Consider the following 54,863-nt stretch of genomic DNA (forward strand, 5'->3'; position numbering starts at 1 on the left):
GCGGAGGCGGTCCGCCCGGCCCCCGATCGCGCGGCTGGCCGCCGCCATGCCAGCCTCCCGGTGGCGGACGACGCCAGCCCGGACCATCGTCCCAGTAACGGTTCGGACCCGGACCGGAGTAATAGCCGCCGTTGATCACCACGCCGGGTTGCACGACCGGCGGGCCGCCGTAATACCCATAGCCGGGAGCGGGGTCGTCGTAGCCGTAGCCGGCGGCAGGATAGCCGCCGCCGTAATAGCCCGGCGCGTCGGGATACGCCGCGCAACCGCCGAAAAGCACGGCGGACGAGGCAAACAGAAAAGCAGCGACTGCGGATCTCATGATTGTGGAAGGACCAGTGGAACCAATAACGATTAAGACAGTGCCGATGGCCCGATGTCCCCGACAACTTTGTAAGCCTTTATGACGGCGCGCACGGCGTCGACCGTCGTGCGTGAATCAGCCGCCCAAACGGCGTGTTGCCTGCGGCGCAACAAACCTTTGCTTTTAAACGTCTTTTTCAGATTCGGCCGATTCCGTAAGATTCGAAGCGTCGACAAGTGGGCCTTCGTTCCGCTGCGACATTGAATCGAGGTAGTCAAATGAGAAAGACAATATCGACCTACTGGCCCGTGTTAATCCTGTTTCCGCTCGCGCTGGCGTTCTGCATGCACGCGGGCAAGGGCGGTGCGGCCGTCGAGCGGCACGAGCAGATGGGGGTCGCGAGCGTAAGCGCCGAACTGGCGCGCGCGATTTCGTACGGATTCGTCGAAGCCGATGACGCCGCCGCGGCGACCGCCGTTCCTGCCACGTCGCAGACGCTCTGATCCGCGCGACGGCATGGACCGCACGTCATCGTTCGCCGCGCACAAAAAATGGCGCCCTTCGCAGGGCGCCATTTTTTTTCTTGCGAACCGGGAGCGCTGACTTACTTCAGCACCGCCGCCACGGCATTGGCGACCGCATCGAGATTGCGCGTGTTCAACGCAGCGACGCAGATCCGGCCGGTGCTCACGGCGTAGATGCCGAACTCTTCGCGGAGGCGGTCCACTTGCGGCGCGGTCAGGCCCGAGTACGAGAACATGCCGCGCTGCTTGTTGACGAACGAGAAGTCGCGGTCGACGCCGCTTGCCTTCAGGCGCTCGACCAGGCCGTTGCGCATCGCGCGGATGCGGTCGCGCATTTCGCCCAGTTCCTGCTCCCAGGTCGCGCGCAGTTCCGGCGACGCCAGCACGGCCGCGACGATCGAGCCGCCGTGCGTCGGCGGGTTCGAATAGTTGGTGCGGATCACGCGCTTGAGTTGCGACAGCACGCGGGCGGATTCTTCCTTGCCCGTCGTGATGATCGACAGCGCGCCGACGCGTTCGCCATACAGCGAGAACGACTTCGAGAACGACGACGACACGAACACGTTCATTCCGGCGGCCGCGAAGAGACGGACGGCGGCCGAGTCGGCGTCGATGTTTTCCGCGAAGCCCTGATACGCCATGTCGAGGAACGGCACGAGCTCGCGCGCCTTCACGACTTCGACGATCTGCTTCCACTGCTCGTCCGACAGATCGACGCCCGTCGGGTTGTGGCAGCACGCGTGCAGCACGACGATCGTGCCCGGCGCGTAGCTGTTGAGCGCCGCGAGCATGCCGTCGAAGTTCACGCCGTGCGTGGCGGCGTCATAGTACGGATAGTTGACCACGTCGAAACCGGCGCCTTCGAAGAGCGCGCGGTGGTTTTCCCAGCTCGGGTCGCTGATTGCGACGATCGCGTTCGGATTCACGCGCTTCAGGAAGTCCGCGCCGATCTTGAGTGCGCCCGTGCCGCCGAGCGCCTGCGCCGTGACGACGCGGCCCGCCGCGAGCAGCGGCGAGTCGTTGCCGAGCAACAGCGTCTGCACGGCGGCGTCATAGGCGGCGATACCGTCGATCGGCAGATATCCGCGCGGCAGCGCGGCGTCGACGCGCGCTTTCTCGGCTTCGCGCACGGCGCGCAGCAGCGGGATCTTGCCTTCCTCGTTGGTGTACACACCGACGCCCAGATTGACTTTGGTCGCGCGCGGGTCGGCGTTGAAGGCTTCGTTGAGGCCCAGGATCGGGTCGCGGGGAGCGAGTTCGACGGCAGAGAAAAGAGACATGATCTATCGGCAGTGAGAAAAAGACGGTGCGGCGGGATGACGCTCGGAAAGCGCGGGGGCGCGAGACGGGCGATGCCCGCATGGCGTCTTCGGCGGTATTGATGCGGTTTGCATCGTTCTGCGGATTTCTTCCGATGCCCGCCATCGAGCCCAGTCGCACATTGTAGCGAATCCGGACCGGCTTTTTCGCCGCCAGTTGCTCGAAGCCGCGTGTTTTTCGCGCACGCGTCGTTTTGACCGGCGCGGCGCGAATATGCAAAAAGGGCCGCAAGACGCGCGCTTGAGATCGGCCTCGCGGTCCCAATCTGCATTCGACGAAGCTCGCGAGCGGCGCGCCTCGCGCCGCTCGCTCTCCATCCGCCGGCGCCGCGCGAGTTTTCCGGCAGCCGCTAGAATAGGTGTTTGCTCAGGCGCTGCCGCATCGAATCTCCATGTCCGAAACTCTCATCGAATCCCCCGAAGAACTGGACGAGTCGAAATTCGTCACGTTCGAAGGCTCGCCGTTTCAGCTCTATCAGCCGTATCTGCCCGCGGGCGATCAGCCCGAAGCCATTTCCACGCTCGTCGAGGGTATCGAGGACGGCCTTTCGTTCCAGACGCTGCTCGGCGTGACCGGCTCCGGCAAGACCTTCACGATGGCCAACGTGATCGCGCGCCTCGGCCGCCCGGCCATCGTGTTTGCGCCGAACAAGACGCTCGCCGCGCAGCTCTACGCCGAGTTCCGCGAGTTCTTTCCGCGCAATGCCGTCGAGTACTTCGTCTCGTACTACGACTACTATCAGCCGGAAGCCTACGTGCCGCAGCGCGATCTCTTCATCGAGAAGGATTCGTCGATCAACGATCACATCGAGCAGATGCGGCTTTCGGCGACCAAGAGCCTGCTCGAGCGGCGCGACGTGGTGATCGTCGCGACCGTGTCGGCGATCTACGGCATCGGCAATCCGTCCGAATATCACAAGATGATTCTTACGCTGCGCACGGGCGACAAGCTCGGCCAGCGCGACATCATCGCGCGGCTGATCGCGATGCAGTACACCCGCAACGAAGCCGATTTCTCGCGCGGCACCTTCCGCGTGCGCGGCGACACCATCGACATCTTTCCGGCGGAGCACGCGGAAATGGCGGTGCGCGTCGAACTGTTCGACGATGAAGTCGAGGCGATGCACCTGTTCGATCCGCTCACCGGCCGCGTGCGCAACAAGATTCCGCGTTTCACGGTGTATCCGTCGTCGCACTACGTGACGCCGCGCGACACCGTGATGCGCGCGGTCGAGGCGATCAAGCTGGAACTGCGCGAACGCCTCGAATTCTTCCACGAGCAAGGCAAGCTCGTCGAAGCGCAGCGTCTCGAACAGCGCACGCGTTTCGATCTGGAAATGCTTCAGGAGCTCGGTTTCTGCAAGGGCATCGAGAACTACTCGCGTCACTTCTCGGGCGCGATGCCCGGCGAGCCGCCGCCGACGCTCGTCGACTATCTGCCGCCCGACGCCCTGATGCTGCTCGACGAATCGCATGTGCTGATCGGCCAGTTGAACGGCATGTACAACGGCGACCGCGCGCGCAAGGAAAATCTCGTCGATTACGGCTTCCGCCTGCCGTGCGCGCTCGACAACCGGCCGCTCAAGTTCAACGAATTCGAGCGCAAGATGCGCCAGGCGGTGTTCGTCTCCGCAACGCCCGCCGACTACGAGAAGAGCAAGGCGGGGCAGGTGGCCGAGCAGCTCGTGCGTCCGACCGGACTCGTCGATCCGGAGATCGAAGTGCGGCCCGCGCGCTCGCAGGTGGACGACGTGCTCTCCGAGATCAACGCGCGCGTCTCGGTCCACGAGCGTGTGCTCGTCACCACGCTCACCAAGCGCATGGCCGAGCAGCTGACCGAGTTTCTCGCCGATCACGGCGTGAAGGTGCGCTATCTGCACAGCGACATCGACACCGTCGAGCGCGTCGAAATCATCCGCGACCTGCGGCTCGGCACGTTCGACGTGCTCGTCGGCATCAATCTGCTGCGGGAGGGCCTGGATATTCCGGAAGTGTCGCTCGTCGCGATTCTCGACGCCGACAAGGAAGGCTTCCTGCGCGCCGAGCGCTCGCTCATCCAGACCATCGGCCGCGCGGCGCGCAACGTGAACGGCAAGGCGATTCTCTACGCCGACAACATGACCGACTCGATGAAGCGCGCCATCGACGAAACCGAGCGGCGCCGCGCCAAGCAGATCGCGCACAACGAGAAAATGGGCATCACGCCGCGCGGGGTGGAGAAGCGCATCAAGGACATCATCGACGGCGTCTACAACGCCGACGAAGCCCGCGCGGAACTGAAGGAAGCGCAGGCTCGCGCGAAGTTCGAGGACATGTCCGAGAAGCAGATCGCGAAGGAAATCAAGCGGCTCGAGAAGCAGATGATGGATCACGCCAAGAATCTCGAATTCGAAAAGGCGGCCCAGACCCGCGACCAATTGGCGCTCCTGAGACAGCGCGTGTTCGGCGCCAATGTCGGCGATCACGTGAGCGGCATCGGCGGGAAGTAATGGATATGTAAGTGATTTTCAAGGTGTAATTTCAGAGGCGCGGCGAGCCGAACGGTTCGCCGCGCTTTTTTTTGTCGCCTCTCGAATCCCGCCGATTCCGCGAAAAGCCTTACTGCGCCTAGGTCTGTAAGCTCGCTCAAATTGTTCCGGGTGTCGAACGATGCTAAACTGATGAACATTGAGAATGGTTCGTATTAACGTTCACGGTGTTGTGCTGGCGACGCTCGGGCTGGACGTCGATCCGTTCATTTCGACGCGAGGCATTGCTCCCGGCCGGTGCTTTCGTTTCCGGGAGCCTGGCGCACGGGCCGGCATCGCAGTGGCAGGGGCTCGCGTGACACGCGCGCCAATCGATAACAACAAGGAGTTTCTGATGGGTTCAACGTTGATGCGCGGCCTCGTCGCCGCCGCAGGCCTGACGGCGATGATGGCGGCCTCCGCCGCCGAATATCCGATCGGCAAGCAGCATATCGAGGGCGGCATGGAAACCGGTGCCGTGTACCTCCAGCCGATCACGATGTCGCCGGAAGGCATGATGCGCAAGGCGTCGGATTCGGATATCCACCTCGAGGCGGACATCCACGCGGTCAAGAACAACCCGACCGGTTTCGCCGAGGGCGACTGGATGCCGTACCTGAACGTGACGTATGAGCTCACGAAAGCCGGCACGACGCAGACCATCAAGGGCGACCTGATGCCGATGGTCGCGAGCGACGGCCCGCACTACGGCGACAACGTGAAGCTCTTCGGCCCGGGCAAGTATCACCTGAAGCTGCACATCGCGCCGCCGTCGGAGACGGGCCACATGGCGTTCGGCCGTCACACCGACAAGGAAACGGGCGTGGGTCCGTGGTTCAAGCCGTTCACGATCGAATACGACTTCCCGTTCGCGGGCATCGGCAAGAAGGGCGGTTACTGATCGTCCGTGACGCCCGGCCGAGCCGGCCGGGCGCGTTCATTCTCAGGAAGTCCGCATGAAATTGACAAGCCAGGTGGCCGCGCTCGCGATCACGCTGCTCGCTGCCGCAGCAGGCGCCAACGTCGCGCACGCCGCCGATCTGCCCACGTTCAAGCTCGAAATGAACGACGGCAAGCTCAACCCGGCGCGTATCGAAGTGCCGGCCGGGCAGCGCATCAAGATCGAAGTGCACAACGTCGGCAAGGGCGCGGCCGAGTTCGAAAGCGTGCAGTTGCGCAAGGAGAAGGTGCTCGCGCCGGGCGCCGATTCGTTCGTCGTGATCGCGCCGCTGGATCCGGGCGAATACAAGTTCTTCGACGACTTTCATCAGACCGCGCAGGGCGTGATCGTCGCGAAGTAACGGGCGCGCCGCGCGACGGGTTGGCGCCGCGCGCGGCCGGTTGAAGTGGAATTGCTGGAGGTTCTGGTATGGGGCAGGTACTTTTCATCGTGTGGCGGGAGAGCGTCGAGGCGTTGCTCGTCGTCGGCATTCTCTACGCGTGGCTGAAGAACGGCGATCATCAGGCGCGCCGCGGCCTGCCTTATCTGTGGTTCGGCGTCGCGGCGGGCCTGCTCGCGGCGGTCGCGCTGGGCGCGGCGCTCATCGGGTTCACCGAAGTGCTCTCGGGCAACGCGCAGGATTACTTTCAGACCGCGATGGTGCTGGTCGCGTGCGTGCTGATCGTGCAGATGGTCCTGTGGATGAAGCGCCACGGCCGCACGTTGAAGCGCGACATGGAGACGTCGCTGCAGAAGAGCACGCAGGACGGGCACTGGTGGGGCATCGCGCTGCTCGTGGCGCTGGCGATCGCGCGCGAAGGCAGCGAAACCGCCGTGTTCCTCTATGGCGTCGGCTTCGGGCAATCGGGGCACGTCGACGTGTCGCAGTACGTGGCGATCATCCTTGGATTCGGTCTCGCGCTGCTGACCTTCTATGTGCTGCAGCTCGGCGGCAAGATTTTCTCCTGGCGCTCGTTCTTCCGCGTCACCGAGATCATGCTGTTGTTCCTCGCGGCCGGTCTTTTCGAGACGGGCGTCGACAAGCTGATCGACATGGAAGTGCTGCCGGTCATCGTCAACCAGGTATGGAACACGTCCGCGATCCTCGATGATTCGAGCACCTTCGGCTCGCTCGTCGCCACGCTCACCGGCTATCGCGCGCATCCGGCGGGCATGAACCTCGTGGCGTACGCGGTGTACTGGATCGTCATCTATCTCCTGCTGCGCCGTTCGAACAACCAGATGGCGCAAAAACAAAAGGCGGCGAGCCGTCCAGCATGAGCTCCGTATTGCCTCGACCCGGCCGGCTCCAGCAAGCCGGCCAATGGATGCAGCGTCACGGCAGCACGATCCGCGCGATTCAGTGGGTCGTCGTTGCCGTGTACGCGTTGCTGATCATCGTTCCCGCCGTAATGCCGCTGCCCGATGGCTCGGCGCATTTGTGGAGCAACCTGACGCTCGCCGCGCAGTTCGTGTTCTGGGGCATCTGGTGGCCGTTCGTGCTGCTCTCGATGGTGATGCTCGGCCGCGTCTGGTGCGGCGTGCTGTGTCCCGAAGGCGCGCTGTCGGAGTTCGCGAGCAAGTTCGGCCGCGGCTGGGCGATTCCGCGCTGGATGCGCTGGGGCGGCTGGCCTTTCGTCGCGTTCGGCCTCACGACGATCTACGGCCAGATGGTCAGCGTGTATCAATATCCGAAAGCCGTGCTGCTGGTGCTCGGCGGCTCGACCGTGGGCGCGATGATCATCGGCGTGCTGTACGGCCGCGAGAAGCGCGTGTGGTGCAAGTATCTGTGCCCGGTGAACGGCGTATTCTCGCTGCTCGCGCGTCTCGCGCCGTTCCACTACAAGGTCAGCGAAGACGCGTGGCGCCGCTCGTACAAGCAGGGCGAGCATGGCCATCGCGTGATTCCGATCAACTGCGCGCCGCTCGTGCCCCTGCGCAACATGAAGGGCGCCGCCGACTGCCACATGTGCGGCCGATGCAGCGGCCATCGCGACGCGATCGCGCTCACCTGGCGCTCGCCGTCGGAAGAAGTCGTGAAGCTCGGCGACGAGGCCGCGAATCCGTGGGACACGACCCTCATTCTGTACGGCCTGCTCGGCATCGCGATCGGCGCGTTCCACTGGACGGTGAGCACGTGGTTCGTCGATCTGAAGCAATATCTCGCGGCCTGGCTGATCGATCACAACATTCTCTGGCCGCTCGACACGACCGCGCCGTGGTTCCTGTTCACGCACTATCCGGAGCAGAACGATGTCTTCTCGTGGCTCGACGGGACGATGGTGATCGGCTATATCCTCGCGACGGGGCTCGTGTACGGCACGGCGCTGCTCGCGCTCCTCGCGATGGGCGCGCGCATGCTCGGCAAGCTGAACGCGACGCGCCTGCATCACCTGACGCTCGCGCTGATTCCGCTCGCCGGCTGCGGGGTGTTCCTGGGCCTGTCCGCGACCACCGTGTCGCTGCTGCGCGCCGAGCACGTGCCGCTCTGGTGGGTGACGGACCTGCGCCTCGGCTTGCTCTTCGTCGCCAATGCATGGAGCGCGTGGCTCGCCTGGCGCGTGACGAGCCGCTATGCGTCGACGCTTGTTCCGCGCCTGCTCACGATGGTATGGTTTGTCGCTGCGCTGGCCGTTGCGGACAGCGCGTGGTACCTGATGTTCTGGGGCTTCACCCGATAAACCGTCCACGCCGTCACGCACGGCAACGAGAGCCTGACGTGAGAACCAAACCCGTACTGACCGACGACGACGTCAAGGCCATGGCCGCCGCGGCCGAGGCGCATGCAAGGGAGCACAACTGGAACGTGACGATTGCGATCGTCGACGATGGCGGGCATCTGCTGCATCTGCATCGCCTGGAAGGGGCGGGCGCGAGCACCGTCGAAATGGCGACGGGCAAGGCGCGCACCGCCGTGCTCGGGCGCCGCGAGACCAAGGTCTACGAGGACACGATCAAGCAGGGCCGCACGGCGTTCCTCTCCGCGCCGATGACCGCGATGCTCGAAGGCGGCGTGCCGATCTTCGTGGGCGCGGATATCGTCGGGGCGGTGGGGGTGTCGGGCGTGAAGTCGGATCAGGATGCGCAGATCGCGCGCGCAGGCATCGCGGCGCTCGGGATCGAGAACGTCTGATTCCTTGCGGCTTTTTTTGTGCCGCAAACGAAAACGGCACGCGCTTCTTCATGAGGGCGTGCCGTTCATTCGATCATCATTGCGCTGCCGCTTTCGAGCCGGCGGATCGCATTGGCGCAGGAACCAAAAAAAAAGCGGCTTCGCTTGCTATCGACGACTGGCTGGTGTTTGCACGAAGGGGTCTAAATTCTCGCGTGCAAGTCGTCCTCGCTGGCTAAGGCCAAACACCTCTTGGCGAGGTGGTCCCCACAATACCCGGTACGTACTGCTGTTCTTGCCGCTCTTTCCGCTACTTCGTCAGGATCAGCTTGCCCAGACGAGTCGCGCGCAACTGGTAGGTCTCCCCGTTATGCACGATGCTCACGTGGCTGCGCCCCTGCAGCAGCGCGTCGCTCTTCAGCGACCGTTCGCCGCTGCTTTCCGCCGCGTGTGCGACATGAACCGTCGTGACGGTGGCCGCCTTCGGCCGGGTAATCGCGGCGTCGCGGACAGCCGGGCGGCGCAGCCTGAGCGTGGAGGATCGCAGCGTGTCGGTCATGTCAGGAAATGTGCGTTCGTTGAATCGATGGGCCTATAGTAAATGATAACTATTCCTATTTGCAACCAGACTTTCCGATTGAAGCACAACTTTTGATAGCCAGGCTCGATGCGGTGGCGAAGCATTCACTACCGCATCCTCCAGACGCTCAATGCAGCGGGTTTCCGTCGTTGCGGCCGTGTGCGAATTGCCGGATCAGACGCACCGTATCGATATCGGACTCGCGATAGGCCGACTTCACGATCTCCTGCGTCTGAAGCTCATCCTGACTCGGATTCTCCTTCTCCGGCAGCGTTGTGCTGTAGGTAAAGCGCAGGAAGAGCTGAAGCTCGTCGGGCTGCTCGATCTCCATCGTCAGCGAGCCGCCGACGTATTCGGCGGTCGGCAGGATGTCGTAGCGCACGCTCGAGCCGGGCGTGAGCGTCACGCGATCGCGCACAACGGCCTGGCCATAGTGCAGCTCGCGCTCCATCACGTCGCCGTCGCGCGAGAGGATGTCGCAGCTGTCCAGGCCCAGCACGAACAACTGCGGCTGCTCGGCGCGCAGGACCAGGCCTTCCCAAAGCTGCTCGCGCGTGAGCGCCTCGACGAGCGGATTGAGCGGATCGTTGATCTGGATCAGGTGTTCGAAATTCAAGACGACGGTTTCCTTGGACGTTCGTGGTGCGTGCGACGCTTCACTGCGGCGTGAGCCTGGACGCGATGTGAATCGCACCGGACAGCACCTTGTGCATCGGGCACGCGTTGGCGATTTGCAAGAGCCGTTCCCGCTGTTCGTCGCTGAGGGCGCCTTTGAGCGCGATGCGGCGATCGATGTTCGTGCCTTCGGCGGTGCTCTTCATCGACAGCTCGACGTGCACCGATTCCAGCGGCCATTCCTTGCGCTTCGCGTACATCTTCAGCGTGATGGACGTGCAGGCGCCGAGGCTCGCAAGCAGGAGCGAGGCGGGTTCCGGTCCCGTGTTGCCACCGCCGAGACTGGCGGGTTCGTCGGCGATCCACGAATGCGTGCCGTCTTCGAGACGGACTTGAAAATCGGTGTTGCCGATGCTGGCGGTCACGGTAGGCCCGGCCATGCGCTGCTCCTCTATTGGTTTGAATACAAGAATGACGAAAACGGCGCGGTCAGAACGGTCATTGTGACGCAATGTGACCGTTCATGCCGCGCCGTTACGCTTATTTCGACCGCGCCGCGTGGGCGATGCCGCTCAGTGCGTGATCGCGCCCATGCGGCCCGCCTGATAGTCGATCACCGCCTGACGGATCTCGTCCTCGGTGTTCATCACGAACGGGCCGTAACGCACGACCGGCTCCTTCAGCGGCACGCCGCCGATCAGCAGCAACTCGACGGGCTCGTCGCCGGCGGCGAGCGAGATCGTATCGCTGTCGTCGCGGAAGATTACCATCTGCTGGGCGCGCACCGGCTGGCCTTGCGGACCATAGAGGGCCGTTCCGGAAAGCGGATACGCGAACACGCGGAAATCGCGCGGCACGGCGAGATCGATCTTCGCGCCCGGCTTGAGCGAGAAGTGCTGATAGAGGATCGGCGTGCGCGTCTCGATCGCGGCCTTCACGCCGAGCGCCTCGCCCGCGATGACCTTCACGCTGACCTTGCCGTCCTCGCTCGTCGCAACCGGAATCTGCGCCGACGGAATCTCCTGATAGTGCGGCGCGATCATCTTGTCGCGCTGCGGCAGGTTCACCCACAACTGCAGGCCGTGCACGCGGCCGCCGTGGCGCGTGAATTCCTCGGCGGGCATCTCGCTATGCACGACGCCCGCGCCGGCCGTCATCCATTGCACGTCGCCGGGGCGCAGCGTGCCGGAGTGGCCCGCCGAATCCTTGTGGCCGAATTCGCCTTCGAGCATGTACGTGACCGTCTCGAAGCCGCGATGCGGATGATCCGGCGCGCCTTTCGCCTCGCCGGGCGCGTAGTCGGCGGGACCCATCTCGTCGAGCAGGAGGAACGGGTCGAAATCCATCAGAAGACGGGTCGGAAACGGGCGATGCACGACGAAGCCGCCGCCTTCCACGGTGCGGGTCGCCGGAATGATGCGTTCGATGCTGCGGCTGGTGGACATGTTGCCTCGCGTCGGAAATAGGGGAATAGCGATAAATTTGAAACACAGAGCTATTATATGGGCCGCATTTGGCCGTAAAAGACGCCGCGGCGCAATGGATTGTCCCGCCGGCGATAACGAACCGCGTCAACACGCACTTTCAAGTCTCACCGGGCGACCATGAAAGCCGACTCGCATGACCTGAACGATCTGATGTATTTCTCGCACGTCGTCGAGCACGGCGGGTTCTCGGCCGCCGAGCGCGTGCTCGGCATCTCGAAGTCGCGGCTGTCGCGACGGGTGTCGGAGCTCGAAGCATCGCTCGGCGTGCGTCTGTTGCAGCGTTCCACGCGCAAGCTCGCGCTGACCGAGGCCGGGCAGCTTTTCTACCAGCATTGCCAGGCGATGCTCGCCGAAGCCCAGGCGGCGGTCAACGTCGTGCAGAGCCTGCGCGATTCGCCGCGCGGCACCGTGCGCGTGAGCGTGCCGGTCACGGTCGCGCAGACATTTCTGTCCGCCGTGATGCCGGATTTCATGCATCGCTACCCGGAAGTGCGCATCGTGCTGCGCGTGACGAACCGGGTCGTCGACCTGTTCGAGGATGCAATCGACGTCGCATTGCGCGTGCGCTCGGAGCCGCCCGCGAGCTCGAACGTCGTGGCGAGGCCGCTCTGGCGCACGGAGCAGATGCTCGTCGCGGCGCCGTCGCTGCTCAAGTCGAACGCGCCGCCGATGACGCCCGCCGATCTCGCCCAGTACGACACCATCGACATGCCTTCGGCCGACGGCCGCCACGTCTATCGTCTGATCGCGCCGGACGGCACCCGCCACGAGTTCGAGCACGAGCCGCGGCTCGTTACCGCGGACCTGTCGATGATCCGCGAGGCCGTGATGCGCGGCGTCGGCATCGCGGCGCTGCCCGAGATGATGTACGGCGCGCCCCTGCGCACCGGCCAGCTTTCGCCCGTCATGCCGGGCTGGACGTTTCCGTCGCCGCAGCTCTATGCCGTGTTCCTGTCGCGTCAGGGCATGGTTCCTGCGGTGCGGGCATTCGTGGATTTCCTCGTCGAGTCGATCGGCGGGGGGCAGCGCTTCCCCGGAGAATGTCCTGTTCACGAAAATCCCGAACGCGAAACGGTTTGAACGCACCGGCGGCGCTCATTGGGTTATCGCATTGAAGCGCCCGCTTGCGATGGTCAGATTCAATCGGGCGAGCCTTGTACCTCAAAAATCGCGGCGGTATATTGAAGTCTCTTTCGCTAAGGAGCTCCTATGCGAAAACTGACGGCTGCTCTGATAGTTAGCCTGATAGGGTTGATTGCACTGTCCGTGTCGACCACGGCTGCTGCATGTGACGGGACTTCTGGTTCTGGCTATACGAACCCAAAGTAACCGCCTCGCCCGAATGCGCCGAGTGCGCACGAAAAAAGGCCTTCATCTGACGATGAAGGCCTTTTACTTTGGTGCGCCCGATCAGGCGCGGCGATGCGCTACTTGCCGTTCTTCGGCTCGGTGACGAAACCGATCTTCGTCAATCCGCCCGACTGCGCCGCCGACATCAGATCGGCGACTTTCTCGTACGCCACCTTGCGGTCCGCGCGCAGCTGAATCTCCGGCTGCGGATTCTGCTGCGCGGCCTGCGCGATACGCGCGGCGAGCGTCGCGGCGTCGACCGGCTGGTCGTCCCAGAGCGTTGTGCCGTCGGCCTGAATCGCGATGTTCACGTGCGCCGGCTTTTCGTCCTGCGGCTGACTGCTCGCGTGCGGCAGATCGATCTTGACCGCGTGATGCATCGCGGGAATCGTGACGAGGAAAATGATCAGCAGAACGAGCATGACGTCGACGAGCGGCGTCATGTTGATCTCGCTCATCATGCCGTCGTCTTCATCGCCTGCGAAAGGGCTCATGGCCATGATGCGAGCCTCCTTCGCTTAGCTGGCGCGCGTCGCGAGACGCAGGCTGTCGGACGAAGCGTTCGTCGCGCGCTTGGTCGACGAGAGCTTCGTGCCAGTGACGAAGAACGCGTGCAGGCCGTGCGCGAAGCGGTTGAGCTTTGTGACGATGCCCTTGTTCGCGCGGGTGAGGGCGTTGTAGCCGAGCACCGCCGGAATCGCGACGAACAGGCCGAACGCCGTCATGATGAGCGATTCGCCGACCGGGCCCGCGACTTGGTCGATGGACGTCTGGCCCGTCGCGCCGATGGTCAGCAGCGCGTGGTAGATCCCCCACACCGTGCCGAACAGGCCGACGAACGGCGACGTGCTGCCGATCGACGCGAGGATCGCGAGGCCCGACTGCATGCGGCCGACGCCTTCGTCCATCACGTCCTTGAGGCAGCGCGTGATCCAGTCCGATACGTCCATGCGGTCGTGCAGATGCGGCTGCGTCTGATGATGATGGTCCGCGGCTTCCTGGCCCGCGAGCGCCAGCGCGAGGAACGGGTTGTCAGCCGGGCTCGACGACTGGCTGCCGAGCTTCTTGATGCCGTCGCTGAAATCGTCGGAGTGCCAAAAAGCCTGCTCGGCGTTCTTGGTGAGCCGCTTGAGGCGCACGACGTTCCACGCCTTGACGACGATCACCGTCCACGAAAGCACCGACATGATGACGAGCGCGAGCGCAATACCCCGCGTCACGAAGTCGCCTTGCGCCCAGACGTGCGCAATCCCGTAGTTTTGCATTTCTCTTTCCTTGTATCTGAATGAACCGGTCAGTCGTTGAGACTGAAAACAAATGGCACCGTGGCGGTTGCGCGAATCGCTTCGCCATTTTCCTTGTACGGGCTGCACGCGCTGCCGCGCACCGCATCGAGCGCGGCATCATCGAGTCGCGACGAGCCGCTGCTCTTCTGCAGCGTGACGTTTTCGATCTTGCCGGACAGGCCGACCGTCAGCCGCACGACGGCCGTGCCCGTTTCGCCGCGACGTTTTGCCATCGCCGGATAGTCTGGCTGCGCGATGTTACAGCCGAGATGGGCGACGTTCTTCGGCGCGGCGAGATCCATGCTCGGCTTGCCGATCGCCGGCGCGGCCGGCGGCGGGGCGGGTTGAGGCGGAGCGGGCGGCGTGGGTTCGGGGGCGGGCGCGGCGATTTGCGAGGGCGCCTCGGTCACCGGCATCGGCGTGGGCTTGGGCTTGGGCTCGACCTTGGGTTTGACCTTCGGTTTGGGCAGCGGCTTCGGCACCGGTTTCGGGATCGGTTTAGGCGGCGGCGTTTCCACCGCGACGGATCGCGGCGCGGGCTGCGGCGTCTCGCTGATCAGTTGCGCCGTAATCGACTTGGCTTCGATCGGACGCGGCAGCGGCTCGTTGCGCATCGTCATCGCGACGCCGAGAAGCACGGCGTGAATCACGACGACAGCCGCGCAAGCCGCGATCACGCGCGGACTGGTATTCGACGCCGGCGCCGTCCGGACAACGGCGGGAGAGGTGGGCGCGGACTGCATTGTTATTGGCTGCTTGCGGTACTGCGCGTGTTTTTGCTGATAACGCTGCGTTCCAGCTCGAATTCCAACGAACGCACAAGCTCGGCGCGGAAGAAACCAGACGTCATTTTCGGAAAATAAGCAGGGAGATAAACAGGGTGGCCACGAAACCGATCAGCAATTCCATCTTTCCCTCCGGGGATCAAGGGTTGCGCGGCTGGCTAAAGTGACCGGGTATTCGAAGGCGACCTGGCTTGCGGGAGGCGATCAAAAGACCGACGGCGCCGGTGGCGCCGTCGACCGGGCGCGCCATGGGCCGCGCGAGATGCTTCAGGCAGCCTGGCGCTCGTAGAACGTGAGCGGCGCAACGTGCTCGCGCTGCTCGACTCCGCAGCGCGACGCGCAGACGCCGCTTTGTGCCATCACGTCGCGAACGGTTGCTTCACACTTGCCGCAGCACAGCGCCACGCCAAGCTCGAATTGCAGTTCCTCGAAGGAATCCATTCCCTCGGCGATGGAGGCTCGGATCTTACGGTCGGACACTGATTTGCAGACACAGACAATCATGGTCGTTCGCGATAGCTAGCGTTAATGCGAATTATTATCATTCAGTATGGGCGCCTTTGCAAGCGCGGCTCCGTGTTTTTTGTAACAGAGCGGGCAAGTTAGCGAGTTTATTGCTAGGCGCCTTGTCTGGCGGGGGAAAGCGCGCGGCGCCCAAGGCTTGCGCGCGAGAAAACCCTCAGACGATGTCGGGTTCGGCGAGGCGCGTGCGGCGCGAAGGAATGCACACGTGCTCGACTCGGGCGTCGAGCTGAAGGAGGGAGGCTGCGAGTTGGCGCTGCGATTCGCCGTCGGCGGTGGAGCAGAAGCGCGGCAATGCGTCCGGCGGCGCGGTGCCGCTTCGGAGCGCGTGAACGTCGAGCAGACGTTCGAGCTGCCGCGCGATGGCGACGCTGGTATCGACGATCTGCAAGCGCTCGCCGGCGATGTCGCGGATCGCGCGATCGAGGAAAGGGTAATGCGTGCAGCCGAGCACGAGCGTGTCGGCGCCGGCGTCGAGCATCGGCGCGAGATAGCTTTCCAGCAGCGCCATCAGCGCCGGCGATGACGTATCGCAGCGTTCGACCGCCTGGACCAGGCCGTGCCCCGCCTGGCAAATGAAGCGGCAGTCGCCCGCGTAGCGGTCGAGCAGCGCCTGGAAACGAGCGCTGCGCAGCGTGACCGCGGTGGCCAGCACGCCCACGACGCGCGTTCTGGAGAGGGCCGCGGCCGGCTTCACGCCCGGCTCGACGCCGACCAGAGGGATCGGCAGGCGCTCGCGCACGAGCGCGATCGACTGCGCGGTAGCCGTGTTGCACGCGACGACCAGGGCCTTCGCGCCCTGAGCAACGAGCCACTCGCCGATCGCCATCGTGCGGTCGACGATGAAATCGTCGTCGCGCTCGCCGTAGGGCGCGTGGAGCGAATCGGCGACATAGATCAGGCGCTCGTGCGGCAGCGTCGCGCGCACGGCGCGCAGGACGGACAGACCGCCCAGACCGGAATCGAAAATGCCGACCGGCGCGCGCGCGTCGTGGATGACGAGCGGGGCGCGCAGGGTCGGATTCGTCGGAGGAACGGCGCCGGCGGACATTGATGCGCGAGGCTTATTCGTGATCGCCCATCATGGACTGCTGGTAGTTCTGGATGCCGACCTTGTCGATCAGATCCAGTTGCGTCTCCAGCCAGTCGATGTGCTCTTCGGTGTCGTGCAGGATCTTTTCGAAGATCTCGCGCGAGACGAAATCGCGCACGGACTCGCAATAGGCAATGGCTTCCTTGCAGGTCGACTGGGAAATCTGCTCGAGCTTCAGGTCGCACTCGAGGATCTCCTTGGTTTCCTCGCCGATCAGAAGCTTGTGCAGGTCCTGCAGGTTCGGCAGGCCGTCGAGCATGAACACGCGTTGGATGAGCCAGTCGGCGTGCTTCATCTCGCCGATCGATTCGTCGTACTCGTGCTTGTTGAGCTTTTCCAGGCCCCAGTGCTGATACATCCGGGCGTGCAGGAAGTATTGATTGATCGCCGTCAGCTCGTTTTTCAGCTGCGCGTTCAGATATTCGATGACTTTCGCGTCGCCTTGCATGGTTGTTCCTTTTTTGTGACGTGGGGCACTAAGCAACGATAAACCTTGAGCGGGACAATGCCAAGGTTGAGTAGAAATTTTTTGTTTCAGACAAAACTGAGAATGAAAATCCTTATCGGGGCAGTCTGTCCAAAGAAAAGAGCCGGGCGCTGTTGCCCGGCTCTGTCGGTCACGGGCGGCATGAACCGCCATTAAACCGGGCTCAGGCCGTCGCGACCGGAATCTTCCCGATCTTCGCCTGCCATTCGGCGGGACCGGTCTTGTGCACCGACGTGCCATTCGAATCGACAGCGACGGTCACCGGCATGTCCTGCACGTCGAACTCGTAGATGGCTTCCATGCCGAGGTCTTCGAACGCGAGCACCCTGGCTTCGCGGATCGCCTTCGACACGAGATATGCCGCGCCGCCGACCGCCATCAGATACGCGGCGTTGTGCTTCTTGATCGCCTCGATCGCGACCGGGCCGCGCTCCGCCTTGCCGATCATCGAGATCAGGCCGGTCTGCGCGAGCATCATCTCGGTGAACTTGTCCATGCGCGTGGCCGTGGTCGGGCCCGCCGGGCCGACGGCTTCGTTGCGCACCGGATCGACCGGGCCGACGTAGTAGATCACGCGGTTCGTGAAATCGACCGGCAGCTTCTCGCCCTTGGCGAGCATGTCGGCGATGCGCTTGTGCGCGGCGTCGCGGCCCGTGAGCATCTTGCCCGACAGCAGCAGCGTCTGGCCCGGCTTCCACGATGCGACTTCTTCCGGCGTCAGCGTGTTCAGGTCGACGCGCTTGCTGGTTTCCGTGTTCGGCGCCCACGTGACCTTCGGCCAGGCGTCGAGCGGCGGGGCGTCGAGCTTCGCGGCGCCCGAGCCGTCGAGTGTGAAGTGCGCGTGGCGTGTCGCCGCGCAGTTCGGGATGATCGCGATCGGCTTCGATGCCGCGTGTGTGGGAGCGGCCATGATCTTCACGTCGAGCACGGTGGCGAGGCCGCCGAGGCCCTGCGCGCCGATGCCGAGCGCGTTCACCTTCTCGTGCAGCTCGACGCGCAGCTCCTCGATCCAGTCCTGCGGGCCGCGCGCGATGATGTCCTGAATGTCGATCGGGTCCATCAGCGATTCCTTCGCCATGACCATCGCCTTTTCGGCCGTGCCGCCGATGCCAATGCCGAGCATGCCGGGCGGGCACCAGCCCGCGCCCATCGTCGGGACGGTCTTGAGCACCCAGTCGACGATCGAATCCGACGGGTTCAGCATCGCGAACTTCGACTTGTTCTCCGAGCCGCCGCCCTTGGCCGCGACTTGAACATCGACCTTGTCGCCCGGCACGATCTCGTAGTGGATCACGGCCGGCGTGTTGTCCTTCGTGTTCTTGCGGCCGCCTTCGGGCGGGCTCACGATCGATGCGCGCAGCACGTTGTCCGGGTTCAGGTAACCGCGGCGCACGCCTTCGTTGATCATGTCGGTGACGCTCATCGTCGCACCGTCCCAGCGCACATCCATGCCGACCTTCACGAACACCGTCACGATGCCGGTGTCCTGGCAGATCGGGCGCTTGCCTTCGGCGCACATGCGGCTGTTGGTCAGGATCTGGGCGATCGCATCCTTCGCTGCCGGGCTCTCCTCGAGCTCGTAGGCGCGGCCGAGCGCCTGAATGTAGTCGAGCGGATGGTAGTAGCTGATGTACTGCAGGGAATCCGCGATGCTCTGGATCAGGTCTTCCTGTTTGATGACGGTCATGGCTTGGGCTCTGCTGGGGGACGGAATTCTTTGCGTGCGTTCTGAGACGCTTCAGTCGAGCGCGCTTCGAGGCGCGATGGTTTCGCTGTGGAAGTGCTTCGGATGCGTGTGCGTGGTCAGCCGGTCGACGTACGCCATGATGAGCGCCGACACGAGGAACGCGATGTGGATGATCACTTGCCACATCACGGTATGGAACGTGTGCTGATCCGGGCTGATGAAGGTTTTCAGCAGATGGATCGACGAGATGCTGATGAGCGCCATCGAAAGCTTCACCTTCAGCACGCCCGCGTTGACGTGATCGAGCCATTCCGGCTCGTCGGGGTGGCCTTCCACGCCCAGACGCGACACGAAGGTCTCGTATCCGCCGACGATCACCATGATGAGCAGGTTCGAGATCATCACCACGTCGATGAGGCCGAGCACGACGAGCATGATGTTGGTTTCGTCGAGCGTCATCGCGTGCGTGACGAGGTGCCACACTTCCTTCAGGAACAGCACGACGTAGACTGCCTGGGCGATGATCAGGCCAAGATAGAGCGGCACCTGCAGCCAGCGGCTCATGAAGATGATCTTCGGCAGCGCCTTCATCGTGCCGGGTTGAACGGACGCGGGGGTGTGCTTGGGAGCGGACATGGGCGGCTTGTCAGTCGATGCGAAGTCGGACCGGTCGGAGGTTTGGACGGGATCGAACGTGTGAGGCGCGGAATTACGGGCTTGGCGCGCGCAGGAAGCCCGCTATTGTAACGCGTCGGTGCTGGTTGCTGCCCGAAGCAACTGAAATCCGGCGACGGGACGCCTCAAGCCTCCCTTTCTTGCGACAGCGATGCGCCCGGCCGCGCCTTGAGACTCGCGAGCGCGATGCCCGTCACCACGCACGCGAGCGCGACGCCGTGCGCGGGCGTCGGCCGCTCGCCGAGGAACGCGATGCCGTAGAGCGCCGCCGCGACCGGCAGCACGGCGCAGAACACGCCGGCGAGACTGCCGTCGACGTGGCGAATGCCTTTCATCCACAGCCAGAAGGAGAAGATGCTGGCGGAGAGTCCGTACCATGCGACGAGCGCCCAGATCCCGGTATCGACGCTGCTCCAGTCGAAGCCGGCGAGCGAGCTCACGCCGAGCGGGAGCATCAGCAGCAGTCCGATGCCGTGCGTGTACGCGCAGATCTCGATGGCGGGCAGCGTCTGCGTGAGCCGCCGCGACAGGATCACATAGAGCGACTCGCAGCACACCGCGCCGAGCACCATCAGATTGCCGGTGAGCGAGCCCGGGGCGCCGCTGCCGCCTTGCGCGACGTTGATGACGAGCATGCCCGCGATCGCGAGCCCGATCGAAGCGAACGCGCGTCCGCTCGGCTTCTCCTTCAGGAAGAGCCACGCGAAGAGGGCGACCACGGCCGGAATCGTGCTCGTGATGACGCCCGCCGCGACCGCGCTCGTGCGTGCGACGCCGTTCAGCATCAGCAGGGTGAAGCCGAAGGTGCCGAAGAACGCCTGGAGGAAGAGATTGACCCATTCGCCGCGCGCGACGCGCTTCATCTTCGCCGGCCTGAAAAGAGGCCAGAGCACCGCGAGCGCGATGACGAAGCGCAGGAGCGCGAAGAGCGGAACGGGAACGGAGGCGACGATCGACTTGCCGATGCCGACGTTGCTCCCGACGAGCAGCATGGCCGCGATCAAAAGAAAGGCGTAGCGATTCAAGCTGGATACCGCACGAAGAGTTCAGTTACGATTGTGGGGACGCATTGTAGAAGCCGCGCGGACTCCGTGTATACCCCGTGCTGATCGGCCGGTTCACGTAAGAAGCGGGTAAGTTGGGCGGCTTATCTTGAAGTCATTGCGGGATGTCATGGCAGACGAATGTGCTGTGACATCTGCCGTGCCGCGACGGCACGGTATAAGGAGACAAGGTTCGGCCAGGGAACATCATCTGCTTTCCGGCTATCGAATCTCATAACATGCGGTGCGCGCGCCGCCGGATTTGGAATCACCATCAGAGGGGTTGTCGATGTCTGCGATCGAATCGGTTCTTCATGAAAAACGCGTGTTCCCGCCCTCCGCCAAGGCATCGGCGGGCGCGGCAATCTCCGGCATGGACGCCTACAAGGCGCTCGTCGCGGAAGCCGAGCGCGACTACGAAGGCTTCTGGGCGCGCCTCGCGCGCGAAACGCTTTCGTGGCACAAGCCGTTCACCAAGGTGCTCGACGAATCGAAGGCGCCGTTCTACACGTGGTTCGAGGACGGCGAGCTCAACGCGTCGTACAACTGTCTCGACCGTCATGTCGAGGCGGGCCGCGGCAACGAGAACGCGATCATCTTCGAAGCCGACGACGGCACCGTCACCAACGTCACCTATCAGGACCTGCTCGATCGCGTCTGCCGCCTGGCGAATGCGCTCAGGAAGCGCGGCGTGAAGAAGGGCGACCGCGTCGTGATCTATCTGCCGATGTCGGTGGAAGGCGTGGTCGCGATGCAGGCCTGCGCGCGCATCGGCGCGACGCATTCGGTGGTGTTCGGCGGCTTCTCGTCGAAGTCGCTGAACGAGCGTCTCGTCGATGTCGGCGCGGTCGCGCTCATCACCGCCGACGAGCAGATGCGCGGCGGCAAGGCGCTGCCGCTCAAGAGCATCGCTGACGAAGCGCTCGCCGCGGGCGGCTGCGAGAAGGTGAAGGATGTCATCGTATACCGGCGCACGGGCGGCAAGGTCGCGTGGAACGAAGGGCGCGACGTGTGGCTGCACGAGATCGTCGAGAACGAATCGACGAAGTGCGAGCCGGAGTGGGTGAGCGCGGAGCATCCGCTCTTCATCCTCTATACGTCGGGTTCGACGGGCAAGCCTAAGGGCGTGCAGCACAGCACGGCGGGCATTCTGCTGTGGGCCGCGCAGACGATGAAGTGGACCTTCGACATGAAGCCGGGCGATATTTTCTGGTGCACGGCGGACATCGGCTGGATCACGGGGCATAGCTACATCGCGTACGGGCCGCTTGCGATCGGCGCCACGCAGGTCATGTTCGAAGGCGTGCCGACGTATCCGCACGCGGGCCGCTTCTGGGAGATGATCGCGCGCCACAAGGTCACGATCTTCTACACGGCGCCGACGGCTATCCGCTCGCTCATCAAGGTGTCGGAAGCGGATGCGAAGGTGCATCCGAAGAGCTACGACCTGTCGACGCTGCGCGTGCTCGGCACGGTCGGCGAGCCGATCAATCCGGAAGCGTGGATGTGGTACTACGAGAACGTCGGTCGCGGCGAGTGCCCGATCGTCGATACGTGGTGGCAGACGGAAACCGGCGGCCACATGATCACGCCGCTGCCGGGCGCGACGCCGCTGGTGCCGGGTTCCTGCACGTTGCCGCTGCCGGGCATCATGGCCGCGGTCGTCGACGAGACCGGTCAGGACGTGCCGAACGGGCAGGGCGGCATTCTGGTCGTGAAGCGTCCGTGGCCGGCGATGCTGCGCAACGTGTGGGGCGATCCGAAGCGTTACCAGTCGAGCTACTTCCCCGAGGAGCTGGGCGGCAAGCTCTATCTCGCCGGCGACGGCGCGGTGCGCGACAAGGAGACGGGCTACTTCACGATCATGGGCCGCATCGACGATGTGCTGAACGTCTCCGGCCACCGTCTGGGCACGATGGAGATCGAATCGGCGCTGGTCGCCAACCCGATCGTCGCGGAAGCGGCGGTCGTCGGCCGGCCGGACGATACGACCGGTGAGGCCGTGGTCGCTTTCGTCGTGCTGAAGCGCGCGCGTCCGGAGGGCGATGAAGCGAAGCAGATCGCCACCGAGCTGCGCAACTGGGTCGGCAAGGAGATCGGTCCGATCGCCAAGCCGAAGGACATCCGCTTCGGCGAGAACCTGCCCAAGACGCGCTCCGGCAAGATCATGCGTCGTCTCCTGCGCTCGCTCGCGAAGGGCGAGGAGATCACGCAGGACGTCTCCACGCTGGAAAATCCCGCGATTCTCGATCAGCTCGGCGAAGCGCGTTGATCGAGTTCCGGCTGCTGCCGCTCATCGAGCGGCGCGGTCGATCCTTATTGCCGACGCCATGCGGTTTTGGTAAATAACCGCATGGCCATATCTCCCGCCGATTCCTCCCTTCCGACGTCTGCCGCCCCGCCGTCCGTGTCGGTGGCGATGGCGAGCGCGCATCGCGCGTACTGGCGTTTCAACGTCGCGCTGATCGGCGTGTTGATGACGATCGGCTTCGTCGTGTCCTTCGGCTTGCCGCTCTTCGCGCAACGCCTCGGGCACCTGCGCATCGCGGGTTTTCCATTGCCGTTCTATTTCGGCGCGCAGGGCGCGATTCTCGTCTATGTCGCGTTGATCGTCGTGTATATCGTGCTGATGCAGCTCGCCGATGCGCGTCTGTTGCGCGTCGCCAGGACGGAGCAAGGCGACGCGGCATGAAGCTCACGAACCGGCTCATCGTCTACTACGCGCTCTATACGCTCGGCTTCCTGTTGTTCATCTTCCTGATGGAGCGCATCGAGCGCACGACGGGACCGGGCATGTGGATCGGCTACGTGTTCCTGTTCGTGCCGATCGCGGTGTATGCGGTGATCGGCCTCTTGTCGCGCACGTCGGATCTCGTCGAGTACTATGTCGCGGGCCGGCGCGTGCCTTCCGCCTTCAACGGCATGGCGACCGCCGCCGACTGGCTTTCGGCGGCTTCGTTCATCGGGCTGGCCGGCTCGATCTACGCGAGCGGCTACGACGGCCTCGCCTACGTGATGGGCTGGACGGGCGGCTACTGCCTCGTCGCGTTCCTGCTCGCGCCCTACGTGCGCAAGCTCGCGCGCTACACGATTCCTGATTTTCTCGGCACGCGCTTCTCCAGCAACCTCGTGCGTGCGCTCGCGGCGATCGCGGCGATTCTCTGTTCCTTCGTCTATCTCGTCGCGCAGATCCAGGGCATCGGGCTGATCGCGTCGCGCTTCATCGGCATCGAGTTTTCGATCGGCATCTTCTGCGGGCTCGCGGGCATCCTCGTGTGCTCGTTTCTCGGCGGCATGCGCGCCGTGACGTGGACGCAAGTGGCCCAGTACATCATCCTGATCAGCGCGATGCTCATTCCCGTGTCGATGATCGCGCATCGCGAAGGGCTCGGCTGGCTGCCGCAGTTCAACTACGGTCGCGTGATGGAGCGCGTCGAGTCGCTCGAGCGCGCGGTCGCGGTCTCGCCTGACGAGGCGCGCGTGCGCGCCGATTATCAGCGCCAGGCGGCGCAGATGCAGCAACGCATCGACGCGCTGCCGCAGTCGTTCCACGACGAGCGCGCGCGTCTCGTTGCCGAGATCGCAGAACTGCGGCGACACAACGGGCCGCTGCGCGAGATCAACGAGCGTGAGCGCGAGCTCGCGGTGTTTCCGCATGATCCGGTCGATGCGCAGGCCAAATGGTCGCGCGAACGCGATGCGCTGACCGAGCGCGTCGCCGCGCCCGTGCCGATGGCGGAGGCGTTCGCGCCGGGCTCGGCGGGGGACGAGAGTCCGCGCGTGCATCAGGTGAACTTTCTGTCGCTGCTGCTGTGTCTGTCGATCGGCACGGCGAGCCTGCCGCATATCCTCACGCGCTACAACACGACGACCTCGGTGGCGTCGGCGCGGCGCTCGGTCGGCTGGACGCTGTTCTTCGTCGCGTTGTTCTACCTGACGGTGCCGGTGCTCGCGGTGCTCATCAAGCACGAGATACTGACGGGGCTCGTCGGTCATCGCTTCGCGGATCTGCCGCAATGGGTGACGCAGTGGCGGCGCGTGGAGCCGTATCTGATCCGCATCAGCGACGTGAATGGCGACGGCATCGTGCGCTGGGCGGGCATCCAGATGCAGCCGGACATGGTGGTGCTGGCGGCGCCCGAGATCGCGGGTTTGCCGTATGTGATCTCCGGCCTGATCGCGGCGGGCGCGCTGGCGGCGGCGTTGTCCACGGCGGACGGGCTGCTGCTGACGATCGCCAATGCGCTGTCGCACGATGTCTACTACTGCATGGTCGATCGCCGCGCCTCCAGCCAGCGGCGGGTGACCATCTCGAAGATTCTGCTGCTCGGGGTGGCGCTTCTGGCGTCGTATGTCGCGTCGCTCAACGCGGGGAACATTCTTTTTCTGGTGGGGGCGGCGTTTTCGCTCGCGGCGTCGAGTCTCTTTCCGGCGCTCGTGCTGGGCGTGTTCTGGAAGCGGACGACGCAGCGCGGCGTGGTCGCCGGGATGATCGCCGGGCTCGTCGTGTGCGTGTATTACATCGTGTCGACGTATCCGTTCTTCATGCAGTTGACCGGTTTCGCGGGGCCGCGCTGGTTCGGCATCGAGCCGATCAGTTCCGGCGTGTTCGGCGTGCCGGCGGGGTTCACGGTGGCCATCGCGGTGAGTCTCTTCGATCGCAAGCCCGATGCTTATACGCGCGCGCTCGTGGATTACATTCGCCATCCGTAGGGGCTGGCGCGGTCGCGGGAACTTGGTATAATCGCGGACTTCCGGAGAGATGGATGAGTGGTTTAAGTCGCACGCCTGGAAAGCGTGTATAGGGTAAAACCTATCGGGGGTTCGAATCCCCCTCTCTCCGCCAGAATAAATTCCAAGCCGTTGATTCTCAGGGGATCAGCGGCTTTTTGCTTTCTGGCCTCGAGCAGATTTCCTCAACAGGCCGCATCGAAGCCTGGTTGTTCCGGCACGACTCAAACAAATGCTCGGTCGCTTGCGCAAACCCGTCACGGCGACGCTGCGAGCCAGCTACCTCGAAAAAAACTGACGTGTGCGCGTTGCGGAATTCGATTGCCACAGTCATATCACGTCCGTTCCTTGCAGGAAAATCCTGGACGTAAATCTGCGCGAATTCGATGCAATTGTTTTGTTCGTCCTTATCGCCCGATTCGCGACAGACCCTTTTGTCCAGAGGAATCAGGCCCAGTCAAATAACCAAAATCGAGGGAGAAGGGCTGGAGTTTGACTAAGCTATTTTGCAAATCCGGGCCTTGCCATCGTATCTCGTCAGGTGCGCCTAAAGTTTCCCGAAATTCATCCGTAATGTCGATGTTGGCCCGCTGCAGACCCGGATGGCTGTATGCCTGCTTTTCAGCTAGCGGAAGGCAGTCCAGATCAGAAGTGTGCCAAGTGTCTCAACCTGTTCGACTTTATGGTGCTCATGAAAAGAACCTTCCTACTCCTTCTCGGCTCGGCAGCATTGATTTCCCAAGCACAAGCAAAGGATATTCGAGACGAACTCAATATCCAGACAGGCAAGGCGGTACTTGTCATCTCCGACGTGACGCCGCAGCAAGCGGCGGAGCAGGTGAAAGACGCAATCACTCAGTTCGCCATTCCGACCAGCTTGAATTACCACCCGATTCCGGCGCCGCTGCCAGTCAGGCCGGGCTCTCCAGTCGAGAAGCAGGTCGTTATCCAGGGCGCCCCCGCAACCGACTATTCGTGCGACGGCTCTTACGCGGAAATCACGAAAACGCCGCCCCCGGTACAGAACGCATTTTATTTCAACCGCGAGGCACTGCGCTCCTGTCTGTATGCCTTTCAAGGCGGCGTGAAGGTCGAGATGATTTTTCACGTCATGCGCAAGACCGAGTCTTTGACTGGCGGGTTGTTCAACGGCATTACAAAGGCCATTCGCGGCAGCGACGGCGAGCGAATCGCCGGTCAGCTCAAGGAAAATATCGAGGAAATCAAGAAGAAGCTGCCGACCACATTGGTAGTGCGCATTGAGGCCCCCGGTCTGCCGATCGAGGAGCCGGATAAGGATGTCGTGGCGAAACTGATTCCGCCTCTGACGGATGCGGAGCTGGCTGCTCAGGCGCCACAACGCCCTGCGCCTGTGGCGCCTGCTCCGCAAGCTCAGGCCCAGGCGGCGTCGCAATTGGATGGCGGTGTTGACCTTTCATTGCTGGGCGCGCGCAAGGAACTTACCGCGATGGGTTTCAAATTCTATGACCAGGACCAGTTCGTGGATGCCGCTCGCCGAAATGATTTCCTGACGGTTCGCCTTTTTCTGGCGGCCGCGGCAATTCATCCGGGCGCCCCGGACAGCAAAGGGGAAACCGCTTTGAGTTTTGCAAATGACAACGCGGAAATGAAGTTTTTTCTGACCACATTCGTCGAAGCGGAAAAGCAGGGGAAATATCCCGGGAAAATTGGCGAGACCATTCTTTCAAAATAAATATTTAGCTCGAATTTTGGCTGAACTATTCGATGTGACTGCACAGCACATTTGTGCCTATCTTTTATAAAATCTATTTTTCATTGAAAATGAGCGGAGCTTCTGATATTGTGGGTAACTCTGATGAGGGCGCGGTTGCCAATCGAGACGGCGTGTTACCTCTTCATCACGTTGACAATCTTGTAACGCATGCCGAATCAAGTATAGGTGATGCGCGTGTTACCGCCATTGCGCAACAGCTTCTAAACTATGACCCTGAGGCTATGGTATGGCAAGACTCGCCGGCCTTGGCGCTGATGCTGTCCAGTGTGCTCAAGTGGCTTATTCTTGTTCTCATTTGGTTGGCCGTCCTGGCGGTTCTTTCGCCTTCTGCTTCGGCACCGAAAGCCGATATTGTCCAACCGGCTCAGGTTGAAAAAACCGAGTCTGATAAGCACTCCCGTGGCAAAAAGACAGTCCGTGCGGGCAGCAAGGGTGCAAACTCGGCAAGTGAGGCTAATGTGGCATCTAACGAAGGCGCCTCGAACGGTCGAACTGCGGCGCAGGCAACTTCAGCAGGTAAGAGCGACGATACCTGGTATTACGTCGTGAAATGGATTGGCATCTTGATTATTGTTTGTCAGCTCTATAAACACCTTGCTTGGGCATTGAGACTAAAGAGCATCAGGTACAAGATGTCCTCGCAACGCTTGATTATTGAGTCTGGTATTTTCAGCAAGGTGACCAACACATACGAACTGCACAAGCTTGGTGCGGGCCAAATTCAAAGCCCGCTTCTGCCCAGGATGTTTGGTTGCTCGAATCTTTACGTTGGGGTTTGGTTGAGTGGTATCCGCAACGCCGAAGCAGTGCGGGATCTCATTCGCAATGCCGGGCAAATCGAGGCCAGCAGGATAGAAAAAGCGCGATGGCGATAATACGCCTCTGGGCAATCGCCTGGAAAGCCTAAGCCCGGAGTTATTGTGTCTCCCTTTGGCTGCCCGGGCCCTTGATCTTCGAGGGCCGCTTTTTTCCTCGGTACGACTGCACGCCGGGCTCGTCGCGCCAGATGCGCGACGAGAGCGATTCCAACATTTCCCTGACGCTCGCCTCATTCACCGACAGGCGTACGTCAAATAAGTTAGACATGCAAACGAAAAATGCATTGCGCATTACTCACGGCGGAGCATCTACGCTCATCATCACGATATCGAAAGGGGAAGCAGCGGATCAGATAGAGAGGGGAGTGTCGTAAGAGCAGTGGGCGCCGTGTTGGCTGTGCCTCTAATAATGCTCGATCGAATCTTGCACATGGCAGGGCGCAGCGGCCGTGCGACCCACCTCTTACGACATTGATAAGGATAGTCGATTCGAATCGAAAAGGAATCGGGATAATCGCGTTGTGCGCACTAACCAACCTTACGCGCAAACGTGATCGGTTCGGCGGCGAACTGTTTCAGGTCTCGAATGCTGACTGCAAGCGAACGCTGAGATGGGATCGCGTTCGGATGCTGCTCCTGGGGCGTCGGGCAAAGCGGTGTGTGACGGCGCTTTTCGCGCGATGCCTTTGCTCTTGTGCGTTGCGACACCCGCTCGAGCCGCTCATGACCGATCAGCCGAACAGTCGCGCAACCCGGCGCCAGAGCGCATGCCAGCGGCTCGGCGTGACGGTGCGCGAGGCGTCCATGTCGCGCTCCCAGTTTTCCTGTTCCTTGCGCGTCTGCGTGACGAGTGTTCCGAAGTACATGGCGAACTCCCTGTGCGGGTATCGATGACGGAAGGCGTCGGCGGATGCCACTGCCATGCGTTCAGAATGCCGCTGCCGCGTCGCACGCGAAACCCGCATGACGATGCCGGCCCGTAGCAGGGAACGACGCCGCCGCACGAGGACGGACAAAAGGAGGGGGCGGGTGCTGCCTCAGGCGTGATGAGTCAGCGAGCGCAGGCGTTTGACCGCGGCGCGCGATTCGCCGCGCCGTTCCTTGTCCAGCCAGCGCACCGCCTCGCCGATCGCGTGCTTGTCGGCGAGCGCCGGAGCGACGCGGCGCACGACGGCCTCGCTCGCGAGCACGTCGTTGAGCTTGCCGAGCGCGGCTTGCGCGGCGCTCAGATGCGCCATCGTGTGCCGATGCCCGCGTTCGAGCACCGGCGCGAAGAGTTCGAGCAGGCATTGCAGTTTGGTCGCCGCCTCCTCGATGCTGCGCAGCGTCTTGGCATCCACTCGCTTCATCCTGGCCGCGCGAAGTTCTCGCTTGCTGAGCAGGTCGTCGGCGAGCGAGACGCGCTGGCGTGCGAACGCTTCCAGCGTGCGATCCCCGCCGCGCGTCTCGAGGCATCGGCGCGCATCGGCGAGTGCGCGGCGCAGGAGCACGTCGACGTGCGCCTTGCGGATCGTCACGCAGATGGCCACCGACGCCTCGCGCCGCTCCTGTCGCAGCGTGCGCACGACGGGCCCCAGACGCGCGCAGTCCTTGCGCGCACGGTCGAGCAGATCGCACGCGGCATCGATTTCGTACGACTCGCCCGCGATATCCGCGAGACGTTTGAAGCGCTTGCGCACGACGCGCGCCTCCTTCTCGTCGAGCAGTGGCTCGAACGCCCACCACAGGGCGCGCAGGCGCCGCAAGGTCGAGCGCAGGCGATCGAGCAATTCGGCGTCGGCGCGCTCGGCCATCTGCTCGGTCTGCAGGAACGCTTCGGCCGCGAGCGGCGCCGTCAGCATGACGAAAGCATCGGCGACGGGTTGATCGCGCAGCGAGAAGGGATCGGGGACGCGGATGCGCGTCGCGGCGGATTGAGGATCGAGCGAAGTGCTGAGGCTCTTTCGTGCGGGCGCGGGGTCGAAATTTGATGTCATCGTCTCGGTGTGCACTTGTATCGCAGGACTTTTTGTTCTATTTGCGTTTCTCGTCATGCGCCGGCGGTCCCCGCCGATGGTCCAATGGGTGCTGGCCGAAACCATAGGCACGCAGAATGTCATCCATATGACAACGCCGGGAATTTCCGGTGAAAGCGTGCTCGCGCCCGCGGCAGCATGTCTGCTGCGCGTCGTGGAAGTGTCACGCGAACCTTGCGATGCGGTCCTTCGGCTTGCCCTCGTCGCGCTCGCATGCGCTGATCGGCTCGATCATCGCTGGTGGTTCGATGAATCAGTTGATGCGCGGCCCGCGCTTTACGAGGAGGCGAAGAAGAACCGTCCGCGGGCAGCGCGCGACGGCCGAGCTTGACGCTGCCCGCGTCGATCGCGCTGGCCGCCGCTTTTTACCGGCTCTTCAGTACATCTCTGAGCGCATGACGCTCAGGCGTTCGCCGGGCGGCCGGTCTTGACCGTTTCCAGCGCCTTGATCGCGGCGATGAGGCGCTTGTCCGGCGCGGCGTCGAGCAGCGAGAGCGCGGCGCGCAGCAGTTCGCTCTTCTTGACGCGCACGCCGTTGTTCAGGCACTTCTGCTTGAGCGTGGCGATCTTCGCGTAGTCCGATTTGGGCATCGTGAAGCTGTCGCGCACGACTTTCTCCTTCTTCACGCGCTTGGTTTTTGCGTCGGGCTTCGCCGGGCTCTTGACAGCATCCTTTGCAGCGGTGGCTTCGACCGCGGGCGCCTTCGCGGCCGGCGCCTTCGCCGTGGCCGACGCCTTCGCCTTGGTCTTGGGCGTGGCGGCTGCCTTCGCTTCCGTCTTTCTGCTGGCCTTGCCCTCGACCTTCGCGGGCGCCTGGGCCTTGTCGTCGGCGCCCTTGGGGAAGTGGAACGCCTTCTTGGTCGGCGCCTTGACTTGCGGTGTGTTCATCCGTTCTCTCCTCGTCGTGTGAAGAAAACAGTATATACGGTTTATGCCACCGCAGACCGCGCGGACGCGCCGGCGCATTTCGTGAACGCACACGGGAAAGCGTTGTCCGTCAACGGGATAGGCGCGCGCTTCGCAGGTTATCTCCACGCTTGTCCACCGAAACTGTGGACAAGCGCTTGTTGCGGGCCGCGCTACCTGCCGTGACCGTGGCCGTCGTGGTCGTGATCATCGTGATCGTCACGGTCGATGCGGCAGACCTTGTCGTCGCGGCCATGCGTGCCGGGCAGGCGTTGCGCGACATAGCCCGGCAGATCCGCCGGATCGACGGCGAACACGAAGAACTGATTCGGATTGTCGATGCCGTTCGGATGATTCGTGTCCGTCACGGTGCCGATGAAGTCGTTGTCGTTCGCGATGAACAGCGTGTGCTTGAGCACGCCGCCGACGCGCACGTCCGGTCCGAACGCGAGGCTTTCGAGCTTCGCGGGAATCTCGGTCGACGCGATGCCATGCGCATTCAACACGCCGACGACATCGAGGAAAAGCGTCTTCGGCAGCGCATAGGGCGCGAGGCCGCTCTCGCCGCTCGTCTGGCTCACGTCCTGCGCGCCCGAGGTATCGACGTGATACACGCGCTTGATCCTGGCCGTCGAGTCGTCGCCGAGTCCTTTGCCGTCGCGCTCGTCGAGCAGCAGCTCGTGATCGTTCACGGCGACGATATCGCTGATCGTCGGATAGTTGGGCTTGTCGGCCGTGCCCATGTTCGTGAGCGGATAGGCGTACTGCGTCGTCTTGCCGGTGCGCAAGTCGATGCGCAGGATGCGCGTGTACGCGCCATTCGTGCCGCCGTCCTGCAGGAGCGGGCTCTGCATCACGCCGAAGAGCGCGTCGCCGTCCGGCGAGATCGCGAGACCTTCCATGCCCTTGTTCGCGACGCGGCCCGACGTGTTTTCGCTGATTTCGTCGTTGCCGATCGGGGAAAGCGTCGTCACCGCGAACGGCGCCGGTACGCGATATACCGCCATGCGCTCGCCCGTGCGGCGATCGAAGCGATAGATGTAGGGACCGTACTCGTCGGAGATGAAGACGCTCGCGCCGTCGCGCGCCACGCGGATGCTCTCCGGATCGAGGCGCGCATCGCGCGGATAGGTGGAAGGCTGCGTCGGCGTGAAGTTGTCCGAACGGCCGGTGAAGTAGTGCGTATGGTTCGCCGCGTTGAGCGCGGGCGCGCCGTTGCCAACGCCCGCCGCCGCGCCGTCGCCGTAGACGAGCGGCTCGCGCGTATGGAGCAGGGTCGTGTCGACGAGCTTTGGATCGAGCGTGTACGGCAGCGCGCCGCCCTTGCCGCCGGATTCGAGACGCAGGATCAGCGTCTGGAAGCGGTTGATGTACGACGCGGTGTCGTCGATGGCCTTGTTGTACGAGATTGCGTTCGGGCCGCGGTCGGGCACGGCGAGGAACGTGTCGCAACCGGCGTAGGCTAGGCCCGAGCCGAGGCCCCCGAGCAGGTTGCCCGGCGCGCCGTTTTCGAGCGGCGCGGCCGTCGCCTTCGAGCGGTCGACGGCGTTGCCGCTCAACTTGCCGATGGCGATGAGATCGACACCCGCCCATGCGGACGAGCACGCGACGGTTAGCGCGGACAATACCAGCGACAAGGCACATGCACGAGCTCGAACCATGAACGTCTCCTATCGATTGATGAAACGAGATGAAGCCCGGCGGCCCGGTTCATGCGGATACGTGGCGCGGGCCGCGAAGCGGTTGAAAACGCAGTCGACGCCCGAGTCGGAAGCACTGCAGATAGTTCGTTTGATCGCGGAAGGTGAAGCGCGTCGGCGGCTGGGTGGTCGCCATGAGAGGCGATGCGAGGGAAGGAGAAGGCGACTGCGGCGCGCTTCGCGATGGGATGCCTGCGATGCTGCCGCTCGAGTTTCATTACGCTTCCCGTCCGCTTCGAATTGTCCCGCGCATTATTACGAACGACGGGTGACGTTTGTATGACTTGGGAAACGACCCTTACGTGTGGGCGATGGCTATCGCTTTGTCCTTGCTGATTGTCACAAACTGTCACGAACGCTAGAAAGAAACGCCGGCGTGCAGCCGGCGTTTCATAAGAGCGCGCCCGGCACGCGCCCGCTGAGGGTTACTGCTTGATCGTCCCGGTCGATTGCGAGTTCTGCGGCGTGCCCTGCGACGGGCTGGGCGACATCCCCTGCTCCCGTTGCTGCATGAGCGTGCCGCTGCTCGACGAACCGGACTGCACGCCGCCCTGTGAAGAGTCGCCCGCTCGCGGAGCCGGCACCGTGTCGTTCCGGCCCGGCTGCATTTGCTGCTGGCGCTGCATCAGTTGATCGCGCGACATTTCCTGACCGAATGCTGCGGTACTGGCGATCGCGACGAGCGCGCCAATGACTATCGTGGCTCTCATATCCGTCTCCTTGAATCCGGCGCAAGAAGCGCCGCTTGCAGCGTGGTTAGCATCGAACGTGCCGCGCCTGCAGGTGATTAGGACACGCCTTATTTATGTCTTAAATGGCTCTTAATGCCCGGAATGCGTATACCATTTCGGCTGCCGATCAACGTCGGCCGGTACGTTGCGGTTAGCGATCCGGATCAAATCGAATCGCTTGAAATCAGCAATAAACGGTTGAAGACTACGGAGTATTGCATGTCGATCACATTGCACGAATTACTGGAATGGCGCGATCGCTTGTCCGAAGATTCGGGAGAAGACGCGGACATGGTGCGTATGTTGATTGCGCGCCGCGAAGCAGAATTGCGCACGCATATCGCCAGTCTGGTCGCGCTGGTCAGCGAGCGAGAAAATTGGAAACTGAAACGATGCGCTATGGTTGCACGGCGTGTCGAACAAGCTTCGATCGTGCATCTCGAAGCAATTCACGACTATTTTCGCGACCGCAGCGAAGGACGTGCGCATTGCGAAACGCCGGATATGCTTGCCGACTTCCTTGCGGGCTCAGCGGCCTCGGACGGCGGGCAGGTTGAGGAAAGCGTCCAGGACGTGAAGATAACGGCGGGTGAGCGTTCCCCACTCATCACCGATCTCCACGGCCGAATGCAGACACTGGAATCGCGTGTGGCCAATGCACCAGGCCTGTCATGCGGCGTTCAGGGAATCAGGATCATGCGCATGGTCGCATTGATGTCGAAAGCGCGTTTCGCAGAAATCGCGAAAATGCGCGTGAGCGGCATGCAGGCGATTTATCGGCACGCGTGAATCCCGGCATTCGATTATTTCAGCCGGCGTGATTCGTCGGGAATTGCGTAATTTTGGGTAAATGCTTCCGGACTTCGATTGCAAGACGGAACGCCTCGCCTATACTGGATTTGACAGGTTATTCGTTTGGCAACGCGCTATTAACGTTCGTCATGCAGAATAATCGATGTCTGCATTCAGAAGATTCGAACGGTGATAACTGTCCGTTCGAATCTGGCCAACTCAAATGCATGACGGCTGGTCCGCGAACAGTGTCCGGACAGGGAGAGTCGCCCGTGAAAAGCCTGCTGAGCCGAAGAGGAACCCTGCTCGATACTGCGCCGTCGTTCCTCATGCAGCAAAAAGCGCATAGTGCGATCACGTTCGCCGCGTCCGAAAGCGACGCGGAAGACGAGCCTTCGGAAGAAGAAATCGGGAAAGTCCAGCCTGTCACGCGGATAACGCCGCTGAGGCCGGCGGCCGCGTCGTCGATACGGCCGGGCACGCAGGCGCTGCAAGCCGCGCAGATCGCCGAAGTGGAATGGCTCGTTCAACAGTCCGCGCTGGCCACGTTCCGCGCCTTCCAAAGCTTTGCGTTTTCCGCGAGCTTGTTGTTCCATCCGCGCGAGTTGATCTATTACGCGGTGCTGAACCACGAAGGCGCGGTCTGGCGCGTGCTGAAGGCGGGCGACATCGATGCGGCCGAGCCGGCATTTCGCCACTTCGTCGAGCAGGCGATGCGCCTCGCCGATGCCGAGATGCGGCGCGTGCATCTCGAAGCGCAGAACGAACAGTTCGCGCGTCTCATCGCCGATTCGGAAGCGCAGATCGAGCGTGTGCGGGTCGATCTCCAGCGAGGCAGCGCCCAGGATCAGGAAGTCGCATTGAAGCAGCAGGAAGTCCGCAAGGAACTGGCGCAACTCGAAGGGCGCCGCGTCGCCGCGCAGGTTCAGTTGAACAAGTTGCAGCGCCAGCTTCGTCAGTTGGACGCGACTGCCAACGACAACGTGCCGCACTTGCCGTCCGCACGATGAGCGCCCGGAGACGTATTAGTACGAGGTAACCGCGCGCGCATCGCGTAAAATGCGTCGCTCGGGCAGCTAGTCGATTCTTTCGGCATACTGTGCGCCGAATCTCGATATATACGTGCTGAGTCCGCGCCCCGCACGGGCGAGCCGTTTCATCTCCTCGACGTGCGCGCGGCCGGGTACGCGATAGTCATACAAATAGGTCGCGCCGTTGACGAAGCGCACCTTGATGGCGTGTCTCAGGATGTCGAATGCTTCGACACCCGAATTGCCGGCGAGATTCCGATAGTGTTGCATCGTGTCATCAGGCGCGGGCGAGCGCAAACGATTGCGCCATCTGCGCAGGCCTAAAGTTTCGTCGACCGGGACCGTTAAAGGTGTCATGGATAAAGATCAATTACCGTTCCTCGATTCGGACGATCCCCACTTCCAGCACGCGCGTGCGCTGAGCCTTTCGGTGGGCGCGATTCGCCGGGCACAGGGCAAGTGCAATCCGAACGACTTCCCGGTCGGCTCCCTCGAGTGGCACTTCGCCATCGAGGACTTCGCAGGCGACGTCCTGCGCGCGCTGATGGGCGAGACCGAAGGCGTCGACATTCAGGTCGGCGAGCGTCCGCTCGACTGACCGCGCGGGCGCCTCGCCGCCCGTCCTGGCCGCCGGTTTCCCGGCGGCGCATTCCCTCATTCATAGCTTGACGCCGCCCGCTTCGGGCGCATCCGCGCCTTCGGGCGGGATTGCGCCGGTCGGGCTGACATCGCTCGCGCGATCGTTCGACCAGTAAGGCTCGCGTCCGTAGTGCTGATGCACCGTGCTTGCCCAGACCCGATCGGCCATCGAGGGCCACGCGTCCTTGTCGAACCCGGGCGAGTTGCGGACCTGCTCGGCCGTGGCATCGATGCGGAAGCAACGGTTGTCGGTATCGAGCGTGAGCGCGCTCCACGGCACGGCGAGCAACTTGTTGCCGATGCCGAGAAAGCCGCCGCTCGACAGCACCGCATACGCGATGCGCCCGCTGCTGACGTCGAGCATGATCTCCTTGAGCGAGCCGACGTCGTGCCCGTCGGTGCTGATCACCGAATTGCCGTCGAGCGTGCTCGCGGCCATGACATCGGGTCCCGGGCCCGCAGCCGTCGCCGCGCCTTTGCCGACGATCTTCGCGCCGCCGGAAGATGACTCCATCGATTGACTCATGATCTGCTCCTTGCCTGGTTTGCCGGTTGAACGTGATGTCTTCCTGTCAACACGTTTCATGTGACATTCAGCAACGCACGTACCCATGCGGCGCGCGGGGCATCGAGCGGCCTCGGGCGTCTGCTAAGCTCGGGCTTCGTTCATTTCCCCCCTGCATATGATCGATTTCGAGGAACTGCTCGCCGTCGCGTACAAGAAAGAGCGCATGCAAAGCCGCAGGCTGGCCAGAGGCGCGGCGATATCCGAACACGCGGCGCTCCTCAGAACACTGGAAAAGTCGGCGGGCGTGCTGTCCTTGCGGGCTTTCATCGATGCGCGGCGGGCCGCGCAACTCAAAGATGCCGATGCGCAGCGTTCGCGCGAGATACGGCGCGCCGAGCGTACGCGCGAGGTGAAGCGACGCAAGGCGCAGCGGGAGGCGGGCGGATGGCGCGGCTGGTTCGACGGCTCGGCGCTGCCGAATCCCGGGCGGCTCGGCATCGGCGGCGTGCTGGTCGGTCCTCGTGGCGAGACGGTCGAGATCAGCGTCGTCGCGGGCTGCGGCGACAGCAGCATGGCCGAATATCTCGCGCTCATCGCCGTGCTCGAAGCGGCGTTACGCGAGAAGGCCCGCGATGTCGTGATCCATGGCGACAGCCGCGTCGTGATCGACGATCTGAGCGCGCCGGCAGGCATGGGCATCCGCGCGCTCGCGCAACATGCGGCGCGTGCCCGCGCACTGATCGGGCAAATCGGCGACGTGCGGATCCAGTGGATTCCGCGTGCGCGCAACGCCCGCGCGGATGCGCTTTCGCGCGAGGCGCTCGGTTCGGCGCGCGCAATGGTCGCGGCAGCCTGAGAACGGCCTAAGCGTTTCTTAAGCCGCGTCGCATCAAAGTCACGTCAGTTCGCGGACATCGGTGGTCGGCGTGTCGCCGAAGGCGTCGCTCAACAGGTAATCGATCAGCTTGCGCGCCGATTGCTCGGGCGTGGCGAGTTGGCCGTCGCGCTTGAGCGCCTCGAAACGCTCGCGCAGCGGGAAGCGGTCGAGACCGGTGTCGCGGATTTCCGCCTGCATGTCGGTGTCGACGACGCCCGGCGCGACGCTGCAGATGCGCAGCGCCGGGTTGCCGTCGAGCGCGACCGCGCGGGCGTGCTGATCGAGCGCGGCCTTGGTCGCGCAGTACACGCTCCATCCGGGATAGGCATTGCGCGCCGCGCCGCTCGAGATATGAACGATGCGCATATCCGCCGCTTGCTCGCTCGCCCGGACGACGGCGGGGGCGAGCATCAGCGGGGCGGCGACGTTTACGCTGACCGCGCGCGCGACCTCGACCGCCTTCTGATCCACGAGGCCGCCGACAGGCGCGAGCACGCCCGCATTGTTGACGAGTAGCACGCGTTCCGCGCCCGTCACGAAACCGCGCAAGGCGTCGCCCGCCAGCCATTCGGCGAGCGCGCCCAGGTCGGCGAGATCGAGTTCGACCTCATGCAGCGTGCCGGGATGGCGCGCCGCGAGTTCGGTGTTGCGTTTTCGTGAGATCGCGAGCACTTCGACGCCTTGCGCGAGCAGAATTTCTGCAAGCGCGGCGCCGAGCCCGCGGGTGTGGCCGGTGAGGATGGCTCGGGTCTTTTGAGGCATGGGACGTGGTCGGGTTGGCTGAGGGCGTCTCGATTCTAGCGGCAGGCGAAGGACCGCGTCGGCTATGCTCAACGGCGCTGTTCCGGCAAGGCAAAAAATGTGGAAAACGCTGGTTCGTTGGTTCCAGGACACAGAAGCGGACGAGGGCGTTGTTTTGACTGACAAGCCTCTTTATAAAACTGACAATCTTTTCCAAATGGAGAACCAACGGAGATGTCCATGCCGATGCGCCCGCAAGCTGTCCGATCTGCGTCGCCGATCTCCGGGACGGGTCTCGCCACCAGGCTTGGGGCGATTCCACGGGCGTTCCCGACGATCGTCTGCGCGGCGCTCACCGGCCTGCCCGCGGCGGCCTGGGCGCAAAGTTCGGTGCAGCTTTACGGCGAGCTCGACACGGGCGTCGCGTACGTCAACAACGTCGGCGGCCATGCCCAATACCGCCTGACGACCGGCACGATCGACGGCAGCTACTGGGGTCTACAGGGTTCCGAGGATCTGGGCGGCGGGGCGCGCGCGATCTTCCGGCTCGAGCGCGGCATTTCCGTCGCGACGGGCGAGGGCCTCAACGATCATCCGATGTACGTCGGCATCGGCAGCGATACGCTCGGCATCGTCACGTTCGGCCGTCAGTACGATTCGATCCACGATTATTTCCAGACCTTCACGCTGACCGGCAACGCCGGCGGCACCGCGTTCGCGCACCTGCTCGACAACGACAACGCCAACAACTCGTTCCTCGCGTCCAACTCGGTCAAGTACACGAGCGCGAACTACGGCGGCTTCAGTTTCGGCGGCCTGTACGCGTTCTCCAACCAGGCCGGCGCGTTCTCGGACAACCGCGCCTACAGCGTCGGGGCCAACTATTCGATGGGCTCGTTCAACGCGGGCGCGGCCTATCTGCACAACAACGGACGCGGTAACACGACGAGCGGCGCCTACGATTCGCTCACGCTGCCCGGTTCGGCGGCGAACTCGGTCTTCACGGCGAACGTGCAGCAGCAGAACACGTTCGGCGTCGGCATGAGCTACGAGCTCGGCGAATTCACGCTGAGCGGCGCGTTTTCCCGCGCGATCAACTCCGGCGTCACCGATGCCGATACCGGCGACCTGATGCCGTCGCTCGCCCTCAACAATTACGAGATCAACGGCATCTACAGGCTCACGCCGGCCATCATGCTGGCGGGCATGTACGTGTACACCAACGGCGGCGGCGCGCACTGGCACGAGGGCGGGCTCCAGGTGGACTATCTGCTGTCCAAGCGCACCGATATTTATCTCGAGTCGATCTATCAGCGCGCCTCGTCGGGCGCGCCGGCGGTGATCAACACCAACGACCCGTCGAGCGGCCGCAACCAGCTGATGATCGGCACCGGCATCCGGCATCGCTTCTGATGCTTCTGGGGGCGTGTCGCGCGTGCTAACTTAGCGGTCTCCTCCGCTGGTTCGCAGGTGTCCCATGTCGCTTCAGACTTTCTCGCTCTTCGTGCCCGCGTGCTTCGCCATCAATATGGCCTTCGGGCCGAACAACGTGCTGTCGCTGTCGAACGGCGCGCGCGACGGCGTGCGCGCGTCGGTGCTGGCGTCGTTCGGACGAATCGTCGCCTTCGCGATCATGATCGCCATCGCGGGACTCGGACTCGGCGCGTTGCTGCTCGCATCGCAGACGCTTTTCACCGCCATCAAATTCGCGGGCGCCGCGTATCTTGTCTGGATCGGCGTGAAGCTGATCCGCTCGGGGCCTTCGCTGGTGGTGAAGGAAGAGGGCGCGGCGCGGGGGCCAGTGAGTCTCGCGCGGCTCACGAAGCAGGAATTCTGGGTCGCCGCGGGCAATCCGAAGGCGATTCTCGTGTTCACCGCGTTCTTTCCGCAGTTCGTCGACCGAAACGCGTACGCGACGAGCTTCGCGATCCTCGGCGCGACGTTTCTGCTGCTGGAACTGGTCGCGATCGTCATCTATGCCGCGCTGGGCGCGCGGCTCGGCTCGCTCTCGCGCGGCGCGCGCGGCCTCGCGTGGTTCAATCGCGCGAGCGGGGCGCTCATGATCGGATTCGGGGTCATGCTGGCTTTCGTGCGTCGGCCGGCGACCTGATCCAGTGAATACCGGCACAGGATTAATGACGGCGATTATTATGTTTCGTTATAGGGAATAACGCCTTTCAAGTTCCAGGGGCTAATCCGGAGTGACCTGCGGTACGAATATCAACACAATGCGCCACTCGCGAATCGCAATGAGCTTGCGATTCGCTTAAATCAACCGACACGCGCAAAAGCGATCCTTTCGCGCGTTTCGAAAGCCGCAATGGTCGCATGCGCGTCACACGCGAGCAGGCGATCGTAGAAAACGGAAGGTCGATGAAAGCTCAATTCTCCGCATTCCCGGCGACATCGCGTCGCGCATCCCTCTGGGGTTTCCTCCCTGACACTGTTTCGCTGACCCGCTTGGGTCGTACGCCGTGCGCCTTCGCAAAATCGGCCTGGCCGGTATTCATTGCCCAAAAGCAAAGCCATTACGCCAATTTGCGATAATCACGCGCTTCGTTCGCGGATAATCGCCTGCGTATTCATCCGATGATTTCAAGGCGAAACGCGCGCCTCGCGTGTTCGTGTTTCGTCATCGCGCGTGAGCGGCGCCTTGTTTCGCCGTTCCGCCTCTCGCTGTCTGAAGGATCTCGTTCAATGGTTAATCACTCGTCCGGCTCATCGCAGACGCGCTCGTTCACGACCGTCTTTCTGATCGAAATGTGGGAGCGTTTCGGCTATTACGGCATGGCCGCGCTGCTCGTGCTGTTCATGGTCGACAAGATCGGTTTCGCCGACGATCACGCCAACCTGACCTGGGGCGCCTTCACGGCGCTCGTGTTCTCCGCGCCGTCGATCGGCGGCTGGATCGGCGACAAGGTGCTCGGCGCGCGCCGCACCATGACCGCGGGCGCGCTCGTGCTCGCGCTCGGCTACTTCATGCTGGCGTTGCCGTACGACACGCTCGGTTTCATGTATGCGTCGCTCGGCGTGATCGTCGTCGGCAACGGGCTGTTCAAGTCGAACGCCGCGAACCTCGTGCGCCGCATCTATGAAGGCGACGACGCGCGCATCGACAGCGCCTTCACGATTTACTACATGGCCGTGAACATCGGCTCGACCTTCTCGATGCTGGCGACGCCCTGGATCAAGGACCACTGGGGCTGGCATGCCGCGTTCGCCGTGTGCTGCGGCGGCATGGTGCTGGGCCTGCTCAATTTCGCGCTGATGCGCCGCACGCTCGCGCATACCGGCTCGGCGCCGGACGAGGAACCGATCCGCTGGTTGCACGCGTTCGCGGTCGCGGCGGGTGGCGTGGCGCTTGCGGCGTCGACGGTGTTCATCCTGCAGCACAAGGCGGTGGCCGTCGCGTGCGTGTACACGGCAGCCGTCGCGATTCTGGCGATCTTCGGCTACATGCTCAGGAAGTGCGATCGCAGCGAGCGCGCCGGTCTCGTCGCCGCGCTGATTCTCACGCTTCAGGTGATCCTGTTCTTCGTCTTCTATCAGCAGATGTCGACCTCGCTCACGCTGTTCGCGCTGCGCAACGTCGATCCGTCGTTCTCGATCGGCGGTGTCGGACTGTTCACGTGGAGCGCGGCGCAGTTCCAGGCGCTCAATCCGATCTGGATCATGCTGCTGAGTCCGATCCTCGCGCTCGTCTACACCCGCCAGGCGCGGCGCGGACGCGACATTCCCGTGGCGGCGAAGTACGCGCTGGGATTCGTCGTCGTGGCCGTCGGCTTCTTCGTGTTCGGCGTGAGCGGACGCTACGCGGTGGACGGGCGTGTGTCGTCGTGGTTCATGGTGGCGGGCTACGGCCTGTATTCGCTCGGCGAGCTGCTGGTGTCGGGCCTCGGCCTCGCGATGATCGCGCGCTACGTCCCCGCCCGCATGAGCGGCTTCATGATGGGCGCCTATTTCGTGGCGACGGGTGTGTCGCAGTATCTCGGCAGCGTGGTCGCCAATTTCGCGCGCATGCCGGCGGGCAACCTCGAGCCGGTTCAATCGCTGCCGCTGTACACGCAACTCTTCTTCGGGCTCGGCTGGCTCGCGGCGGGCGGTGCGGCCGTCGCCGTCGTGCTGCTGCCGTTGCTCGGCAAGCTCTCGCGGGCGCATCAGCGCGCGGTGGAGGAGGCGGTGAATGTCCGCGTGGGTCGGCGCGAGCCGATGCAGCCGGTCGTGGTGTCGTTGAATGCAAACAACGTTTGACGCGCGCGAATGATCTGGTCTATAATTTACTTCTTCAGACGCGGGGTGGAGCAGTCTGGCAGCTCGTCGGGCTCATAACCCGAAGGTCGTAGGTTCAAATCCTACCCCCGCAACCAAAATCCTCAAGCAAAGAGCCCGGTTCCAGCCGGGCTCTTTGCTTTTGCGCGCGCGTTTCTTTTGTTCCTTCTTTCGGTGTTCATCCGCTGCCGCGCTTCCACTTGTCCGCCAGAATGCCCGCCCACAAGCACGAAAAGCCTGCATGAGCATTCACTCATGCAGGCTTTTTGCGATCTTGCCAACCTTCATCGGACGGGGCGCATCCTAATGTGCGCGAATCCGCGAGCTTTCACGCCACCTGCGCGCGAAACCGCGACCCGGTCGAGTTCAGGCTGCGATGCCGATGCTGTCCTGACGGACGCGGGCACAGCCCCCGCGGTCGATCAATAAAACTTCTTCGGCAGCTGCGCGCGACGGATCTGCTTGCGCAGGCGAGCGACAGCAGCAGCTTTCTTGCGCTTGCGCTCGGTCGTCGGCTTTTCATAAGCCATGCGCGACTTGAGTTCTTGGATCAGGCCCGTACGTTCGACGGTACGGCGAAAACGACGCATGGCGACGTCGAAAGGCTCGTTCTCTTTCAGCAGTACTTTAGTCATTGAAATCTCGGTTGATCTGGCCCTGCCAGAATTTGGGGCAAAGCGCAATTGTACACTTTTTGAGAGTCACGCTGCACGCTCTTTGCAGGAAAACGTGCGTATGCGGGCTCGGGACTCACATCGTAGGTCGTTGATTCGAGACGACAATCCCGAAATACCCGGGTCAGAAGCCGCGCGAGCGCGACGGGCGGGGCGCCGGCTCGGCCTCGCGGGCCTCCGGCTGACGACGCGATACGCGATATCACCGTCGACGAGGCGGCACATGCACGCGCGGCAGGCGCCGTTGCGGCACGACCTCGGCAGCGACAGACCCGCTTGCAGCGCGGCTTCGAGCAACGACGTGCCGTCCTTCACCGCGACGAAGTAGCCGCCCGGCTCGATGACCATCGCGAAGGCGCGCGCCTCGTCCGTCATGCACGCACCTCGATGCCCGCGCGCCCATTGGTGAGATCGCGCAGCTCGGCGGCTGCCGGCTCTCGCGCCGCGGCGGCCATGCGCACGACGAGGCGCACCGTCATGCCGTACTCGCTCTGCACGAGCTCGGCTTCGTGCTGCTCGATCCAGCGGCGCACGCGCGCCTCGTCCGCGTAGTCGACCTCGATGCCGATCAGCCCGCGCTCGACGCGCTCCACGCGCTCGGCCAGCTGCATCGCGCTCGCGATCGCGTCCGTGTAAGCGCGCACGAGTCCGCCCGCGCCCAGCTTGATCCCGCCGTAATAGCGCACGACCGCGGCCAGCACGCCATCGACTTCGTGATGCCGCAGCACTTCGAGGATCGGCCGGCCGGCCGTGCCGGAAGGCTCGCCGTCGTCGGACATGCCCGACTGGCCGCCCGCGAGCAGCGCCCAGCAGACGTGCGTCGCGCCCGGATGCATGGCGCGCAGGCGCTCGAGCTCGCGCATGGCGGCGTCGCGGTCCGGGACGGGTATCGCGAGCGCGATGAAGCGGCTCTTGCGCACGTCGATTTCGGCGCTGACGGGAGAGGCGAGGGTGTAAGTCGGCAAGGCTGGGACCGCGCGAGATGCAAATGTCGAATCTTAGCCGCTACCGCCAGGCGCGGCGGCGCATCACGAAACGGGAATCACGCGGCGGCATCCGACGACGCATCGAGCGCGCGCTGCATCAGCACGGTATCGACCCATCGGCCGTGCTTGAAGCCGACATCGCGCAGCACGCCGACGTGCTCGAAGCCCAGCCGCGCATGCAGCGCGATCGAGCCCGCGTTGCCGCTGTTGCCGATCACCGCGATCATCTGCCGCCACGGCCCGCGCTCGCATCGTTCGATGAGCACCGTCAGCAGCGCGAGGCCGATGCCGCGCCCGCCCATGCCGTCGGCGACATAGACCGAATCCTCGATCGTATGACGGTAGGCGGAACGCGGCCGGTACGTCGACGCATACGCGTAGCCCGCGACTTCGCCGCCGAGTTCGGCGACGAGATACGGCAGGCCCGCTGCCGCGATAACCGCGTGCCGCGCGCGCAGGTCGTCGGCGGAAGGCGCAATTTCCTCGAACGTCGCGAGCGCGTTTTCGACGTAATGTGAATAGATGCGCGCGATCGCGTCGAAATCGCCGGTTGCGGCGTCGCGCACGAGCGGGCGGGCAGGGTTGTGTGAGGCCATGTTCGACGATCCGGCAGGCAGAAAACGAAAATTCCGAAGGGCCGATTTTCGCACGGCGCGCCGACGGCAAAAAAAGGGCCTGCGGGCCGTGCGGCAGACCACCAAAGGGGCGAGTTTTCGGGCAAAGAAATCGTTGAATCGGGGAAGGCGCGCCCCCTAAACTAAGTCGTTTGTCCGAGACTGCGCGATGGCGGCGCAAAGCAAGCCGATCACGTCCAGCAGGGAACAAGACGCGCGCGAGCGGACCGCCTCGCGCCGCGGAACATAACACGCAATGAACAGATTCGAACGTGGGGCGCTCGCGGCGCTTCTGATCGTCATCGTGGTGATCGCGGCGCTGGCGCCGGCGGGAATCGGCTTTTTGTTCGCGCAGCGCAGCCAGCGGCAGGAGGAGGCGGCGCGCCTCAACACGGTCGCCGACGCCGCGCTCGTTCGCGCCGAGGATGTCACGCGGCGGCTCTCGGGCGCGCTCGGCGAGATCGGCAAGGTGGTGGCGGCGCCATGCTCGCCGCCGTATCTGCGGGAATTGCGGCGCATCGCGCTCACCCACGAGCAGGTGCGCGATGCGGGCGCCTACGACCGCGACGGCCGCTGGCAATGCTCGTCGCTGCTCGGCGCGGTATCGGCGGGGATGCTCGACGGGCTCACGCTGCCGCCGCCCGACTGGCGCTCGCGCGACGGCCTCGTGGCCTGGTACGGCCTCGCGCGTCTGCCGGGCGGCAAGATATCGCTCGTCATGGGCCGCAACGGCTTCTACATCGCCGCGGATCCGTCGCTCTACGTCGACAGCCTCGACACGCGCGCCGGCCCCGCGAGCGGCGTCGCCGTCATCAACACCGAAGTGAGCCGCGTGATCGCGACCACGCCCGCCACCGACGTCGCCGCCATCCTCGCCGTGTATCGCGCCGCGCCGCGGGTACGCGATTGCTCGCCGTACGTCGTGCGGCGCTCGGTCTCGATGCCGCTCGCGGTCGTCGTGAGCGCGCCGCATCAGACCTTGCGCCAGCGCTTGCGCGCGCTGCCATGGGCGTGGCTTCTCGGCGGCGTGGCCGCGGGGATCGCCTTCGCGGGCTGGGCGGCGTTCTTCATCGTGCGCAGGCTCTCGCCGCGCGGACAGCTGAGCGACGCCGTGCGGCGGCATCAGTTCATCGTCGCGTATCAGCCGATCGTCGATCTTGCCACGCGCCGCTGTGTCGGCGCCGAAGCGCTCGTGCGCTGGAAGTATCACGACCGCATCGTGCGGCCGGATCATTTCATTCCGCTCGCGGAGCATCGCGGGCTGATTCAGGCGATCACGGATCAGGTGCTCGACACCGTGCTGCTCGAGCTCGGCGAGTTTCTCAAGCGCTACCCGGAGTATTACGTCTCGGTGAATCTCTCCGCGCCCGATCTCACGACGCACCGCTTCCTCGACGTGCTCGGTCCGGCCATCGCGCGGCAGGGGGTGCGGCCGCAGCAGATCCGCATCGAGGCGACGGAGCGCAGCTTTCTCGACGCCGATGCCGCCAAGGAAGTCATCAGCGCCTTCAGGCAGGCGGGCCACGCCGTCTATCTCGACGATTTCGGCACCGGCTACTCGAGCCTGTCGCATCTGCAGACGTTTCGCATCGACGGCCTGAAGATCGACAAGTCCTTCGTCGACACGATCGGGCAGGATGCGGCGTCGAGCAGCGTGGCATCGCACATCATCGACATGGCGGCGACGCTCGACGTGCAGGTGATCGCCGAAGGCATCGAGCGCGAGGAACAGGCGGCGTATCTGCATGCGCGCGGCGCGCAGTTCGGGCAGGGCTGGCTGTTCTCGGCGCCGCTTTCCGCGGCGGAGTTCATCCGCTACGCGGGCAAGACGCGCGGCGCTTGATCGGCTGCGAAACGGCCTCATCTGCGTCCTTTCCAAGCGAGGCACGAACATGAACGCCATGACCGATCAGGCCGCCACCACCTTCCTGCGCGACGTGCGCCATCCGCTGCTCGCGCTCCATCGCAGCGTGCTCGCGCATCTGCGCGCGCGCCACGAGGCCGAGTTCGGGCCGGTGTCGCCGGGCGAATTCCTGCAGATCGTCATCAACGGTTCGGCATATCGCTGGCTGTCGCCGTTTTCGACGCTGATCGCCGCCATCGACGACGTCCTCGACGACGACGAAGCCACGCCCGACGCGCGCATCGCGCACGCGAAGGCGGTCGTCGACATGTTCAGCGCCGGCACGCGCGATCCCGCTTTCGCGGAGCAGTTCCTGCCCTTGCTGCAGGACAGTCCGGAAATCGCGGTGGCGAACGGACAGGTCGCGCAGATCGTGCGCAACATCGCGCGCGCGTGAGCCGCCGGGTCTATCGAAAATGCGACCTGAAAGTCGCACATTCTGCCTGCCGCGCGCGTGCGGGTTTTCCAGTCTGTCGTGCGCGCGCAGCGTTGCACGGCGGGCGCTTGAGCCCGCCGTCACTCGCCTTCACCGGATGTTGCGTCGCAACAAAAACAGTCCGTCGCATTTGAGCAATTGATTTTCGCTTGCGAGGATCGCCGCCAGTTACCGGAGCGCGCCGCTTGTTTCGTTTGCGCTCCGCTTCTTTCCGATCAACGAAAGACGATGGAGGCGCCTCTTGTTTCTGCACGGCTTCGGTCCGCTCCTCTGGGCGGGCGCAAAGGAGACCCTCGCGCTCGCGGTGCTGTCTCTCGCGGTATCGGTGCTGCTCGGGCTTCTGGGCGCATCGGCGAAACTCTCGCATCACGGGTCCTTGCGCGGCATCGCGACCCTCTACACGACGCTCATCCGCTCGGTGCCCGATCTCGTCCTGATGCTCTTGCTGTTCTACAGCATCCAGATCGCGGTGAACCACCTGACCGACGCGTTCGGCTGGGATCAGTTCGACATCGATCCGTTCACGGCGGGCGTGCTCACGCTCGGCTTCATCTACGGCGCGTACTTCACCGAAACCTTTCGCGGCGCGTTTCTCGCCGTGCCGCGCGGTCAGCTGGAGGCGGGCACCGCGTACGGCATGAGCGGCTTGCGCGTCTTCGGCCGGATTCTCTTTCCGCAGATGATGCGCTTTGCGCTGCCGGGCATCGGCAACAACTGGCAGGTGCTCGTGAAGGCGACGGCGCTCGTGTCGATCATCGGTCTCGCGGATGTCGTGAAGGCCGCGCAGGACGCGGGCAAGAGCACGTTCAACATGTTCTTCTTCATCCTGATCGCGGCGCTCATCTATCTCGCGATCACGAGCGCCTCGAACCTCGTGCTGATGGCGCTCGAGCGCCGCTACTCCATCGGCGTGCGGCACGCCGAACTTTGATTCCTGTCAGCGAGCGAACACCATGATCCAGATCTTCGCCGAATACTGGCGCCCGTTCCTGTACTCCGACGGCATGCGCGCGTCGGGCCTCGTGGTCACCCTGTGGCTGCTCGCGGCCTCGATCGCGCTGGGCTTTTGCGCGGCGGTGCCGCTCGCATGCGCGCGCGTCTCGAGAAACCGCTGGCTCTCGACGCCCGTGCGCATCTACACCTACGTATTCCGTGGCACGCCGCTCTACGTGCAACTGCTGTTGCTCTACACGGGCATGTACAGCCTGGAATTCGTGCGCACGCAGTCGCTGCTGGAGGCGTTCTTTCGCAGCGGCTTCAACTGCGCGATCCTCGCGTTCGCGCTGAACACCTGCGCCTACACGACGGAAATCTTCGCCGGCGCGATCCGCGCGATTCCGCACGGCGAGGTGGAAGCCGCGCGCGCCTACGGCATGAGCACGTTCACGATGTACCGCCGCGTGATCCTGCCGTCGGCGCTGCGCCGCGCCTTGCCTTTGTACAGCAACGAAGTGATCCTGATGCTGCACGCGACGACGGTCGCCTTCACCGCGACCGTGCCGGACATCCTGAAGGTCGCGCGCGACGCGAACTCGGCGACCTATCAGTCGTTCGAATCGTTCGGCATTGCGGCGCTCCTGTATCTGGCGATCTCGTTCGCGCTCGTCGCGGCATTCCGGCGCGCGGAGCAGCACTGGCTCGCATACCTGCGGCCCGCGGGCGCGGCGCGTCCGGCCCGCCGCGCGTGAGCGGTAGAATTCGAAGCCATGCAGCAGACGATGAAGCAAACCCTGTCATCACCCGAGGAGAATGCGTTGGAGCCAACCGCCAAGGACGTCGCGACCAAGCTCGTCGCAGAGGACATTCACAAACGCTACGGCGACAACGAAGTGCTGAAGGGCGTCTCGCTCGCCGCGAAGGCGGGCGACGTGATCAGCATCATCGGCGCGAGCGGCTCGGGCAAGAGCACGTTTCTGCGCTGCATCAACTTTCTCGAGCGGCCCAACGCGGGGCAGATCATCGTCGACGGCGAAGCCGTGCGCACGAAGACCGACAAGGCCGGCAATCTCGAAGTCGCGGATCACAAGCAGTTGCAGCGCGTGCGCACCAAGCTCGCGATGGTGTTCCAGCACTTCAACCTGTGGTCGCACATGACGGCCATCGAGAACGTGATGGAAGCGCCCATCCACGTGCTCGGCATCTCGAAGAAGGAGGCGGAGGACCGCGCGCGCGCGTATCTGGAGAAAGTCGGCCTGGCGCCGCGCGTCGAGAAGCAGTATCCGTCGCATCTGTCGGGCGGGCAGCAGCAGCGTGTCGCGATCGCGCGCGCACTCGCGATGCATCCCGATGTCATGCTTTTCGACGAGCCGACTTCCGCGCTCGATCCCGAACTCGTCGGCGAAGTGCTGAAGGTGATGCAAAAGCTCGCCGACGAGGGCCGCACGATGATCGTCGTCACGCACGAGATGGGCTTCGCGCGCAACGTGTCGAATCACGTGATGTTCCTGCATCAGGGGCGCACGGAAGAAGAGGGCGCGCCTTCGGAGGTGCTCACGGCGCCGAAGAGCGAACGCCTGCGCCAGTTCCTGTCCGGCAGCCTCAAGTAACGTGGGAGTGACGTCGGGTCCCGCGCGCGGGCCGCTGCAAGTGGCGATCGTCGCGCTGCCGCCGGTATCGATGAGCGGCATCGGGCCGATCGTCGACAGTCTTTCGCTCGCCAACGAGATCGACGGGCATCGTCTCTACGAGTGGCGCATCTGCTCCTGGGACGGCCGTCCCGTGCAGCTTTCGGGCGGCGCGCAACTTCCCGCCGATTGCGCGTTCAACGACGCCGTGCGCTGCGACTGGCTCATCGTCGTCTCCGAGCGCTATCAGCAGTTCGCCGACTATCGCCTCTTTCTCGCGAGTCTCGCGCGCGTGGCGCCCCGCACGCCGCTCGTCACCGGCATTCATCACGGCGTGTGGTGGCTCGCGATGGCCGGGCAGCTCTCGCAATATCGCGTCGCGGTGAACTGGGAGACGTATCAGCAATTCACCGAGCAGTTCGAGCGCGCGATCGTCAGCCAGCAGATCTTCGAGATCGACCGCGACCGCGCCACGTGCTCCGGCGGGCAGGCGGGCGTCGACTTCATGCTCGCGATGATCGCGCGCGATCACGGGCAGGATCTCGCGGAACGCATCGCGGATTCGCTCGGCATCGGCGTCTTGCGCGCGGGCACGGAGCGCCAGCGCATTCCGTTCGTCACCGCGCCCGGCGAGCGGCATCCGCGCCTGAACGACGCGTTGCAGCTGATGGAGGCGAACATCGAAGACCCGCTCGCCACCGACGAGATCGCAAGTCTCGTCGGCATTTCGCGACGGCAGCTGGAGCGGCTGTTTCGTCAGTATCTCGGCGCGATGCCGTCGAAGTACTACCTCAATCTGCGGCTCACCAAGGCGCGCACGCAATTGCAGCGCACGAGCAAGTCGGTCGTGCAGATCGGCCTCGCGTGCGGGTTTTCGTCGGCCGCGCATTTCTCGAATGCGTATCGCGACCGCTTCGGCGTGACGCCGCGCGAGGAGCGCCGCAACTGGATCGAAAAGCAGCGGGGCGCCATCGACGAGCCGCGCGGCGGTGCGCTGATCGAGCCGCCGGATGCACGCTGAAGCGGTGCGAGTCGACGCAAAAAGCCCATCGAAGCATGTCGCGAACGCGCAAGACGGAACGCCGGCGAAAAGCCTAATATCGAACACAATGCAAGAACTGATGCACGAACCTGACGAGGAGTGGCTCATGACCGACATCAATGTGAATCGCGGTACGTTCGACGAAGTAATGGTTCCGGTGTTCGCGCCGGCCAATTTCGTGCCTGACCGGGGCCGCGGCTCGCGCGTATGGGACACCGAAGGGCGGGACTATGTCGATTTCGCCGGCGGCATCGCGGTGACTGCCCTGGGCCACGGACATCCCGAACTGCTGAAGGTGCTGCACGAGCAGGGCGACAAGCTCTGGCACATCGGCAACGGCTACACCAACGAGCCGGTGTTGCGCCTCGCGAAACGCCTGACGGACCTGACCTTCGCCGACCGCGCGTTCTTCGCGAACTCGGGCGCGGAGGCGAACGAGGCGGCGCTGAAGCTCGCGCGCCGTTATGCGATCGACAATCACGGCCCGGACAAGATCGAGATCATCTCGTTTACGCAGTCGTTCCACGGCCGCACGTTCTTCACGGTGAGCGTCGGCGGCCAGCCGAAGTACGCCGAAGGCTTCGGCCCGCAGCCGGAAGGCATCCGTCATCTGCCGTACAACGACCTGCCGAAGGCGCTGGAGGCGATCGGCCCGAAGACCTGCGCGGTGATCGTCGAGCCGGTGCAGGGCGAAGGCGGCGTGCTGCCGGCCGATCCCGCGTTCCTGAAAGGCCTGCGCGAAGCGTGCGACAGGCACGGCGCGCTGCTCATTTTCGACGAAGTGCAGACGGGCGTCGGCCGCACGGGCACGTTCTACGCCTACATGCAGTACGGCGTGACGCCCGACATCCTGACGAGCGCGAAGGCGCTCGGCAACGGCTTCCCGATCGGCGCGATGCTCACGACGAACGAAATCGCCGCGCACTTCAAGGTCGGCGTTCATGGCACGACTTACGGCGGCAATCCGCTGGGCGCGTCGATCGCGGAGAAGGTCGTCGAGCTCGTCAGCGACCCGCAGCTGCTCGCAGGCGTGAACGAGCGCAGCAAGGCGATCAAGGCACATTTGGAGCGCATCAACGAGCGCTTCGGCATGTTCAAGGAGATTCGCGGCCGCGGCCTGCTGATCGGCGCGGAACTGAACGACGCCTACAAGGATCGCGCGAAGGACGTGTTGAACGCGGCGGCGGCCAACGGCGTCATCATGCTGATCGCCGGGCCGAACGTGCTGCGCTTCGCGCCGTCGCTCATCATGCCGATGGCCGATCTCGACGAAGGCTTCGCGCGCATCGGGAAGGCGATCGAGCAGGTCGTCGGCGCCAACGCCGTCGCGCGTTGATCTTTCGCTAACAGGAACCGACGATGCTCTTCGTTCGTCCCGCAAGACTCTCCGATCTCGACGAGCTGCAACGGATGGCGCGCGCGGCACAACCCGTGCTGCACTCGCTGCCGCACGACCGGCGCGCGCTGGAAACGCGCGTCGCGCTCTCGGAAGACTCGTTTCGCGCCGAAGTGGAATTCCCAGGCGAGGAGTTCTATCTCTTCGTGCTCGAAGACGCGCAGACGGGCCGGCTGCTCGGCACGTCGAGCATCGTCGCGTCGGCGGGTTATTCCGAGCCGTTCTACGCATTTCGCAACGACGCGCTGATTCACGCGTCGCGCGAGCTCAAGGTGAACCGCAAGATTCACGCGCTCACGATGTCGCACGAGCTGACGGGCAAGAGCCGCCTGACGGGCTTTTATGTCGATCCGTCGCTGCGCACGGGCGATGGCGAAGCGGCGGCGCATCTGCTGTCGCGCGCGCGCATGATCTACATCGCCGCGAACCGCAAGCGCTTCTCGAGCGAAGTCTTCTCGCTGATGCTCGGCGTCACCGACGATTCCGGCGTGTCGCCGTTCTGGGAAGCCGTCGGCCGCAAGTTCTTCGGCCGCGACTTCGAGCAGGTGGAGCTCGAATCGGGCGGACGCAGCCGCACGTTCATCGCCGAGGTCATGCCGAGCTATCCGCTCTACGTGCCGCTGCTGCCCGGCGAGGCGCAGCGCGTGCTGGGCGAGCCGAACGCGAGCACGCTGCTCGCCTACGACATTCATCTCGAAGAAGGCTTCGAGCCGGACCGCTACGTCGATATCTTCGATGCGGGTCCGGTATTGACGATCGCCGTCGACAAGAGCGCGTCGGCAAGTTCGAGCGAACTGCGCACGGTGCGGGATATCGCCTCGGAAAGCGGTGCGCCGTATCTCGTCGCGGCGGGCGGCGCGCACGCTTTCCGCTGCATCGTGACCGGCCTCGCCGGGACGCGCGCCGACGGCGCCGCACTGACCGCCGCCGCGCGCGATGCGCTCGGCGTGCAGGAGAAGGACACGGTGCGCTGCGTGCCGTTGCATCAGGCTTCGGGAGAATTGCAATGATCGTCGTGCGTTGCACGCAGCCGGGAGATGTCGACGCGCTCGTCGCGCTCGCCCAGGAAACGGGTCCGGGGCTCACCACGTTCAAGCCCGATCGCGGGGCGCTCGCCGCGCGCGTCGAGCGTGCGCGCCGCACGCTCAGTGGCGACGCCGAGCCCTTCGAGGCGGGCTATTTCTTCGTGATGGAAGACACCGCGACCGGCGATGTCGCGGGCGTGTGCGGCATCGAAACGGAGGTGGGTCTCGAGCAGCCGTTCTACAACTATCGCGTGTCGACGGTCGTGCATGCGAGCAAGGACATGGGCGTGTGGACGCGCATGTCGCTGCTCAACATCTCGCACGATCTGACGGGCTACGCGGAAGTGTGCTCGCTGTTTCTGAGCCCGCGCTATCGCACGGCGGGCGTGGGCGGATTGCTCTCGCGCTCGCGCTTCATGTTCATCGCGCAGTTCACGGATCGCTTTCCGCAGCGCCTGTGCGCGGAATTGCGCGGCCATTTCGACGACAACGGCGAGTCGCCGTTCTGGAATGCGGTCGGCTCGCACTTCTATCAGATCGATTTCAACGAAGCGGATTACCTCAGCTCGCACGGCAAGAAGTCCTTCGTCGCCGAGTTGATGCCGCGCTATCCGGTGTACCTCGACCTGCTGCCCGATGCCGCGCAACGCGCGGTCGGCATCACCCACAGGGACACTGCGCCCGCGCGCAAGATGCTCGAAGCCGAAGGGCTGCGTTACGAGAACCACGTCGATATCTTTGACGCGGGTCCGGTGCTCGAATGTCACGTCGCGGACTTGCGCACGGTGCGCGAGAGTGTGCTGGCGAGCGTGCGCATCGGCGAGCGGGCACAGAACGACGGCGACGCGAGGAGCCTCGTATCGAACACGCTGCTCGAGGACTTCCGCTGCGGCGCGACGACGGGCGCGGTCGAGAACGGCACGTTCCTGCTGACCGCGGAAGAAGCTGCCGCGCTGCGCGTGAAGGAAGGCGATAACGTGCGCGTGCTGAGCTCATATCCGCGCGCGAAATAGAAGGGCGAAAGACAAGAGACACGACATGGATATTTCGAACCAGTTGTATATCGGCGGTGACTGGCAGGAAGGGAAGGGCACGGCGTTCGCATCGCGCAATCCGGGCACCGATCAAACCGTCTGGCAAGGCAGGAGCGCGTCCACTGAAGACGTGGACCGCGCTGTGTCGTCGGCGCGGCGCGCGTTCGCTTCCTGGTCCGCGCTTGCGTTCGATGAGCGTGTCGCGATCGCGAAGCGCTTCGCCGCGCTGCTCAACGAGAACAAGGAAGCGCTCGCGCATGCCATCGGCCGCGAGACCGGCAAGCCGCTGTGGGAAGCGCGCACGGAAGTCGCGTCGATGGCCGCGAAAGTCGATATCTCGGTGCAGGCATATCACGAGCGCACCGGCGAGAAGCGCGCGCCGATGGCCGATGGCGTCGCGGTGCTGCGGCACCGGCCGCATGGCGTCGTCGCGGTGTTCGGGCCTTACAACTTCCCGGGGCATCTGCCGAACGGGCATATCGTGCCCGCGCTGATCGCGGGCAACGCGGTGGTGTTCAAGCCGTCCGAGCTCGCGCCCGGCGTCGCGGCCGCGACCGTCGCGCTGTGGATTCAGGCCGGGCTGCCCGCGGGCGTGCTCAATCTCGTGCAGGGCGAAAAGGACACGGGCGTGGCGCTCGCGAATCATCGGCAGATCGACGGGCTGTTCTTCACCGGCAGCTCGGACACGGGCACGCTGCTCCACAGGCAATTCGGCGGGCGCCCGGAGATCGTGCTCGCGCTGGAGATGGGCGGCAACAATCCGCTCGTCGTCGCGCGGGTGGACGACATCGACGCCGCCGTGCATCACACGATTCAGTCGGCGTTTCTCTCGGCGGGGCAGCGTTGCACCTGCGCGCGGCGTCTCTTCGTTCCCGACGATGCCTTCGGCGAGCGCTTCATGCAGCGTCTCACCGAGGTGAGCGCGAACATCGGCATCGGCAAGTATGACGACGAACCGCAGCCGTACATGGGCGCCGTGATTTCGGCGCGCGCGGCGGCGCGTCTCGTCGATGCGCAGGCGCGCCTGATCGAAGCGGGCGCGGCGCCCGTGCTCGAGATGAAGCAGCGCGCGGCGAACCTCGGTTTCGTTTCGCCCGCGATTCTCGACGTGACCGGCGCCCGCGACGTTCCCGACGAGGAACATTTCGGGCCGATGGTGCAGGTCACGCGCTACCGGACTTTCGACGACGCCATCGAGCGCGCCAACGACACCGCCTACGGCCTCTCCGCCGGCCTGCTCGCCGACGACGAATCCGCATGGAAGCACTTCCAGCGCACGATTCGCGCGGGCATCGTCAACTGGAACCGGCCGACCAACGGCGCATCGTCGGCCGCGCCGTTCGGCGGCATCGGGCGTTC

General features: G+C 64.0%; 58 protein-coding genes and 2 tRNA genes (2 of these 60 cut by a window edge). 33 read left to right on the forward strand and 27 right to left on the reverse strand.

Annotated elements, in window-relative coordinates:
- Positions 1-322 carry the 5' portion of a hypothetical protein gene (locus AWB83_RS36000; RefSeq protein ID WP_087043492.1) on the reverse strand. 212 nt of this gene lie to the left of the window's left edge, so only the first 322 of its 534 coding nucleotides appear in the window; the start codon lies at positions 320-322; the stop codon falls past the left edge of the window.
- 260 nt (positions 323-582) lie between these two features.
- Between AWB83_RS36000 and AWB83_RS06555 the strand changes: the two genes are divergently transcribed.
- Positions 583-807: a hypothetical protein gene (locus AWB83_RS06555; RefSeq protein WP_087043494.1), complete on the forward strand. Its 225-nt coding sequence runs from the start codon at positions 583-585 to the stop codon at positions 805-807.
- A gap of 101 nt (positions 808-908) precedes the next feature.
- Here AWB83_RS06555 and AWB83_RS06560 read toward each other — a convergent pair whose 3' ends face one another.
- Positions 909-2,108, reverse strand: coding sequence for an amino acid aminotransferase (locus tag AWB83_RS06560; protein ID WP_087043496.1), 1,200 nt, complete (start codon positions 2,106-2,108; stop codon positions 909-911).
- A 431-nt stretch (positions 2,109-2,539) separates the two neighbouring features.
- Here AWB83_RS06560 and uvrB point away from each other — a divergent pair, with 431 nt between their 5' ends.
- The 6 genes from uvrB (at position 2,540) to AWB83_RS06590 (ending at position 8,727) form a co-directional block, all read left to right on the forward strand.
- Positions 2,540-4,636 carry an excinuclease ABC subunit UvrB gene (gene uvrB / locus AWB83_RS06565; RefSeq protein WP_087043498.1) on the forward strand — a complete coding sequence of 699 codons (2,097 nt, stop codon included), beginning with the start codon at positions 2,540-2,542 and terminating at the stop codon, positions 4,634-4,636.
- Between the two features lie 373 nt (positions 4,637-5,009).
- The gene (locus AWB83_RS06570) at positions 5,010-5,555 is read left to right on the forward strand and encodes an iron transporter (RefSeq protein ID WP_087043500.1); all 546 of its coding nucleotides are present in this window, start codon (positions 5,010-5,012) and stop codon (positions 5,553-5,555) included.
- 55 nt (positions 5,556-5,610) lie between these two features.
- Positions 5,611-5,955 (forward strand): cupredoxin domain-containing protein, encoded by a 345-nt coding sequence (locus AWB83_RS06575; RefSeq protein WP_087043502.1) that lies wholly within the window; start codon positions 5,611-5,613, stop codon positions 5,953-5,955.
- A gap of 68 nt (positions 5,956-6,023) precedes the next feature.
- Positions 6,024-6,875, forward strand: coding sequence for an FTR1 family iron permease (locus AWB83_RS06580; RefSeq protein ID WP_087043504.1), 852 nt, complete (start codon positions 6,024-6,026; stop codon positions 6,873-6,875).
- Entirely contained in the window at positions 6,872-8,275 is a 1,404-nt protein-coding gene (locus AWB83_RS06585) for a 4Fe-4S binding protein (RefSeq protein WP_208636718.1), read from the forward strand. The genes AWB83_RS06580 and AWB83_RS06585 overlap by 4 nt, the downstream gene beginning before the upstream one ends.
- A gap of 38 nt (positions 8,276-8,313) precedes the next feature.
- On the forward strand, positions 8,314-8,727 hold the full coding sequence (locus AWB83_RS06590) for a GlcG/HbpS family heme-binding protein (RefSeq protein ID WP_087043509.1): 414 nt from the start codon (positions 8,314-8,316) through the stop codon (positions 8,725-8,727).
- Positions 8,728-9,016: 289 nt separating this feature from the next.
- On the opposite strand, the gene hemP is transcribed toward AWB83_RS06590, so the two are convergent.
- From hemP to AWB83_RS06610, 4 genes are all read right to left on the reverse strand, one after another.
- Positions 9,017-9,265 carry a hemin uptake protein HemP gene (gene hemP, locus AWB83_RS06595; RefSeq protein ID WP_087043511.1) on the reverse strand — a complete coding sequence of 83 codons (249 nt, stop codon included), beginning with the start codon at positions 9,263-9,265 and terminating at the stop codon, positions 9,017-9,019.
- 148 nt (positions 9,266-9,413) lie between these two features.
- Complete coding sequence (locus AWB83_RS06600; RefSeq protein WP_087043513.1) at positions 9,414-9,902, reverse strand: SRPBCC family protein; 489 nt, start codon at positions 9,900-9,902, stop codon at positions 9,414-9,416.
- Positions 9,903-9,942: 40 nt separating this feature from the next.
- Positions 9,943-10,341 (reverse strand): OsmC family protein, encoded by a 399-nt coding sequence (locus tag AWB83_RS06605; protein ID WP_087043515.1) that lies wholly within the window; start codon positions 10,339-10,341, stop codon positions 9,943-9,945.
- 132 nt (positions 10,342-10,473) lie between these two features.
- Entirely contained in the window at positions 10,474-11,346 is an 873-nt protein-coding gene (locus tag AWB83_RS06610; protein WP_087043517.1) for a pirin family protein, read from the reverse strand.
- Between the two features lie 159 nt (positions 11,347-11,505).
- On the opposite strand from AWB83_RS06610, the gene AWB83_RS06615 reads away from it, so the two are divergent.
- Complete coding sequence (locus AWB83_RS06615; protein WP_087043519.1) at positions 11,506-12,468, forward strand: LysR family transcriptional regulator; 963 nt, start codon at positions 11,506-11,508, stop codon at positions 12,466-12,468.
- Positions 12,469-12,815: 347 nt separating this feature from the next.
- On the opposite strand, the gene AWB83_RS06620 is transcribed toward AWB83_RS06615, so the two are convergent.
- The 9 genes from AWB83_RS06620 to AWB83_RS06660 form a co-directional block, all read right to left on the reverse strand.
- On the reverse strand, positions 12,816-13,238 hold the full coding sequence (locus tag AWB83_RS06620) for an ExbD/TolR family protein (protein WP_087043520.1): 423 nt from the start codon (positions 13,236-13,238) through the stop codon (positions 12,816-12,818).
- 18 nt (positions 13,239-13,256) lie between these two features.
- On the reverse strand, positions 13,257-14,003 hold the full coding sequence (locus AWB83_RS06625; RefSeq protein ID WP_087043522.1) for a MotA/TolQ/ExbB proton channel family protein: 747 nt from the start codon (positions 14,001-14,003) through the stop codon (positions 13,257-13,259).
- A 29-nt stretch (positions 14,004-14,032) separates the two neighbouring features.
- Positions 14,033-14,767, reverse strand: a complete 735-nt coding sequence (locus AWB83_RS06630) for an energy transducer TonB (protein ID WP_087043524.1) — start codon at positions 14,765-14,767, stop codon at positions 14,033-14,035.
- A 309-nt stretch (positions 14,768-15,076) separates the two neighbouring features.
- Positions 15,077-15,313, reverse strand: coding sequence for a (2Fe-2S)-binding protein (locus tag AWB83_RS06635; RefSeq protein ID WP_087043526.1), 237 nt, complete (start codon positions 15,311-15,313; stop codon positions 15,077-15,079).
- A 175-nt stretch (positions 15,314-15,488) separates the two neighbouring features.
- On the reverse strand, positions 15,489-16,382 hold the full coding sequence (gene murI, locus AWB83_RS06640; protein WP_244197606.1) for a glutamate racemase: 894 nt from the start codon (positions 16,380-16,382) through the stop codon (positions 15,489-15,491).
- Between the two features lie 13 nt (positions 16,383-16,395).
- Positions 16,396-16,872, reverse strand: a complete 477-nt coding sequence (gene bfr, locus AWB83_RS06645; RefSeq protein ID WP_087043528.1) for a bacterioferritin — start codon at positions 16,870-16,872, stop codon at positions 16,396-16,398.
- Positions 16,873-17,074: 202 nt separating this feature from the next.
- Entirely contained in the window at positions 17,075-18,598 is a 1,524-nt protein-coding gene (locus tag AWB83_RS06650) for a fumarate hydratase (protein WP_087043530.1), read from the reverse strand.
- Between the two features lie 51 nt (positions 18,599-18,649).
- Positions 18,650-19,234 (reverse strand): TIGR00645 family protein, encoded by a 585-nt coding sequence (locus AWB83_RS06655; RefSeq protein ID WP_087043532.1) that lies wholly within the window; start codon positions 19,232-19,234, stop codon positions 18,650-18,652.
- A gap of 164 nt (positions 19,235-19,398) precedes the next feature.
- On the reverse strand, positions 19,399-20,298 hold the full coding sequence (locus AWB83_RS06660) for a DMT family transporter (RefSeq protein ID WP_087043534.1): 900 nt from the start codon (positions 20,296-20,298) through the stop codon (positions 19,399-19,401).
- Between the two features lie 307 nt (positions 20,299-20,605).
- On the opposite strand from AWB83_RS06660, the gene acs reads away from it, so the two are divergent.
- The 6 genes from acs (at position 20,606) to AWB83_RS06690 (ending at position 27,678) form a co-directional block, all read left to right on the forward strand.
- Complete coding sequence (acs, locus tag AWB83_RS06665) at positions 20,606-22,588, forward strand: acetate--CoA ligase (protein WP_087043536.1); 1,983 nt, start codon at positions 20,606-20,608, stop codon at positions 22,586-22,588.
- Positions 22,589-22,669: 81 nt separating this feature from the next.
- A complete protein-coding gene (locus AWB83_RS06670) occupies positions 22,670-23,008 on the forward strand; it encodes a DUF4212 domain-containing protein (RefSeq protein ID WP_087043538.1) in 339 nt (112 codons plus the stop codon).
- The gene (locus tag AWB83_RS06675) at positions 23,005-25,029 is read left to right on the forward strand and encodes a sodium:solute symporter family protein (RefSeq protein ID WP_087043540.1); all 2,025 of its coding nucleotides are present in this window, start codon (positions 23,005-23,007) and stop codon (positions 25,027-25,029) included. The genes AWB83_RS06670 and AWB83_RS06675 overlap by 4 nt, the downstream gene beginning before the upstream one ends.
- Positions 25,030-25,072: 43 nt before the next feature.
- Positions 25,073-25,162 (forward strand) — tRNA-Ser (locus tag AWB83_RS06680).
- Between the two features lie 495 nt (positions 25,163-25,657).
- Positions 25,658-26,761, forward strand: a complete 1,104-nt coding sequence (locus AWB83_RS06685) for a hypothetical protein (RefSeq protein WP_087043542.1) — start codon at positions 25,658-25,660, stop codon at positions 26,759-26,761.
- Positions 26,762-26,814: 53 nt separating this feature from the next.
- Entirely contained in the window at positions 26,815-27,678 is an 864-nt protein-coding gene (locus AWB83_RS06690; protein WP_087043544.1) for a PH domain-containing protein, read from the forward strand.
- A gap of 674 nt (positions 27,679-28,352) precedes the next feature.
- Here the strand turns inward: AWB83_RS06690 and AWB83_RS37530 are convergent.
- Both AWB83_RS37530 and AWB83_RS06695 read right to left on the reverse strand, forming a co-directional pair.
- Positions 28,353-28,487, reverse strand: coding sequence for a hypothetical protein (locus AWB83_RS37530; protein WP_279629079.1), 135 nt, complete (start codon positions 28,485-28,487; stop codon positions 28,353-28,355).
- Between the two features lie 171 nt (positions 28,488-28,658).
- Positions 28,659-29,597, reverse strand: coding sequence for a CHAD domain-containing protein (locus tag AWB83_RS06695; protein WP_244197607.1), 939 nt, complete (start codon positions 29,595-29,597; stop codon positions 28,659-28,661).
- Between the two features lie 76 nt (positions 29,598-29,673).
- On the opposite strand from AWB83_RS06695, the gene AWB83_RS36945 reads away from it, so the two are divergent.
- On the forward strand, positions 29,674-29,967 hold the full coding sequence (locus AWB83_RS36945) for a hypothetical protein (protein WP_159463021.1): 294 nt from the start codon (positions 29,674-29,676) through the stop codon (positions 29,965-29,967).
- 71 nt (positions 29,968-30,038) lie between these two features.
- On the opposite strand, the gene AWB83_RS06705 is transcribed toward AWB83_RS36945, so the two are convergent.
- From AWB83_RS06705 to AWB83_RS06715, 3 genes are all read right to left on the reverse strand, one after another.
- A complete protein-coding gene (locus AWB83_RS06705) occupies positions 30,039-30,524 on the reverse strand; it encodes a hypothetical protein (protein ID WP_087043550.1) in 486 nt (161 codons plus the stop codon).
- A gap of 191 nt (positions 30,525-30,715) precedes the next feature.
- Entirely contained in the window at positions 30,716-32,203 is a 1,488-nt protein-coding gene (locus AWB83_RS06710) for an esterase-like activity of phytase family protein (protein WP_087043552.1), read from the reverse strand.
- Between the two features lie 464 nt (positions 32,204-32,667).
- A complete protein-coding gene (locus tag AWB83_RS06715) occupies positions 32,668-32,952 on the reverse strand; it encodes a hypothetical protein (protein ID WP_087043554.1) in 285 nt (94 codons plus the stop codon).
- A 240-nt stretch (positions 32,953-33,192) separates the two neighbouring features.
- Here AWB83_RS06715 and AWB83_RS06720 point away from each other — a divergent pair, with 240 nt between their 5' ends.
- Together AWB83_RS06720 and AWB83_RS06725 are read left to right on the forward strand one after the other, a co-directional pair.
- On the forward strand, positions 33,193-33,762 hold the full coding sequence (locus AWB83_RS06720; RefSeq protein ID WP_087043556.1) for a hypothetical protein: 570 nt from the start codon (positions 33,193-33,195) through the stop codon (positions 33,760-33,762).
- Between the two features lie 275 nt (positions 33,763-34,037).
- On the forward strand, positions 34,038-34,775 hold the full coding sequence (locus tag AWB83_RS06725) for a DUF2968 domain-containing protein (RefSeq protein WP_244197608.1): 738 nt from the start codon (positions 34,038-34,040) through the stop codon (positions 34,773-34,775).
- Positions 34,776-34,841: 66 nt separating this feature from the next.
- Here AWB83_RS06725 and AWB83_RS06730 read toward each other — a convergent pair whose 3' ends face one another.
- Positions 34,842-35,066 carry a hypothetical protein gene (locus tag AWB83_RS06730; RefSeq protein ID WP_087043558.1) on the reverse strand — a complete coding sequence of 75 codons (225 nt, stop codon included), beginning with the start codon at positions 35,064-35,066 and terminating at the stop codon, positions 34,842-34,844.
- 85 nt (positions 35,067-35,151) lie between these two features.
- Here AWB83_RS06730 and AWB83_RS06735 point away from each other — a divergent pair, with 85 nt between their 5' ends.
- The gene (locus tag AWB83_RS06735; RefSeq protein WP_087043560.1) at positions 35,152-35,394 is read left to right on the forward strand and encodes a hypothetical protein; all 243 of its coding nucleotides are present in this window, start codon (positions 35,152-35,154) and stop codon (positions 35,392-35,394) included.
- A gap of 60 nt (positions 35,395-35,454) precedes the next feature.
- Here the strand turns inward: AWB83_RS06735 and AWB83_RS06740 are convergent, their stop codons facing one another.
- Positions 35,455-35,961: a PRC-barrel domain-containing protein gene (locus AWB83_RS06740; protein WP_087043562.1), complete on the reverse strand. Its 507-nt coding sequence runs from the start codon at positions 35,959-35,961 to the stop codon at positions 35,455-35,457.
- A gap of 157 nt (positions 35,962-36,118) precedes the next feature.
- Here AWB83_RS06740 and AWB83_RS06745 point away from each other — a divergent pair, with 157 nt between their 5' ends.
- Entirely contained in the window at positions 36,119-36,799 is a 681-nt protein-coding gene (locus AWB83_RS06745) for a ribonuclease HI family protein (RefSeq protein ID WP_087043564.1), read from the forward strand.
- Positions 36,800-36,838: 39 nt separating this feature from the next.
- Here AWB83_RS06745 and AWB83_RS06750 read toward each other — a convergent pair whose 3' ends face one another.
- Positions 36,839-37,582, reverse strand: a complete 744-nt coding sequence (locus AWB83_RS06750) for an SDR family oxidoreductase (RefSeq protein ID WP_087043566.1) — start codon at positions 37,580-37,582, stop codon at positions 36,839-36,841.
- Positions 37,583-37,801: 219 nt separating this feature from the next.
- Between AWB83_RS06750 and AWB83_RS06755 the strand changes: the two genes are divergently transcribed.
- The 4 genes from AWB83_RS06755 (at position 37,802) to AWB83_RS06770 (ending at position 41,928) form a co-directional block, all read left to right on the forward strand.
- A complete protein-coding gene (locus AWB83_RS06755; RefSeq protein ID WP_244197609.1) occupies positions 37,802-38,974 on the forward strand; it encodes a porin in 1,173 nt (390 codons plus the stop codon).
- 64 nt (positions 38,975-39,038) lie between these two features.
- Positions 39,039-39,671, forward strand: coding sequence for a LysE family translocator (locus AWB83_RS06760; protein WP_087043568.1), 633 nt, complete (start codon positions 39,039-39,041; stop codon positions 39,669-39,671).
- Positions 39,672-40,258: 587 nt separating this feature from the next.
- Positions 40,259-41,812, forward strand: a complete 1,554-nt coding sequence (locus tag AWB83_RS06765) for a peptide MFS transporter (protein ID WP_087043569.1) — start codon at positions 40,259-40,261, stop codon at positions 41,810-41,812.
- A gap of 39 nt (positions 41,813-41,851) precedes the next feature.
- Positions 41,852-41,928, forward strand: a tRNA-Met gene (locus tag AWB83_RS06770).
- Between the two features lie 324 nt (positions 41,929-42,252).
- Here AWB83_RS06770 and rpsU read toward each other — a convergent pair.
- The 4 genes from rpsU to AWB83_RS06790 all read right to left on the reverse strand — a co-directional run bounded on the left by rpsU (position 42,253) and on the right by AWB83_RS06790 (position 44,086).
- Positions 42,253-42,465, reverse strand: coding sequence for a 30S ribosomal protein S21 (gene rpsU, locus AWB83_RS06775; RefSeq protein ID WP_006999077.1), 213 nt, complete (start codon positions 42,463-42,465; stop codon positions 42,253-42,255).
- Between the two features lie 66 nt (positions 42,466-42,531).
- Positions 42,532-42,852, reverse strand: coding sequence for a 2Fe-2S iron-sulfur cluster-binding protein (locus AWB83_RS06780; RefSeq protein WP_374729094.1), 321 nt, complete (start codon positions 42,850-42,852; stop codon positions 42,532-42,534).
- Positions 42,853-42,875: 23 nt separating this feature from the next.
- Complete coding sequence (locus AWB83_RS06785; RefSeq protein WP_087043571.1) at positions 42,876-43,469, reverse strand: IMPACT family protein; 594 nt, start codon at positions 43,467-43,469, stop codon at positions 42,876-42,878.
- Positions 43,470-43,546: 77 nt separating this feature from the next.
- The gene (locus tag AWB83_RS06790) at positions 43,547-44,086 is read right to left on the reverse strand and encodes a GNAT family N-acetyltransferase (protein ID WP_087043573.1); all 540 of its coding nucleotides are present in this window, start codon (positions 44,084-44,086) and stop codon (positions 43,547-43,549) included.
- Positions 44,087-44,360: 274 nt separating this feature from the next.
- Between AWB83_RS06790 and AWB83_RS06795 the strand changes: the two genes are divergently transcribed.
- The 10 genes from AWB83_RS06795 to astD all read left to right on the forward strand — a co-directional run.
- Positions 44,361-45,947, forward strand: coding sequence for an EAL domain-containing protein (locus AWB83_RS06795; protein ID WP_087043575.1), 1,587 nt, complete (start codon positions 44,361-44,363; stop codon positions 45,945-45,947).
- A 58-nt stretch (positions 45,948-46,005) separates the two neighbouring features.
- Positions 46,006-46,404, forward strand: a complete 399-nt coding sequence (locus AWB83_RS06800; RefSeq protein WP_087043902.1) for a hypothetical protein — start codon at positions 46,006-46,008, stop codon at positions 46,402-46,404.
- Between the two features lie 280 nt (positions 46,405-46,684).
- On the forward strand, positions 46,685-47,374 hold the full coding sequence (locus AWB83_RS06805; protein WP_087043577.1) for an ABC transporter permease: 690 nt from the start codon (positions 46,685-46,687) through the stop codon (positions 47,372-47,374).
- A gap of 22 nt (positions 47,375-47,396) precedes the next feature.
- Positions 47,397-48,131 (forward strand): ABC transporter permease, encoded by a 735-nt coding sequence (locus tag AWB83_RS06810; RefSeq protein ID WP_087043579.1) that lies wholly within the window; start codon positions 47,397-47,399, stop codon positions 48,129-48,131.
- A gap of 30 nt (positions 48,132-48,161) precedes the next feature.
- A complete protein-coding gene (locus AWB83_RS06815) occupies positions 48,162-48,989 on the forward strand; it encodes an ABC transporter ATP-binding protein (protein ID WP_374729091.1) in 828 nt (275 codons plus the stop codon).
- 70 nt (positions 48,990-49,059) lie between these two features.
- Complete coding sequence (locus tag AWB83_RS06820) at positions 49,060-50,028, forward strand: GlxA family transcriptional regulator (RefSeq protein ID WP_244197616.1); 969 nt, start codon at positions 49,060-49,062, stop codon at positions 50,026-50,028.
- A 127-nt stretch (positions 50,029-50,155) separates the two neighbouring features.
- A complete protein-coding gene (locus AWB83_RS06825) occupies positions 50,156-51,385 on the forward strand; it encodes an aspartate aminotransferase family protein (protein ID WP_087043905.1) in 1,230 nt (409 codons plus the stop codon).
- A 23-nt stretch (positions 51,386-51,408) separates the two neighbouring features.
- Complete coding sequence (gene aruF, locus AWB83_RS06830; RefSeq protein WP_087043583.1) at positions 51,409-52,455, forward strand: arginine/ornithine succinyltransferase subunit alpha; 1,047 nt, start codon at positions 51,409-51,411, stop codon at positions 52,453-52,455.
- Positions 52,452-53,483 (forward strand): arginine N-succinyltransferase, encoded by a 1,032-nt coding sequence (gene astA, locus AWB83_RS06835; protein ID WP_087043585.1) that lies wholly within the window; start codon positions 52,452-52,454, stop codon positions 53,481-53,483. The genes aruF and astA overlap by 4 nt, the downstream gene beginning before the upstream one ends.
- Before the next feature lie 25 nt (positions 53,484-53,508).
- A protein-coding gene (astD, locus tag AWB83_RS06840) for a succinylglutamate-semialdehyde dehydrogenase (RefSeq protein WP_087043587.1) crosses the window boundary here: on the forward strand, positions 53,509-54,863 show its 5' portion. It continues 118 nt past the right edge of the window; 1,355 of the gene's 1,473 nt are visible here — the first part of the coding sequence; it begins with the start codon at positions 53,509-53,511; the stop codon falls past the right edge of the window.

The organism is Caballeronia ptereochthonis (assembly GCF_001545075.1).
Taxonomy (GTDB): Bacteria; Pseudomonadota; Gammaproteobacteria; order Burkholderiales; family Burkholderiaceae; genus Caballeronia; species Caballeronia ptereochthonis.

Excerpts from the sequence above, each read along its gene's own strand:
- AWB83_RS06580 (WP_087043504.1), top strand. The coding sequence starts at position 6,024 with ATGGGGCAGGTACTTTTCATCGTGTGGCGGGAGAGCGTCGAGGCGTTG.
- rpsU (WP_006999077.1), bottom strand. The coding sequence starts at position 42,465 with ATGACTAAAGTACTGCTGAAAGAGAACGAGCCTTTCGACGTCGCCATG.
- AWB83_RS06615 (WP_087043519.1), top strand. The coding sequence starts at position 11,506 with ATGAAAGCCGACTCGCATGACCTGAACGATCTGATGTATTTCTCGCAC.
- AWB83_RS06675 (WP_087043540.1), top strand. The coding sequence starts at position 23,005 with ATGAAGCTCACGAACCGGCTCATCGTCTACTACGCGCTCTATACGCTC.
- AWB83_RS06630 (WP_087043524.1), bottom strand. The coding sequence starts at position 14,767 with ATGCAGTCCGCGCCCACCTCTCCCGCCGTTGTCCGGACGGCGCCGGCG.
- AWB83_RS06740 (WP_087043562.1), bottom strand. The coding sequence starts at position 35,961 with ATGAGTCAATCGATGGAGTCATCTTCCGGCGGCGCGAAGATCGTCGGC.
- AWB83_RS06620 (WP_087043520.1), bottom strand. The coding sequence starts at position 13,238 with ATGGCCATGAGCCCTTTCGCAGGCGATGAAGACGACGGCATGATGAGC.
- AWB83_RS06715 (WP_087043554.1), bottom strand. The coding sequence starts at position 32,952 with ATGAGAGCCACGATAGTCATTGGCGCGCTCGTCGCGATCGCCAGTACC.
- AWB83_RS06790 (WP_087043573.1), bottom strand. The coding sequence starts at position 44,086 with ATGGCCTCACACAACCCTGCCCGCCCGCTCGTGCGCGACGCCGCAACC.
- AWB83_RS06585 (WP_208636718.1), top strand. The coding sequence starts at position 6,872 with ATGAGCTCCGTATTGCCTCGACCCGGCCGGCTCCAGCAAGCCGGCCAA.
- AWB83_RS06625 (WP_087043522.1), bottom strand. The coding sequence starts at position 14,003 with ATGCAAAACTACGGGATTGCGCACGTCTGGGCGCAAGGCGACTTCGTG.
- uvrB (WP_087043498.1), top strand. The coding sequence starts at position 2,540 with ATGTCCGAAACTCTCATCGAATCCCCCGAAGAACTGGACGAGTCGAAA.
- AWB83_RS06650 (WP_087043530.1), bottom strand. The coding sequence starts at position 18,598 with ATGACCGTCATCAAACAGGAAGACCTGATCCAGAGCATCGCGGATTCC.
- AWB83_RS06800 (WP_087043902.1), top strand. The coding sequence starts at position 46,006 with ATGACCGATCAGGCCGCCACCACCTTCCTGCGCGACGTGCGCCATCCG.
- AWB83_RS37530 (WP_279629079.1), bottom strand. The coding sequence starts at position 28,487 with ATGTACTTCGGAACACTCGTCACGCAGACGCGCAAGGAACAGGAAAAC.
- AWB83_RS06555 (WP_087043494.1), top strand. The coding sequence starts at position 583 with ATGAGAAAGACAATATCGACCTACTGGCCCGTGTTAATCCTGTTTCCG.
- AWB83_RS06695 (WP_244197607.1), bottom strand. The coding sequence starts at position 29,597 with ATGACATCAAATTTCGACCCCGCGCCCGCACGAAAGAGCCTCAGCACT.
- AWB83_RS06575 (WP_087043502.1), top strand. The coding sequence starts at position 5,611 with ATGAAATTGACAAGCCAGGTGGCCGCGCTCGCGATCACGCTGCTCGCT.
- AWB83_RS06720 (WP_087043556.1), top strand. The coding sequence starts at position 33,193 with ATGTCGATCACATTGCACGAATTACTGGAATGGCGCGATCGCTTGTCC.
- AWB83_RS06655 (WP_087043532.1), bottom strand. The coding sequence starts at position 19,234 with ATGTCCGCTCCCAAGCACACCCCCGCGTCCGTTCAACCCGGCACGATG.
- AWB83_RS06710 (WP_087043552.1), bottom strand. The coding sequence starts at position 32,203 with ATGGTTCGAGCTCGTGCATGTGCCTTGTCGCTGGTATTGTCCGCGCTA.
- AWB83_RS06760 (WP_087043568.1), top strand. The coding sequence starts at position 39,039 with ATGTCGCTTCAGACTTTCTCGCTCTTCGTGCCCGCGTGCTTCGCCATC.
- AWB83_RS06635 (WP_087043526.1), bottom strand. The coding sequence starts at position 15,313 with ATGATTGTCTGTGTCTGCAAATCAGTGTCCGACCGTAAGATCCGAGCC.
- AWB83_RS36945 (WP_159463021.1), top strand. The coding sequence starts at position 29,674 with ATGGTCCAATGGGTGCTGGCCGAAACCATAGGCACGCAGAATGTCATC.
- AWB83_RS06685 (WP_087043542.1), top strand. The coding sequence starts at position 25,658 with ATGCCTGCTTTTCAGCTAGCGGAAGGCAGTCCAGATCAGAAGTGTGCC.
- hemP (WP_087043511.1), bottom strand. The coding sequence starts at position 9,265 with ATGACCGACACGCTGCGATCCTCCACGCTCAGGCTGCGCCGCCCGGCT.
- AWB83_RS06810 (WP_087043579.1), top strand. The coding sequence starts at position 47,397 with ATGATCCAGATCTTCGCCGAATACTGGCGCCCGTTCCTGTACTCCGAC.
- astA (WP_087043585.1), top strand. The coding sequence starts at position 52,452 with ATGATCGTCGTGCGTTGCACGCAGCCGGGAGATGTCGACGCGCTCGTC.
- AWB83_RS06610 (WP_087043517.1), bottom strand. The coding sequence starts at position 11,346 with ATGTCCACCAGCCGCAGCATCGAACGCATCATTCCGGCGACCCGCACC.
- AWB83_RS06750 (WP_087043566.1), bottom strand. The coding sequence starts at position 37,582 with ATGCCTCAAAAGACCCGAGCCATCCTCACCGGCCACACCCGCGGGCTC.
- AWB83_RS06605 (WP_087043515.1), bottom strand. The coding sequence starts at position 10,341 with ATGGCCGGGCCTACCGTGACCGCCAGCATCGGCAACACCGATTTTCAA.
- murI (WP_244197606.1), bottom strand. The coding sequence starts at position 16,382 with ATGTCCGCCGGCGCCGTTCCTCCGACGAATCCGACCCTGCGCGCCCCG.
- AWB83_RS06820 (WP_244197616.1), top strand. The coding sequence starts at position 49,060 with ATGAGCGGCATCGGGCCGATCGTCGACAGTCTTTCGCTCGCCAACGAG.
- AWB83_RS06730 (WP_087043558.1), bottom strand. The coding sequence starts at position 35,066 with ATGCAACACTATCGGAATCTCGCCGGCAATTCGGGTGTCGAAGCATTC.
- AWB83_RS06560 (WP_087043496.1), bottom strand. The coding sequence starts at position 2,108 with ATGTCTCTTTTCTCTGCCGTCGAACTCGCTCCCCGCGACCCGATCCTG.
- AWB83_RS06745 (WP_087043564.1), top strand. The coding sequence starts at position 36,119 with ATGATCGATTTCGAGGAACTGCTCGCCGTCGCGTACAAGAAAGAGCGC.
- AWB83_RS06755 (WP_244197609.1), top strand. The coding sequence starts at position 37,802 with ATGCCGATGCGCCCGCAAGCTGTCCGATCTGCGTCGCCGATCTCCGGG.
- AWB83_RS06570 (WP_087043500.1), top strand. The coding sequence starts at position 5,010 with ATGGGTTCAACGTTGATGCGCGGCCTCGTCGCCGCCGCAGGCCTGACG.
- acs (WP_087043536.1), top strand. The coding sequence starts at position 20,606 with ATGTCTGCGATCGAATCGGTTCTTCATGAAAAACGCGTGTTCCCGCCC.
- AWB83_RS06735 (WP_087043560.1), top strand. The coding sequence starts at position 35,152 with ATGGATAAAGATCAATTACCGTTCCTCGATTCGGACGATCCCCACTTC.
- AWB83_RS06765 (WP_087043569.1), top strand. The coding sequence starts at position 40,259 with ATGGTTAATCACTCGTCCGGCTCATCGCAGACGCGCTCGTTCACGACC.
- AWB83_RS06670 (WP_087043538.1), top strand. The coding sequence starts at position 22,670 with ATGGCCATATCTCCCGCCGATTCCTCCCTTCCGACGTCTGCCGCCCCG.
- aruF (WP_087043583.1), top strand. The coding sequence starts at position 51,409 with ATGCTCTTCGTTCGTCCCGCAAGACTCTCCGATCTCGACGAGCTGCAA.
- AWB83_RS06795 (WP_087043575.1), top strand. The coding sequence starts at position 44,361 with ATGAACAGATTCGAACGTGGGGCGCTCGCGGCGCTTCTGATCGTCATC.
- bfr (WP_087043528.1), bottom strand. The coding sequence starts at position 16,872 with ATGCAAGGCGACGCGAAAGTCATCGAATATCTGAACGCGCAGCTGAAA.
- AWB83_RS06815 (WP_374729091.1), top strand. The coding sequence starts at position 48,162 with ATGAAGCAAACCCTGTCATCACCCGAGGAGAATGCGTTGGAGCCAACC.
- AWB83_RS06825 (WP_087043905.1), top strand. The coding sequence starts at position 50,156 with ATGACCGACATCAATGTGAATCGCGGTACGTTCGACGAAGTAATGGTT.
- AWB83_RS06705 (WP_087043550.1), bottom strand. The coding sequence starts at position 30,524 with ATGAACACACCGCAAGTCAAGGCGCCGACCAAGAAGGCGTTCCACTTC.
- AWB83_RS06780 (WP_374729094.1), bottom strand. The coding sequence starts at position 42,852 with ATGGTCATCGAGCCGGGCGGCTACTTCGTCGCGGTGAAGGACGGCACG.